This window comes from Sphaerotilus sp. (assembly GCF_031429695.1).
In the GTDB taxonomy this organism is placed as follows: Bacteria; Pseudomonadota; Gammaproteobacteria; order Burkholderiales; family Burkholderiaceae_C; genus Sphaerotilus.
Genome location: NZ_JANPAB010000056.1, coordinates 1 through 47,741 on the forward strand (window position 1 = coordinate 1; position 47,741 = coordinate 47,741).

The 47,741-nt window shown below is 68.0% G+C and carries 50 protein-coding genes, 1 tRNA gene and 3 pseudogenes; 26 read left to right on the top strand and 28 right to left on the bottom strand.

The features are described 5' to 3' along the window. Positions 1-208: 208 nt before the first annotated feature. Positions 209-1,405, bottom strand: a complete 1,197-nt coding sequence (locus RMP06_RS09750; RefSeq protein WP_310461584.1) for an amino acid aminotransferase — start codon at positions 1,403-1,405, stop codon at positions 209-211. A gap of 93 nt (positions 1,406-1,498) precedes the next feature. Here RMP06_RS09750 and uvrB point away from each other — a divergent pair, with 93 nt between their 5' ends. The 11 genes from uvrB to RMP06_RS09805 all read left to right on the top strand — a co-directional run bounded on the left by uvrB (position 1,499) and on the right by RMP06_RS09805 (position 10,457). Then, on the top strand, positions 1,499-3,616 hold the full coding sequence (uvrB, locus tag RMP06_RS09755) for an excinuclease ABC subunit UvrB (RefSeq protein WP_310461585.1): 2,118 nt from the start codon (positions 1,499-1,501) through the stop codon (positions 3,614-3,616). After that, positions 3,613-4,104: a low molecular weight protein-tyrosine-phosphatase gene (locus RMP06_RS09760; protein WP_310461586.1), complete on the top strand. Its 492-nt coding sequence runs from the start codon at positions 3,613-3,615 to the stop codon at positions 4,102-4,104. The genes uvrB and RMP06_RS09760 overlap by 4 nt, the downstream gene beginning before the upstream one ends. A 98-nt stretch (positions 4,105-4,202) precedes the next feature. Then, positions 4,203-4,736, top strand: a complete 534-nt coding sequence (locus RMP06_RS09765) for a Fe-S cluster assembly transcription factor (protein WP_310461587.1) — start codon at positions 4,203-4,205, stop codon at positions 4,734-4,736. A gap of 65 nt (positions 4,737-4,801) precedes the next feature. Further along, positions 4,802-6,022: an IscS subfamily cysteine desulfurase gene (locus RMP06_RS09770; protein ID WP_310461588.1), complete on the top strand. Its 1,221-nt coding sequence runs from the start codon at positions 4,802-4,804 to the stop codon at positions 6,020-6,022. A gap of 44 nt (positions 6,023-6,066) precedes the next feature. After that, positions 6,067-6,471 (top strand): Fe-S cluster assembly scaffold IscU, encoded by a 405-nt coding sequence (gene iscU / locus RMP06_RS09775; RefSeq protein WP_310461589.1) that lies wholly within the window; start codon positions 6,067-6,069, stop codon positions 6,469-6,471. An 8-nt stretch (positions 6,472-6,479) separates the two neighbouring features. Continuing rightward, positions 6,480-6,803 carry an iron-sulfur cluster assembly protein IscA gene (iscA, locus tag RMP06_RS09780; protein WP_310461590.1) on the top strand — a complete coding sequence of 108 codons (324 nt, stop codon included), beginning with the start codon at positions 6,480-6,482 and terminating at the stop codon, positions 6,801-6,803. Between the two features lie 7 nt (positions 6,804-6,810). Next, complete coding sequence (hscB, locus tag RMP06_RS09785) at positions 6,811-7,329, top strand: Fe-S protein assembly co-chaperone HscB (RefSeq protein WP_310461591.1); 519 nt, start codon at positions 6,811-6,813, stop codon at positions 7,327-7,329. A 7-nt stretch (positions 7,330-7,336) separates the two neighbouring features. Then, complete coding sequence (gene hscA, locus RMP06_RS09790; RefSeq protein WP_310461592.1) at positions 7,337-9,205, top strand: Fe-S protein assembly chaperone HscA; 1,869 nt, start codon at positions 7,337-7,339, stop codon at positions 9,203-9,205. 11 nt (positions 9,206-9,216) lie between these two features. Beyond that, positions 9,217-9,555 carry an ISC system 2Fe-2S type ferredoxin gene (fdx, locus tag RMP06_RS09795; RefSeq protein WP_310461593.1) on the top strand — a complete coding sequence of 113 codons (339 nt, stop codon included), beginning with the start codon at positions 9,217-9,219 and terminating at the stop codon, positions 9,553-9,555. Positions 9,556-9,578: 23 nt separating this feature from the next. Further along, the gene (dnaQ, locus tag RMP06_RS09800) at positions 9,579-10,292 is read left to right on the top strand and encodes a DNA polymerase III subunit epsilon (RefSeq protein WP_310461594.1); all 714 of its coding nucleotides are present in this window, start codon (positions 9,579-9,581) and stop codon (positions 10,290-10,292) included. 90 nt (positions 10,293-10,382) lie between these two features. Beyond that, a tRNA-Val gene (locus RMP06_RS09805) sits at positions 10,383-10,457 on the top strand. A gap of 49 nt (positions 10,458-10,506) precedes the next feature. Here the strand turns inward: RMP06_RS09805 and RMP06_RS09810 are convergent. Both RMP06_RS09810 and RMP06_RS09815 read right to left on the bottom strand, forming a co-directional pair. Next, positions 10,507-10,818, bottom strand: a complete 312-nt coding sequence (locus tag RMP06_RS09810) for an addiction module antidote protein (RefSeq protein ID WP_310461595.1) — start codon at positions 10,816-10,818, stop codon at positions 10,507-10,509. Positions 10,819-10,823: 5 nt separating this feature from the next. Then, positions 10,824-11,118: pseudogene (locus RMP06_RS09815) on the bottom strand (type II toxin-antitoxin system RelE/ParE family toxin). Positions 11,119-11,147: 29 nt separating this feature from the next. Here RMP06_RS09815 and RMP06_RS09820 point away from each other — a divergent pair. From RMP06_RS09820 to RMP06_RS09840, 5 genes and pseudogenes are all read left to right on the top strand, one after another. Beyond that, the gene (locus RMP06_RS09820; protein WP_310461633.1) at positions 11,148-11,279 is read left to right on the top strand and encodes a hypothetical protein; all 132 of its coding nucleotides are present in this window, start codon (positions 11,148-11,150) and stop codon (positions 11,277-11,279) included. A gap of 199 nt (positions 11,280-11,478) precedes the next feature. Further along, positions 11,479-11,733: pseudogene (locus RMP06_RS09825) on the top strand (integrase core domain-containing protein); the annotation flags it as partial. A 9-nt stretch (positions 11,734-11,742) separates the two neighbouring features. Beyond that, a pseudogene (locus RMP06_RS09830) lies at positions 11,743-12,409 on the top strand (DUF3387 domain-containing protein); the annotation flags it as partial. 101 nt (positions 12,410-12,510) lie between these two features. Next, a complete protein-coding gene (gene katG / locus RMP06_RS09835; RefSeq protein ID WP_310461596.1) occupies positions 12,511-14,706 on the top strand; it encodes a catalase/peroxidase HPI in 2,196 nt (731 codons plus the stop codon). Positions 14,707-14,713: 7 nt separating this feature from the next. Continuing rightward, positions 14,714-15,910 carry a YbfB/YjiJ family MFS transporter gene (locus RMP06_RS09840; protein WP_310461597.1) on the top strand — a complete coding sequence of 399 codons (1,197 nt, stop codon included), beginning with the start codon at positions 14,714-14,716 and terminating at the stop codon, positions 15,908-15,910. Here RMP06_RS09840 and RMP06_RS09845 read toward each other — a convergent pair. From RMP06_RS09845 to xseB, 4 genes are read right to left on the bottom strand one after another with little or no spacing between them, the layout of a single operon-like run. After that, positions 15,891-16,202 carry a hypothetical protein gene (locus RMP06_RS09845; protein ID WP_310461598.1) on the bottom strand — a complete coding sequence of 104 codons (312 nt, stop codon included), beginning with the start codon at positions 16,200-16,202 and terminating at the stop codon, positions 15,891-15,893. The two genes, RMP06_RS09840 and RMP06_RS09845, sit on opposite strands and share 20 nt — an antisense overlap. Positions 16,203-16,253: 51 nt before the next feature. Next, complete coding sequence (gene dxs, locus RMP06_RS09850) at positions 16,254-18,191, bottom strand: 1-deoxy-D-xylulose-5-phosphate synthase (protein WP_310461599.1); 1,938 nt, start codon at positions 18,189-18,191, stop codon at positions 16,254-16,256. 31 nt (positions 18,192-18,222) lie between these two features. Then, positions 18,223-19,125, bottom strand: a complete 903-nt coding sequence (locus RMP06_RS09855) for a polyprenyl synthetase family protein (RefSeq protein ID WP_310461600.1) — start codon at positions 19,123-19,125, stop codon at positions 18,223-18,225. Next, the gene (gene xseB, locus RMP06_RS09860) at positions 19,122-19,364 is read right to left on the bottom strand and encodes an exodeoxyribonuclease VII small subunit (RefSeq protein ID WP_310461601.1); all 243 of its coding nucleotides are present in this window, start codon (positions 19,362-19,364) and stop codon (positions 19,122-19,124) included. Before xseB ends, RMP06_RS09855 begins: the two co-directional genes overlap by 4 nt. Positions 19,365-19,703: 339 nt before the next feature. Here xseB and RMP06_RS09865 point away from each other — a divergent pair, with 339 nt between their 5' ends. From RMP06_RS09865 to RMP06_RS09880, 4 genes are all read left to right on the top strand, one after another. Then, a complete protein-coding gene (locus RMP06_RS09865) occupies positions 19,704-20,834 on the top strand; it encodes an aromatic ring-hydroxylating oxygenase subunit alpha (RefSeq protein WP_310461602.1) in 1,131 nt (376 codons plus the stop codon). Between the two features lie 53 nt (positions 20,835-20,887). Beyond that, a complete protein-coding gene (locus RMP06_RS09870) occupies positions 20,888-21,796 on the top strand; it encodes a DMT family transporter (RefSeq protein WP_310461603.1) in 909 nt (302 codons plus the stop codon). 8 nt (positions 21,797-21,804) lie between these two features. Next, a complete protein-coding gene (locus RMP06_RS09875; RefSeq protein ID WP_310461604.1) occupies positions 21,805-22,656 on the top strand; it encodes a sulfurtransferase in 852 nt (283 codons plus the stop codon). 83 nt (positions 22,657-22,739) lie between these two features. Then, entirely contained in the window at positions 22,740-23,174 is a 435-nt protein-coding gene (locus tag RMP06_RS09880) for a universal stress protein (RefSeq protein ID WP_310461605.1), read from the top strand. On the opposite strand, the gene RMP06_RS09885 is transcribed toward RMP06_RS09880, so the two are convergent. From RMP06_RS09885 to RMP06_RS09900, 4 genes are read right to left on the bottom strand one after another with little or no spacing between them, the layout of a single operon-like run. Next, the gene (locus RMP06_RS09885; protein ID WP_473964759.1) at positions 23,171-24,046 is read right to left on the bottom strand and encodes a TIGR00266 family protein; all 876 of its coding nucleotides are present in this window, start codon (positions 24,044-24,046) and stop codon (positions 23,171-23,173) included. The two genes, RMP06_RS09880 and RMP06_RS09885, sit on opposite strands and share 4 nt — an antisense overlap. 59 nt (positions 24,047-24,105) lie before the next feature. Next, positions 24,106-24,825, bottom strand: coding sequence for a hypothetical protein (locus tag RMP06_RS09890; RefSeq protein ID WP_310461606.1), 720 nt, complete (start codon positions 24,823-24,825; stop codon positions 24,106-24,108). Further along, complete coding sequence (locus tag RMP06_RS09895) at positions 24,812-25,615, bottom strand: BPSS1780 family membrane protein (protein WP_310461607.1); 804 nt, start codon at positions 25,613-25,615, stop codon at positions 24,812-24,814. Before RMP06_RS09895 ends, RMP06_RS09890 begins: the two co-directional genes overlap by 14 nt. A 21-nt stretch (positions 25,616-25,636) precedes the next feature. After that, complete coding sequence (locus tag RMP06_RS09900; protein ID WP_310461608.1) at positions 25,637-26,608, bottom strand: homoserine kinase; 972 nt, start codon at positions 26,606-26,608, stop codon at positions 25,637-25,639. 92 nt (positions 26,609-26,700) lie between these two features. On the opposite strand from RMP06_RS09900, the gene polA reads away from it, so the two are divergent. Beyond that, positions 26,701-29,544 (top strand): DNA polymerase I, encoded by a 2,844-nt coding sequence (gene polA / locus RMP06_RS09905; RefSeq protein WP_310461609.1) that lies wholly within the window; start codon positions 26,701-26,703, stop codon positions 29,542-29,544. A 37-nt stretch (positions 29,545-29,581) separates the two neighbouring features. Here the strand turns inward: polA and RMP06_RS09910 are convergent, their stop codons facing one another. After that, entirely contained in the window at positions 29,582-30,649 is a 1,068-nt protein-coding gene (locus RMP06_RS09910; RefSeq protein ID WP_310461610.1) for a hypothetical protein, read from the bottom strand. A gap of 203 nt (positions 30,650-30,852) precedes the next feature. Continuing rightward, complete coding sequence (locus RMP06_RS09915; RefSeq protein ID WP_310461611.1) at positions 30,853-31,623, bottom strand: ParA family protein; 771 nt, start codon at positions 31,621-31,623, stop codon at positions 30,853-30,855. 240 nt (positions 31,624-31,863) lie between these two features. Here RMP06_RS09915 and RMP06_RS09920 point away from each other — a divergent pair, with 240 nt between their 5' ends. The 3 genes from RMP06_RS09920 to RMP06_RS09930 all read left to right on the top strand — a co-directional run bounded on the left by RMP06_RS09920 (position 31,864) and on the right by RMP06_RS09930 (position 33,638). Continuing rightward, a complete protein-coding gene (locus RMP06_RS09920) occupies positions 31,864-32,364 on the top strand; it encodes a hypothetical protein (RefSeq protein WP_310461612.1) in 501 nt (166 codons plus the stop codon). Between the two features lie 310 nt (positions 32,365-32,674). Beyond that, positions 32,675-32,974 carry a hypothetical protein gene (locus tag RMP06_RS09925; RefSeq protein WP_310461613.1) on the top strand — a complete coding sequence of 100 codons (300 nt, stop codon included), beginning with the start codon at positions 32,675-32,677 and terminating at the stop codon, positions 32,972-32,974. Positions 32,975-33,005: 31 nt separating this feature from the next. Next, a complete protein-coding gene (locus tag RMP06_RS09930) occupies positions 33,006-33,638 on the top strand; it encodes a hypothetical protein (protein ID WP_310461614.1) in 633 nt (210 codons plus the stop codon). Between the two features lie 4 nt (positions 33,639-33,642). Here the strand turns inward: RMP06_RS09930 and RMP06_RS09935 are convergent, their stop codons facing one another. From RMP06_RS09935 to RMP06_RS09985, 11 genes are read right to left on the bottom strand one after another with little or no spacing between them, the layout of a single operon-like run. Further along, positions 33,643-34,866 (bottom strand): MFS transporter, encoded by a 1,224-nt coding sequence (locus tag RMP06_RS09935; RefSeq protein ID WP_310461615.1) that lies wholly within the window; start codon positions 34,864-34,866, stop codon positions 33,643-33,645. Continuing rightward, positions 34,863-35,585: an urease accessory protein UreF gene (locus tag RMP06_RS09940; protein WP_310461616.1), complete on the bottom strand. Its 723-nt coding sequence runs from the start codon at positions 35,583-35,585 to the stop codon at positions 34,863-34,865. The genes RMP06_RS09935 and RMP06_RS09940 overlap by 4 nt, the downstream gene beginning before the upstream one ends. Further along, on the bottom strand, positions 35,585-36,205 hold the full coding sequence (gene ureE / locus RMP06_RS09945) for an urease accessory protein UreE (RefSeq protein WP_310461617.1): 621 nt from the start codon (positions 36,203-36,205) through the stop codon (positions 35,585-35,587). Before ureE ends, RMP06_RS09940 begins: the two co-directional genes overlap by 1 nt. A gap of 5 nt (positions 36,206-36,210) precedes the next feature. After that, on the bottom strand, positions 36,211-37,146 hold the full coding sequence (locus RMP06_RS09950) for an ACP S-malonyltransferase (protein WP_310461618.1): 936 nt from the start codon (positions 37,144-37,146) through the stop codon (positions 36,211-36,213). Continuing rightward, on the bottom strand, positions 37,143-38,027 hold the full coding sequence (mdcB, locus tag RMP06_RS09955) for a triphosphoribosyl-dephospho-CoA synthase MdcB (RefSeq protein WP_310461619.1): 885 nt from the start codon (positions 38,025-38,027) through the stop codon (positions 37,143-37,145). The genes RMP06_RS09950 and mdcB overlap by 4 nt, the downstream gene beginning before the upstream one ends. After that, complete coding sequence (mdcG, locus tag RMP06_RS09960; RefSeq protein ID WP_310461620.1) at positions 38,009-38,677, bottom strand: malonate decarboxylase holo-[acyl-carrier-protein] synthase; 669 nt, start codon at positions 38,675-38,677, stop codon at positions 38,009-38,011. The genes mdcB and mdcG overlap by 19 nt, the downstream gene beginning before the upstream one ends. Continuing rightward, positions 38,677-39,378 carry a biotin-independent malonate decarboxylase subunit gamma gene (locus RMP06_RS09965; RefSeq protein WP_310461621.1) on the bottom strand — a complete coding sequence of 234 codons (702 nt, stop codon included), beginning with the start codon at positions 39,376-39,378 and terminating at the stop codon, positions 38,677-38,679. The genes mdcG and RMP06_RS09965 overlap by 1 nt, the downstream gene beginning before the upstream one ends. Positions 39,379-39,395: 17 nt before the next feature. Further along, positions 39,396-40,172 carry a biotin-independent malonate decarboxylase subunit beta gene (locus tag RMP06_RS09970; RefSeq protein WP_310461622.1) on the bottom strand — a complete coding sequence of 259 codons (777 nt, stop codon included), beginning with the start codon at positions 40,170-40,172 and terminating at the stop codon, positions 39,396-39,398. Positions 40,173-40,176: 4 nt separating this feature from the next. Beyond that, on the bottom strand, positions 40,177-40,503 hold the full coding sequence (mdcC, locus tag RMP06_RS09975) for a malonate decarboxylase acyl carrier protein (RefSeq protein ID WP_310461623.1): 327 nt from the start codon (positions 40,501-40,503) through the stop codon (positions 40,177-40,179). Positions 40,504-40,531: 28 nt separating this feature from the next. Beyond that, positions 40,532-42,199, bottom strand: a complete 1,668-nt coding sequence (mdcA, locus tag RMP06_RS09980) for a malonate decarboxylase subunit alpha (protein ID WP_310461624.1) — start codon at positions 42,197-42,199, stop codon at positions 40,532-40,534. Between the two features lie 8 nt (positions 42,200-42,207). Further along, on the bottom strand, positions 42,208-43,212 hold the full coding sequence (locus RMP06_RS09985) for a Bug family tripartite tricarboxylate transporter substrate binding protein (RefSeq protein ID WP_310461625.1): 1,005 nt from the start codon (positions 43,210-43,212) through the stop codon (positions 42,208-42,210). A gap of 123 nt (positions 43,213-43,335) precedes the next feature. On the opposite strand from RMP06_RS09985, the gene RMP06_RS09990 reads away from it, so the two are divergent. Together RMP06_RS09990 and RMP06_RS09995 are read left to right on the top strand one after the other, a co-directional pair. Then, positions 43,336-43,989, top strand: a complete 654-nt coding sequence (locus tag RMP06_RS09990) for a GntR family transcriptional regulator (RefSeq protein ID WP_310461626.1) — start codon at positions 43,336-43,338, stop codon at positions 43,987-43,989. Between the two features lie 50 nt (positions 43,990-44,039). Beyond that, on the top strand, positions 44,040-44,705 hold the full coding sequence (locus tag RMP06_RS09995; protein WP_310461627.1) for an alpha/beta hydrolase: 666 nt from the start codon (positions 44,040-44,042) through the stop codon (positions 44,703-44,705). A gap of 21 nt (positions 44,706-44,726) precedes the next feature. Here the strand turns inward: RMP06_RS09995 and RMP06_RS10000 are convergent, their stop codons facing one another. The 4 genes from RMP06_RS10000 to RMP06_RS10015 form a co-directional block, all read right to left on the bottom strand. After that, positions 44,727-45,224: an RES family NAD+ phosphorylase gene (locus RMP06_RS10000; protein WP_310461628.1), complete on the bottom strand. Its 498-nt coding sequence runs from the start codon at positions 45,222-45,224 to the stop codon at positions 44,727-44,729. Continuing rightward, on the bottom strand, positions 45,221-45,685 hold the full coding sequence (locus tag RMP06_RS10005) for an antitoxin Xre-like helix-turn-helix domain-containing protein (protein ID WP_310461629.1): 465 nt from the start codon (positions 45,683-45,685) through the stop codon (positions 45,221-45,223). Before RMP06_RS10005 ends, RMP06_RS10000 begins: the two co-directional genes overlap by 4 nt. Before the next feature lie 78 nt (positions 45,686-45,763). After that, a complete protein-coding gene (gene ureC, locus RMP06_RS10010) occupies positions 45,764-47,491 on the bottom strand; it encodes an urease subunit alpha (protein WP_310461630.1) in 1,728 nt (575 codons plus the stop codon). After that, the coding region (locus RMP06_RS10015; RefSeq protein ID WP_310461631.1) for an urease subunit beta at positions 47,491-47,741 on the bottom strand (251 nt) is incomplete at its 5' end. The genes RMP06_RS10015 and ureC, both read right to left, overlap by 1 nt.

Consider the following 47,741-nt stretch of genomic DNA (forward strand, 5'->3'; position numbering starts at 1 on the left):
CGAACAGGACCGTGAAACGACTCAGCGCCGATGATAGTGCGCACCGCGCGTGTGAAAGTAGGTCATCGTCAGGCTTCTATTAGAAAACCCCTCTGATCCTCATCGGTCAGAGGGGTTTTTGCTTTGGGGAATCGGTTTTGATTTGATTCGGACATGAAAAAAGCGCCCCGAAAGGCGCCCCGTGGTAAACGCGAACAGCGTGCCGACGTTACATCACCTTGACGATCGCGTCGGTGACGTAGCCAATGTTCTTCGTGTTCAGTGCGGCCACGCAGATGCGGCCCGAATCGACACCGTAGACCCCAAAATCGCCGCGCAGACGCACCATTTGCTCCTTGCTCAGACCCGAGTAGCTGAACATGCCCTTCTGGCGCACGATGTAGCTCAGGTCACCCTGCACGCCGGCAGCGGTGAGTTTCTCGACCAGCAGCGTGCGCATTTCCTTGATCCGGACACGCATCGCCGCAAGTTCGTTTTCCCACATCGTGCGCAGAGCCGGCGTGAACAGCACGGTCGCGACGATCTGTGCGCCGTGGATCGGCGGGTTCGAGTAGTTGGTGCGGATGGCGATCTTCAGTTGCGACAGCACGCGGCCCGTTTCTTCCTTGCTCGCGCAGACCACCGACAGCGCGCCGACCCGCTCGCCATACAGCGAGAAGCTCTTGGAGAACGACGTGGACACGAAGAAGTCGAGTCCGGCCGCGACGAACTTGCCGATCACGGCACCGTCTTCCGCGATGCCATCCCCGAAGCCTTGGTAGGCCATGTCGAGGAACGCCACGAGGTTGCGGGCCTTGATCGAGGCGATGACCTGGTCCCATTGCTCGGCGGTGATGTCGTAGCCGGTCGGGTTGTGGCAGCAGGCGTGCAGCAGAATGACCGTGCCGGCCGGGGCTGCGTCGATCGCGGCGAGCATGCCGGCGAAATTGATGCCACGGTTCTCGGCGTCGTAGTACGGATAGGTGCCGACCGGGAATCCCGCGTTGGTGAACAGCGCACGGTGGTTTTCCCAGCTCGGGTCCGAGATCAGCACGGTGGCGTCCGGGTTGACCTTCTTCAGGAAGTCGGCGCCGATCTTCAGGCCACCCGTGCCCCCGATGGCCTGCACGGTGGCAACGCGGCCACTGGTGACGACGGCGCTGTCTGCACCAAAGACCAGACCTTGCACCGCCTTGTCATAGGCGGCGATACCGTCGATGGGCAGGTAGCCGCGGGCCTTCGGTGCTTCGAGCATCTCGCGTTCAGCGGCAATGACGCATTGCAACAGCGGCAGCTTGCCGTTGTCGTCGTAGTAGACGCCGACACCCAGGTTGACCTTTGCGGGGTTGATGTCGGCACCAAACTGTTCGTTCAGACCCAGGATCGGGTCGCGCGGGGCCATTTCGACGGCGGAAAAGAGGGACATGTTCGGGGGTCCGGCAGACGTGTTGTGGAAAGAACAGCCGCCTTCAGGTAGGCTGGGCGGTTGCGCCGATTTTAACGGCGGGTCGGGAAATCCATGAGCCACATTGACCCCATCGAGAGTATTCAACCGACACCCGAGGGGCAGTTCGTGTCGTTTCCGGGCTCGCCTTTCCAGCTTTTCCAGCCGTATCCCCCTGCCGGAGACCAGCCGGCGGCGATCGACCAGCTCGTGGAAGGCATTCAGGATGGTCTGACGTTCCAGACCCTGCTCGGTGTGACCGGCTCGGGCAAGACCTTCACGATGGCCAACGTCATCGCCCGCCTCGGCCGCCCGGCGATCGTCTTCGCGCCGAACAAGACGCTCGCCGCGCAGCTCTACGCCGAGTTCCGCGAGTTCTTTCCGAGGAATGCGGTCGAGTACTTCGTCAGCTACTACGACTACTACCAGCCCGAAGCCTACGTGCCGCAGCGCGACCTGTTCATCGAGAAGGACAGCGCGATCAACGAGCACATCGAGCAGATGCGCCTGTCCGCGACCAAGAGCGTGCTGGAGCGGCGCGACACCATCATCGTCGCCTCGGTCAGCGCCATCTACGGCATCGGCAAGCCCGAGGACTACACGCAGATGCGCTTCATCGTGCGGGTCGGCGACAAGATCGGCCAGCGTGACGTGATCGCGCAACTGATCCGCATGCAGTACACGCGCAACGAAACCGATTTCACCCGCGGCACCTTCCGCGTGCGTGGTGACACGATCGACGTGTTCCCGGCCGAGCACTCGGAGCTGGCGGTGCGGCTGGAGCTGTTCGACGACGAGGTGGAGACGCTGCAACTGTTCGACCCGCTCACCGGCCGGATTCGCCAGAAGGTGCCGCGCTTCACCATCTACCCGGCGAGCCACTACGTCACGCCCCGCGAACGTGTGCTGGAGGCGATGGACGGCATCAAGACCGAGCTGCGCGACCGGCTGGCCGAGTACGTCTCGCAGGGCAAGCTGGTCGAGGCGCAGCGGCTGGAGCAGCGCACCCGGTTCGACCTGGAGATGCTGCAGGAGGTCGGCCACTGCAAGGGCATCGAGAACTACACCCGCCACCTCTCGGGCGCGAAGCCGGGCGACCCACCACCGACGATGGTGGACTACATGCCGCCGGACGCGCTGATGTTCCTGGACGAAAGCCACGTGCTGATCGGCCAGTTCGGCGGCATGTACAACGGCGACCGGGCGCGCAAGTCCACGCTGGTCGAGTACGGCTTTCGCCTGCCGAGCGCGCTGGACAACCGGCCGCTGAAGTTCGAGGAATTCGAGACCAAGATGCGCCAGGCGGTGTTCGTCTCGGCCACGCCCGCCGCCTACGAGAACACCCACGCCGGCCAGGTGGTCGAGCAACTGGTGCGGCCGACCGGGCTGGTCGATCCGCTGGTCGAGGTGCGTCCGGCCACCACGCAGGTCGATGACGTGCTGCAGGAAATCCGCCTGCGCGTCGAGGTGGGCGAGCGGGTGCTGATCACGACGCTGACCAAGCGCATGGCCGAGCAGCTCACCGACTACCTGGGCGAGAACGGCGTGAAGGTGCGCTACCTGCATTCGGACATCGATACGGTGGAGCGGGTCGAGATCCTGCGCGATCTGCGGCTGGGGACGTTCGACGTGCTGGTGGGGATCAACCTGCTGCGCGAAGGGCTCGACATTCCCGAGGTGTCGCTGGTGGCGATTCTGGACGCGGACAAGGAGGGTTTTCTGCGGTCCGAGCGCAGCCTGATCCAGACCATCGGCCGGGCAGCGCGCAACCTCAATGGCCACGCCATCCTCTACGCTGACCGCATCACCGACTCGATGCGCCGCGCCATCGACGAGACCGAGCGCCGCCGCGCCAAGCAGATCGCGCACAACGAGGCGCACGGCATCGTGCCGCGGAGCATCCGCAAGCACGTCAAGGAACTGATCGACGGTGTCTACGGCGAGAAGTCCGGCAAGGACAATCTGCAGGAGCTGGCGCAGTTGCACGCCGCCGCAGAAGTGGAAGTCCTGTCGGAGAAGGACCTTGGACGGCGCATCAAGTTGCTGGAGAAGCAGATGCTCGACCACGCCAAGAACCTCGAATTCGAGAAGGCGGCTCGGCTGCGTGACCAGTTGGCGCTGCTGCGCGAGCAGGCGTTCGGGGCCTCGGGTGGCGATCATATTGCCGTGCTGGTGCCGAAGGCGGCGCGATGAGCGCGGTACAGCGGGTGCTGATGGTCTGTACGGCGAACATCTGTCGTTCACCGACAGCCGAGGCGGTGTTGCGCCACCGGGTCCAGCGGGCTGGGTTGCACGGCCGCATCGTTGTCGACTCTGCGGGGACGCGGGCCTCGCACGAGCAGTCGCACCCGGCTGATCCACGCAGCATCGCGCACGCCGCCCGGCGTGGCTATGACCTGACAGCCTTGCGCTCACGGCCGGTCGTCGAGGCGGATTTCCACCGCTTTGAGCTGATCGTGCCGATGGACCGGACCCACTTCGACCACCTGGTTGCGCAGGCGCCGGCCGATACGATGGCCAAGGTGCAGCTGCTGATGTCCTTCGCGCCCGCTGGATCGGGCGAGGTGGTGCCCGATCCGTATTACGGCAGTGCCCCGGGCTTTGAACATGTTCTCGATCTGGTGGAACTTGCGTGCGATGGCTTGCTCGAATACCTGTACTCCCCTCAGGGTGCCCGCTGACGCCACAGCCGTGACAAGCGACGCACTTCGCTATAATCGAGTAAAACACTCGGGAAAGAGGGCGAGGGTTCGAACGCAAGTTCTAGGAGCTTAAAGCCATGCGATTGACTACCAAAGGACGGTTCGCCGTCACCGCGATGATTGACTTGGCCTTGCGGGAACACAGCGGTCCCGTGGCCTTGGCCGCAATCAGCGCACGTCAGCAGATTTCCCTGTCCTATCTGGAGCAGCTGTTTGGCAAGCTGCGCCGGCACGAGCTGGTCGAGAGCACCCGTGGCCCGGGTGGTGGCTATTCGCTGGGCCGCAAGGCCGAGGACATCACCGTGGCGGACATCATCGTCGCGGTGGACGAGGCCATCGACGCCACCGGCTGCGGTGGCGGCGAGAACTGCATGGGCGAGGACACGGGGCGCTGCATGACGCACGACCTGTGGGCGAGCCTGAACGCCAAGATGCTGGAGCATCTGAACTCGATCTCGCTGAAGAGCCTCGTCGACGACCAGCTCAACCGCGGCGTGTCGGTGGAGGAAGCGCCCATCAAGCGCGCCATCTCCAGCCAGCCCGTGGTCAAGCCGATCAAGATCACGGCCCCCAATTCGGTGTTTGCGCTGGGATCGGCGCTCGCCAAGTAATCACCACAGGTTCCGCAGGCGCGCCGCTCCGGCGGGCGCGCGCTGCGGAACGACCAGGTTTCAACATGGACATGACTCCGCACTTCCCGATCTACATGGACTACGGCGCGACCACCCCGGTCGATCCGCGCGTGGTGGACGCAATGATTCCCTGGCTGCGCGAGCACTTCGGCAACCCGGCTTCGCGTTCGCACGCCTGGGGCTGGGAGGCGGAAGAGGCCGTCGAGAAGGCACGGGTGCAGGTCGCGGGGCTGATCAAGGCCGACCCGCGTGAAATCGTCTGGACCTCGGGCGCCACCGAGTCGAACAACCTCGCCTTGAAGGGCGCTGCGCAGTTCTACAAGACCCGCGGCAAGCACATCATCACGGTGAAGACCGAGCACAAGGCCGTGCTCGACACCGTGCGCGAACTGGAGCGCCAGGGCTTCGAGGCGACCTACCTGGATGTGGAGTCGGACGGCCTGCTGGACCTGGACAAGTTCAAGGCCGCGATCCGCCCGGACACCATCCTCGCGTCGGTGATGTTCGTGAACAACGAGATCGGCGTGATCCAGGACATCCCGGCGATCGGCGCGATCTGCCGCGAACACGGCGTGATCTTCCACGTCGATGCGGCGCAGGCGACGGGCAAGGTCGAGATCGACATGGGCGCGCTGCCGGTGGACCTGATGAGCCTGGCCTCGCACAAGAGCTACGGGCCGAAGGGCATGGGCGCGCTGTATGTGCGCCGCAAGCCGCGCATCCGCATCGAGGCGCAGATGCACGGCGGTGGTCATGAGCGTGGCATGCGTTCGGGCACGCTGCCGGTGCATCAGATCGTTGGCATGGGGCTGGCGTTCGAGATCGCCGGGCAGGAGATGGCGGAGGAAAACACCCGCATCGCCGCGCTGCACAAGCGCCTGCTGGATGGCCTGTCCGACATCGAGCAGGTGTTCGTCAACGGCGACCTGACGCGCCGCGTGCCGCATAACCTCAACATCTCGTTCAACTATGTCGAGGGAGAGTCGCTGATCATGGGCGTCAAGGGGCTGGCGGTGTCGTCCGGCTCGGCCTGCACGTCAGCGAGCCTGGAGCCGAGCTACGTGCTGCGCGCGCTCGGCCGCAGCGATGAACTGGCGCATTCGTCCCTGCGCATGACGATTGGCCGCTTCACCACGGTGGAGGAGATCGATTACGCCGTCGCCACGCTGCGCGACCGTGTGGCCCGGCTGCGCGAGTTGTCGCCGCTGTGGGACATGTACAAGGACGGCATCGACATCAGCGCCATCCAGTGGGCGGCGCATTGAGCGCGCACTGAACGGACACGACACGGGTTCCCAGGAGTACCACCATGGCATACAGCGACAAGGTCATTGACCACTACGAAAATCCCCGCAATGTGGGCGGCTTCGACAAGGGCGACGAGGACGTGGGCACCGGCATGGTCGGCGCGCCGGCCTGCGGCGACGTGATGAAGCTCCAGATCAAGGTCAACCCGGTCACCGGGCTGATCGAGGACGCCAAGTTCAAGACCTACGGCTGCGGCTCGGCCATCGCGTCGTCGTCGCTGGTCACCGAATGGGTGAAGGGCCGCACGCTCGACGAGGCCCTGACGATCAAGAACACCCAGATCGCCCACGAACTGGCGCTGCCCCCGGTCAAGATCCATTGCTCGATCCTGGCCGAGGACGCGATCAAGGCCGCCGTCGACGACTACAAGGCCCGACACGCCCCCGCTGGCGCCACGGTCCAATGAGTGCAGCCATGGCCGTCACGCTGTCCGAATCGGCGGCACGCCATGTGTCGCGCTACATCGCCCGCCGGGGCAAGGGCGTCGGTGTGCGCCTGGGCGTCAAGACGACGGGGTGTTCGGGCCTGGCCTACAAGCTCGAATACGCCGACGAGATCGCCCCCGAGGATGTGGTGTTCGAGGACCGTGGCATCAAGGTGCTGATCGACCCGAAGAGCCTGCCCTACCTCGAAGGCACCGAACTCGACTTCGTGCGCGAAGGGCTGAACGAGGGCTTCAAGTTCCACAACCCGCGCGAGAAAGACCGCTGCGGCTGCGGCGAGTCGTTCCGCGTGTGACGGTGACGTGAAGCTCACCGACTCCGATTTCGACCTGTTCGGCGTGCCGGCGCGGTTTGTGCAGGACCGCGCCTTGCTGGATGTGCGCTGGAAGGCGCTGCAGGCCGAGGTCCATCCCGATCGCTTCGCCGGCGAGGGCGGCACCGCCCAGCGTGTGGCCATGCAGTGGGCGATCCGGGTCAACGAGGCCTACCAGCGCCTGAAGGATCCGCTTAAGCGGGCGGCCTACCTCTGCGAGCTGCACGGTGCGCCGATCGAGGCCGAGAACAACACCGCCATGCCCGGCGCCTTCCTGGTGCAGCAGATGGAGTGGCGCGAAGCCCTGGACGAGGCCCACACGCTCGACGCCGTCGAAGCGCTGGCCGACGATGTCGTCGCCCACGAACGCCGGGCGCAGCAGCAGCTCGCCACCCTGATCGACGAGCGCCAGGACTGGCCGGCCGCGGCCGCGCAGGTCCGTGCGCTCATGTTTGTCGTGCGCTTCGCCGCCGACGTCGACCGGCGCCTCGACGCGCTGGGACAATAGCGCCCCCATGGCCCTCCTCCAGATCTCCGAACCCGGGCAGACGCCCGATCCGCACACCCGCCGCATCGCGGTGGGCATCGACCTGGGCACGACCCATTCGCTGATCGCCGCCGTGCGCCACGGGCTGCCCGAGTGTCTGCCGGACGCACAGGGCCGGGTGATCTTGCCCTCGGCCGTGCGCTACCTGGGCGAGGGTCGGCGCCAGATCGGTGCCGACGCGCTGGCCGCGCAGGCCGACGATCCGCACAACACGCTGGTGTCGGTGAAACGCTTCATGGGCCGGGCGCTGGCCGACATCGCGGACCGCGGGCGGCTGCCGTACCACTTCGTCGACCAGCCGGGCATGGTCGCCATCGAGACCCGTGAAGGTGTGAAATCGCCGGTCGAGGTCTCGGGCGAGATCCTGGCGACGCTGCGCTACCGCGCCGAGGACACGTTCAGCGACGACCTGTTCGGCGCCGTGATCACCGTGCCGGCCTACTTCGACGATGCGCAGCGCCAGGCCACCAAGGACGCCGCGCAGCTCGCCGGCCTGAACGTGCTGCGCTTGCTCAACGAGCCGACCGCCGCGGCCATCGCCTATGGGCTGGACAACGCGATCGAGGGCCTCTACGCCGTGTACGACCTGGGCGGCGGCACCTTCGACATCTCGCTGCTGCGCCTGTCGCGTGGCGTGTTCGAGGTGGTCGCGGTCGGCGGGGATTCCGCGCTCGGCGGCGATGACTACGACATGCGGCTCGCGCAAGTGCTGCTGGAACGCGCTGGCCTGCCGACGCTGGACACGCTGGATGCCCACGACAAGCGCGTCGTGCTGACAGCGGCCCGCGCTGCCAAGGAGGCGTTGTCCAGTGCCGATGAAACCACTGTGCAGGCCACGCTGAACGGCGCTGTCACCCTGACGCAAACCGTGACCCGCGCCGAGTTCGAGGCCGTCACCGACGAGCTGACCCGCCGCACCGTCACGCTGATGAAGCGTGTGTTGCGCGACGCCAAGGTCACGCCGGACGAGGTGCAGGGCACGGTGATGGTGGGCGGTTCGACGCGGATGCCGGTCGTGCGCGCCGCGGTCGCTGCGTTCTGTGGCCGCGAGCCGCTGGTCAACGTGAACCCGGATGAAGTGGTCGCGCTTGGTGCCGCGCTGCAGGCCAACGCGCTGGCGGGCAACGCGGCGGATGGCGAGATGCTGCTGCTTGACGTGACGCCGCTGTCGCTCGGGCTGGAGACGATGGGTGGGCTGGTCGAGCGCGTGATCGAGCGCAATTCGACGCTGCCCACCGCGAAGGCGCAGGAGTTCACCACCTTCAAGGACGGCCAGACCGCGATGGCCATCCATGTCGTGCAGGGCGAGCGCGAACTGGTCAGCGACTGCCGCTCGCTGGCGCGCTTCGAGCTGCGCGGCATTCCCCCGATGGTCGCTGGCGCTGCACGCATCCGAGTCACCTTCCAGGTCGATGCCGATGGGCTGCTGTCGGTGAGCGCCCGCGAGCAGGGCTGCGGCGTGGAGGCCTCCATCGTCGTCAAGCCGAGCTATGGCCTGAGCGACGACCAAGTGGCGAACATGCTGCGTGAGAGCTTCACCGAGGCTGAGGGCGACATGCACCGCCGCAAGCTGACCGAAGCCCGGGTCGAGGCCGAGCGCATGATCCTGGCGACGAGCGCGGCGCTGCAGGCCGATGGCGATCTGCTCGACGAGGACGAGCGCACGCGGATCGACCTTCTGCTGACCGCGCTGGCTGACACCGCCCGCGGCGACTACGCCGACGCCACCGAAGCCGCCACCAAGGCGCTGGCCGATGGCACCGAGAACTTCGCCGCGCTGCGCATGAACCGCGGCATCCAGCAGGCCCTGACCGGCCGCCGCCTCGACGACGTTTGACGACCCCGACCATGCCCATCATCAAGATCCTGCCCCACCAAGAACTCTGTCCACAGGGCGTGTCGATCACCGTCGCGCCTGGCACCTCGGTCTGCGAGGCGCTGCTGGAAAACGGCATCGCCATCGAGCACGCCTGCGACATGAGCGCGGCCTGCACCACCTGCCACGTCGTCGTGCGCCAAGGTTTCGCGTCGCTCAACGAGATGGACGAGACCGAGGAAGACCTGCTCGACCGCGCCTGGGGGCTGGAGCCGGACTCGCGCCTGAGCTGTCAGGCGATCGTGGCGCAGAAGGATCTGGTCATCGAGATCCCGAAGTACACGATCAACCACGCCCGCGAGAACCACTGAGCCTTCACCGGCCACCGCCTGCCATGCGCCAGATCTTCCTCGACACCGAAACCACCGGCCTGAACCCCGAGACGGGCGACCGCATCGTCGAGATCGGCTGCATCGAGATGGTGAGCCGGCGCCTCACTGGGCGCCATCTGCACCTGTATCTCAACCCCGAGCGCCCTGGCAGTGCAGAGGCGACCCGCATCCACGGCCTGACCGACGAATTCCTGGCCGACAAGCCGAAGTTCCGCGAAGTGGCGGCGGAGTTCGTCGAGTTCGTGCGCGGGGCCGAGGTCATCATCCACAACGCGGCCTTCGACGTGGGTTTCCTGAACGCCGAGTTGCGCCGGGTGAAGCAGCCCAAGGTGGCCGATCTGGTTGGGGGCATCGTCGACTCGCTGGTGATGGCGCGCGAGCAGTACCCCGGCAAGGCGAACTCGCTGAACGCGCTGTGCCGCCGCCTGGAGGTGGACAACACCAACCGGACCTTCCACGGCGCGCTGCTGGATGCGGGCCTGCTGGCCGAGGTCTACATCCGCATGACCCGCGGACAGAACGCGCTGGTCATCGACGCCGACGACGGGCAGGAAGAGGGCGGTTCGGACGAAGCCGACCTGAACATCGACCTGTCGGCTTTCAGCGTGACCGTGCTCCGCGCCAGCGATCAGGAAGTCGCTGCCCATGCGGGTGTGCTGGCCGATCTGGACAAGGCGAGCGGCGGCAAGACGGTCTGGCGCACGATTTCTGCCTGAAACCCTTGCGCACCTCTTTTTCTCCGTGGCATAATTTCGTTCTTGCTGCAGCGCACTGAACAAGTCAATGCAGCGACCCGAACCAGTTTCGGGCGGTTAGCTCAGCGGTAGAGCACTGCCTTCACACGGCAGGGGTCGCAAGTTCGAAACTTGCACCGCCCACCAGAACCAGCCTCGCAAGTCATTGATTTGCGAGGCTTTTTCTCGCCTGATTTCAGCCTGTCACTGGCACCGGGTCCGCCTGCTGCAGCGTCCACTTGAATCCCATTGCCCGGCTGACCTTGAGCACGGTGGCGAAGCTCGGGTTGCCTTCACCGGACAAGGCCTTGTACAGCCCCTCGCGGGTCAGACCAGTGTCCCGGGCAAGCTGGGACATGTTGCGGGCACGGGCCACGATGCCCAGCGCATGCACAATGAACGCGGGATCGTCGCCACCTTCCTCCATCACGGCGGTCATGTAGGCGGCGATGTCCTCTTCGGTCTTGAGGTACTCGGACGAATCCCAGGAAGTGGTTTGAACGGTCATGTGGGTCACTCCAATTGCCCGGCCATCGCCAGGGCGGCTTCAATGTCCTGCTGCTGCTTACTCTTGTCTCCGCCACACAGCAGAATGACCAGCAGGGATCCGCGCTGTGCAAAGTAGACCCGGTATCCCGGCCCCACATCGATCTTCATCTCCGACACGCCGCCAGTGAGTACCCGGTGCTGTCCGGGGTTGCCGCAGGCCAGGCGGTCGATGCGGGCCTGCACCCGCCATGCGGACCATGCGATCGCGTAGCCCGGTGAACCAGGATTCGAATGCATTTGTCTTGCGAATTTCGACCATGTGTTAACTATAGTCAACAGTTTTGACGCATGTCAACCGTGGGTTCGTTCCGTTTGCCATGCAAAATCCCGCGCACCATGCTCGATGACCTCAAGAAAACCCTCTGGGCGACCGCCGACAAGCTGCGCGCCAACATGGACGCGGCGGAGTACAAGCACTGACCTTGCCCCCAGAAACCGTCGCCCATGCTGAGTGATGAAATGTCAGCAAGGAGAACGGAGATGACGAAGCCGAAGGCTGCGCCGAGGGCGCGCTACACGCTGGAGTTCAAGCAGGAGGCGGTGCGCCTGGTCGAGTGCGGCCAGAGCATTGCGGCAGCGGCCCCGTCACCTCAGCGACGAGGCGCTGCTGTGCACCGAGTACGGCATCACCGCCTCGATGAGCCGGCGCGGCAGCTGCTGGGACAACGCCTGCAGCGAGACCTTGTTCGGTTCACTGAAGGTGGAGCGGCTGCATGGGCAACGCTTCAAGAGCAGGCGCCAGGCCAAGGATGAAGTCGTGGCCTGGATGCTCTGGTACAAGCGAACGCGACTGCACTCGACGCTGGCCTATGTCAGCCCGATGCGGTTTGAAGAAGACTGGCTCGCCGCACAACCCCGGCAGGCCAGCGCGTAGTCAGGCTATGGGATACGCAATCCAGGGGCAAGGTCACTGGCGGGCGCGGCGAACCATGTGCTCGGCCTGAAGGACGGCAAGAAGCGTTTCGCCGACACCGCGCTGGCGATGGGCCATGCGTTCACGCTGTGCTGCACGCTGGACGAGGCCAAGGCGGTGCGCGAGGAGGTGGCGTTTTTCCAGGGCGTGAAGGTGCTGCTGACCAAGCGCGAGACCAGCGCCCGGAAGCAGACCGACGAGGCCCGCGAACTGGCGATCCACCAGATCATCAGCTCGGCGGTGGTGTCCGACCAGGTGGTCGATATCTTCGACGCCGTGGGGCTGGACAACCCGGACATCGGCATCCTCGACGACGCCTTCCTGGCCGATGTGGTCAAGTGTTACCAGAACCGCTCGATCGAGGCCGCGCAGGTGATGGGCGAGCTGGTCGAGATGGCGAAGCAGTTCCGCATCGCCGCCGGGCGCGGGGAGCAGCTCGGGCTGAGCGAGGACGAGGTGCGCTTCTACGACGCGCTGGCGAACAACGAATCCGAGCGTGCGGGCCAAGCTGCGGCTGATGGTCAAGCGCATCCTGCGCAAGTACAAGTACCCGCCGGACCAGCAGGACACCGCCGTGGAGCTGGTGCTGCAGCAGGCACAGGCGCTGGCCGAGGACATGGCAGAGGCCTTGAACTAGCGATTTCCCTATTGCCAGTATTGCAATCATCAACTGGATCAATGGAACCCCCCGGCCTACAGTAATCCTACCAACCTGACTGCAACCCGAAGGAGAGTTCCATGGCCGCTGACTCTGCATCCAAGTGCCCGTTCCACGCGCAGCAGCAAGTGACCGCCGCCGCACCGTCCAACGCCGGCTGGTGGCCCCAGCAGCTCAAGCTCCAGCTTCTGCACCAGCACACCCCGCAGGCCGACCCCCTCGGCGCGGACTTCGACTACGCTGACGCCTTCCAGCAACTGGACCTGGACGCCGTCGTGCAGGATCTGCACGCCCTGATGACCGATTCGCAGGACTGGTGGCCCGCCGACTTTGGCCACTACGGCCCGCTGTTCGTGCGCATGGCCTGGCACAGCGCCGGCACCTACCGCACGCAGGATGGCCGCGGTGGCGCCGGCACGGGCAACCAGCGGTTTGCGCCGCTGAACAGCTGGCCGGACAACGTCAACCTCGACAAGGCACGCCGGCTGCTCTGGCCGATCAAGCAGAAGTACGGCCGCCAGATTTCGTGGGCTGATCTGATGGTCCTGGCCGGCAACGTGGCGCTGGAGTCGATGGGCTTCAAGACCTTCGGTTTTGCCGGTGGGCGCGAGGACATCTGGGCGCCGGAAGAGGATGTCTACTGGGGCGCCGAGAAAACGTGGCTCGATGACCAGCGCCACACCGGCGACCGTGATCTGGAGAACCCGCTCGCCGCCGTGCAGATGGGCCTGATCTACGTGAACCCTGAAGGCCCGAACGGCCACCCCGACCCGCTGGCCGCCGCGCGCGACATCCGCGAAACCTTCGCCCGCATGGCGATGGACGACGAGGAAACGGTGGCGCTCATCGCCGGCGGCCACACCTTCGGCAAGACCCACGGCGCGGGTGGCACGCAGCACGTCGGCCCCGAGCCGGAAGCGGCCGGCATCGCAGCGCAGGGTTTCGGCTGGGCCAGCAGCTTCGGCAGCGGCAAGGGCGGCCACACGATCAGCAGCGGCCTGGAAGTCACCTGGACCACGACGCCCACCCGCTGGAGCAGCAACTTCTTCGAGAACCTGTTCGGCTTCGAGTGGGAGCTGACGAAGAGCCCCGCCGGCGCGCACCAGTGGACGCCGAAGCAGGGCGCGGGCGCCGGCACCGTGCCGGATGCACACGATCCGTCCAAGCGCCACGCCCCCGCCATGCTGACCACCGACCTGTCGCTGCGCTTCGACCCGGCCTACGAGGTGATCTCGCGGCGCTTCCTCGCGCACCCGGACCAGTTCGCGGACGCCTTCGCCCGGGCGTGGTTCAAGCTGACGCACCGCGACATGGGGCCGGTGTCGCGCTACCTCGGCCCGCTGGTGCCCAAGGAAGCACTGCTGTGGCAAGACCCGGTGCCCGCCGTGGACCACGCGCTGATCGACGCGCAGGACATCGCCGCATTGAAGGCGCAGGTGCTGGCCAGCGGGCTGACCACGGCGCAACTGGTCACGACGGCCTGGGCGTCGGAGGCCACCTTCCGTGGCAGCGACAAGCGCGGCGGCGCCAACGGAGCGCGCATCCGCCTGGTGCCGCAGAAGGACTGGGCCGTCAACCAGCCGGCCGAGCTGGCGCAGGTGTTGCAGGCACTGGAGGCGGTGCAGGCCGCTTTCAACGGTGCGCAGACCGGGGGCAAGCGCGTCTCGCTGGCCGACCTGATCGTGCTGGGCGGCTGTGCGGCGGTCGAGGCAGCGGCGAAGCAGGCGGGCCACGAGGTGACCGTGCCCTTCGCACCGGGCCGCACCGACGCCACGCAGGCGCAGACCGATGTGGACGCCTTCGCCGTGCTGGAGCCGCTCGCCGACGGTTTCCGCAACTACGCCCGACCGGGGCTGGAGGATTCGGCGGCTGAGCTGCTGATCGACAAGGCGCAACTGCTGACCCTGAGCGCCCCGGAGATGACGGTGCTGATCGGTGGCCTGCGTGTCCTGGGCGCCAACGCTGACCACAGCGCGCATGGCGTGTTCACCCAGCGCCCCGGCACGCTGACGAACGACTTCTTCGTCCACCTGCTCGACATGGGCACGCAGTGGCAACCGTCGGCCACGGACGCGGGTGTGCTGGAAGGACGCGACCGGGCCACGGGAGCGCCACGGTGGACGGGCACGGTGGTCGATCTGGTCTTCGGCTCGAACGCCCAGCTCCGCGCCATCGCCGAGGTCTACGCCAGCCGCGATGCACAAGCGTCGTTTGTGCGGGACTTCGTGGCCGCCTGGCGCAAGGTGATGGAGCTGGACCGCTTCGATCTGAAATGATGGGGGCATGACCTCCCGCGCCAACAACGCCCACCCCCACGACGCCGCCCGCCTGCGGGTACTGATGGCGGGCCTGTCCAGCCTGATCCTGGTGCTGGGCATCGCCCGCTTCGCCTACACGCCGCTGCTGCCGCTGATGCAGCAGCAGGCCGGGCTGGGGGTGGCCGAAGCGGGCTGGCTCGCCGCGGTGAACTACGCCGGGTACCTGAGCGGGGCGGTCCTGGCCGCGTCGATCAGCGATCTGGTGCTGAAGGACCGGCTCTACCGGGCGGGCATGGTGCTGGCGGTGCTGTCCACCGCGGTGATGGCGCTGAGCAGCGACTGGCGTGTCTGGGCGCTGTCACGTTTTCTGGCGGGGCTGAGCAGTGCGGCCGGCATGCTGCTGGGCACCGGGCTGATCCTGAACTGGCTGATCCGCCACCAGTACCGCAGCGAACTCGGGCTGCATTTTTCGGGCATCGGGATCGGCATGGCGGGCTGTGCGGCGGCGGTGCTGGCGATGACCGCCGTGCCGTTCGACTGGCAGCAGCAGTGGTGGGCGTTCAGCGCCATCGCGGTGCTGCTGGTGGTGCCGGCACTGCGCTGGTTGCCTCCGCCGGACACCAGCGGGTTGACGGTCGGCGGTCAGGCGATGACCGACCAGCCGCCGAGTCCGCTGTTCCTGCGCGTGTTCATGGCGGCGTATTTCTGTGCCGGCATTGGCTTCGTTGTCAGCGTGACCTTCATCGTCGCCATCGTCGATCGGCTGCCCGGATTGCAGGGCAGCGGCGCCTGGGTGTTTCTGGTGATGGGACTGACGGCCGCGCCTGCGGTGATCGTCTGGGACCGCATCGCGCGCCGGCTGGGCGACATCGACGCGCTGATCCTGTGCAGCGCGTTGCACATCGTCGGCATCGTGCTGCCGATTGGCGGGACGCTGGCGGCGGCCATGGCGGGGGCTGTGCTGTTCGGTGCCACCGTCATCGGACTGGTGAGTCTGGTGCTGACGATGGCGGGGCGCTATTACCCGACCCGCCCGGCCAAGATGATGGGCCGGATGACACTGACCTATGGCTGCGCCCAGATCCTCGGCCCGGCTGCGACCGGTTGGCTGGCGGCGCGCAGTGGCGGCAGTTACGTCGCCGGGCTGTCGATGGCCGCGGTGGTGATGGTGGTCGGGTTGCTGCTGCTGTGCGCGCTGCGGGTCATCGCACGGCGCGCGTGATCTCGCGGGCCTGCACCTCGACCACGTCGTCGCCGGACGTCGGGCGCTGGGCGCTGCCCTGACCGGGGCGGGCGCCAAAGCCCGCGGACCAGCCGGCGCGGTTGCGCTGGAAGCGCAGGATGTCCTGCAGGGTCGGGCGCCGGCCACGCAGCAGGCACCACAGCGTATAGGCACCCGCCACCACGATACCCGCGAACAGCAGGCTCAGGAAAAAGACCGCGCCCGCCGCGAGGATCGTCAGGCGCACCATCAGGCGGAGCAGGCCGCCAAGACCGTCAGTGAGGACATGCATGGGCGTTTCGATCCGGTTGGGGCTGAACAGTTCCGCGTGAAAAGACGGTCTTCAGGCGTTGGCCACCGGGCGCAGCAGCCCGATCTGGCCGTAGCGCTGTTGCACCGAGGCTTCGATGCCCGCGGCGTCCAGGCCGCACTGCGCCAGCAGGAAGGCCGGATCGCCGTGTTCGATGAAGCGGTCGGGCAGGCCCAGGTGCAGCATCGGCACGGTGATGCCGGCGGCGTTGAGGTGTTCGGCCACGGCCGAGCCGGCGCCGCCCATGGTGCAACCTTCCTCGATCGTCACCAGGGCGTCATGGGTGCGTGCCAGCTCTTCGACCAGCGCACCGTCCAGCGGCTTGACGAAGCGCATGTTGGCGACAGTGGCGTCGAGCTTCTCCGCCGCGGCCAGCGCCGGGTAGAGCATGGTGCCGAAGGCGAGGATGGCGACGCGCTTGCTGCCCGGCCGGCCGGCGACGAGGCTGGATTCGCGGCGAATCTCGCCACGGCCCCAGGGCAGCGTGTCGAAGCTGTTGCCCGTGGCGGCGACCGTGCCGACGCCGCTGCCGCGCGGGTAGCGCACGGCAACCGGGCCGTCATGGCCGAAGGCCGTCGTCAGCGCCATGCGCGTTTCGGCCTCGTCGGCGGGGGTCAGCATCGCCATGTTCGGGATGCAGCGCACGAAGGCGATGTCATACGCACCGGCGTGGGTTGCGCCATCGGCCCCCACCAGCCCGGCGCGGTCCAGCGCGAAGACCATCGGCAGGTTCTGCAGCGCCACGTCGTGGATCAACTGGTCGTAGGCGCGTTGCAGGAAGGTCGAGTAGATGGCGACCACCGGCCGCGTGCCTTCGCAGGCCATGCCGGCGGCGAAGGTGACGGCGTGCTGCTCGGCGATGCCGACGTCGAAATAGCGGTCCGGGAAACGCTTGTGGAACTCGACCATGCCCGAGCCTTCGCGCATGGCCGGCGTGATGGCGACGAGCTTCGAGTCGGCCGCAGCCATGTCGCACAGCCACTGGCCGAAGACCTGCGTGAAGGTCGGCTTGGGCGGCGTGGTGGGCTTCACCAGGCCGATGGCGGGGTCGAACTTGCCGGGGCCGTGGTAGGCGATGGGGTCGGCTTCGGCGAGCTTGTAGCCGTAGCCTTTCTTCGTGACGACGTGCAGGAACTGCGCGCCCTTGCGGTCGCGCAGGTTCTCCAGCGTCGGGATCAGGGCGTCGAGGTCGTGGCCATCGATCGGGCCGACGTAGTTGAAGCCGAATTCCTCGAAGATCGTGCCGGGCACGACCATGCCCTTGGCGTGTTCCTCGAAGCGGCGGGCCAGCTCCAGCAGCTGCGGCGTGTTCTTCAGCACCTGCTTGGCGCCTTCACGGGCCGAGGCGTAGAACTTGCCGCTCATCAACCGGGCGAGGTACTTGTTCAAGGCGCCGACCGGCGGGCTGATCGACATGTCGTTGTCGTTGAGCACCACCAGCAGGTTCGGCTCCTGCCCGGCGTGGGGCATGCCGCCGTTGTTCAGCGCCTCGAAGGCCATGCCGGCGGTCATCGCACCGTCGCCGATGATGGCGACGCAGTGGCGGTGTTTGCCTTGGATCTGCGAGCCCATGGCCATGCCGAGCGCGGCGGAGATCGAGGTGGACGAGTGCGCCGTGCCGAAAGTGTCGTACTCGCTCTCGTCGCGGCGCGGGAAGCCCGACAGGCCACCGTACTGGCGCAGGGTCGGCATGCGGTCGCGCCGGCCAGTGAGGATCTTGTGCGGGTAGGTCTGGTGGCCCACGTCCCACACCAGGCGGTCGTCGGGCGTGTTGAACACATGGTGCAGCGCGATCGTCAGCTCGACCGTGCCGAGGTTGGACGACAGGTGGCCACCGGTGCGCGAGACGCTCTTGAGCAGGTGGTCGCGCAGTTCGGTGGCTAGCTGCTTCAGCTCCGGACGCGAGAGCCGGCGCACGTCGGCCGGGGTCTGGATGCGGTTCAGCAGCGGATGGGCGTTCTGGGCGTTCATCGCGGGGGGTCCGTCTGTGTGCGTTCGCGGCTCAGGAGTCGCGATCGAGGATGCGGTCGGCCAGGGTGGCCAAGGCATGGACGTCACCCAGGCCGGAAGCGGACAGGGCGGACAGGGCGCGGGCGTGCAAGGTGGCGGCGCGTTCGCGCGCACCGTCGAGCCCGAGCAGCGAAACGTAGGTGGGCTTGTTCTGGTCGGCGTCCTTGCCGGCGGTCTTGCCGAGCACGTTGGAGTCCTGGGTCACGTCCAGGATGTCGTCCACCACCTGGAAGGCCACGCCGAGCGCGGCGCCGAAGTCGGACAGCGCCTCCCAGGCAGCGGCCGATGGCGAGCCACAGGCGGCACCCATCAGCACGCTGTTCTGCAGCAGGGCGCCAGTCTTGCGGCCGTGCATGTCGAGCAGTTCGGTTTCGGTCAGCGGTTTGCCGACACTGGCCAGGTCGATCGCCTGACCGCCGGCCATGCCCTCGACGCCGGAGGCACGTGCCAGCAGGCGGCACAGGCGAGCCTGCAGCGCGTCGGGCACCACATCGCCATCGGTGGTAGGTGGCGGGGTGAGTACCTCGAAGGCCAGCGCCTGCATGGCGTCGCCGGCCAGCATCGCGCGGGCTTCGCCGAACTGCACGTGCACGGTCGGCTTGCCACGGCGCAGCACGTCGTTGTCCATGCAGGGCATGTCGTCGTGGATCAGCGAGTAGGCGTGGATCAGCTCGACCGCACAGGCCGCGCGCATCGCCGCCTCGGCGTGGCCATCGACGGCCTGCGTCGCGGCCAGCACCAGCAGCGGGCGCAGGCGCTTGCCGCCATCGAGCACGCCGTAGCGCATCGCGAGGCCGAGTTCGGCGGGGGCATCGGCGCGGACATGGCTGCAAAGCGCGGCCTCGACCGCGTCGAGCTGCGATCGCATCCAGGCATCGAAGGCAGTGCGCTTCATGAGGGATCGTTCCAGGGTTGGAGCTGCCCGCCGTCCAGCACCTTGACCTGCTGCTCCACCGCGTCGAGGCGGCTGCGGCAGTAGGCCAGCAGCTCGGCACCTCGGCGGTACCCGTCCAGTAACGCATCAAGCGGAAGCTGTGCAGATTCGAGCGCCTGCACGAGGCGGTCAAGTTCGGCCAGCGCACTCTCGTAGCTGGCCGGCTCGCGGGAAGGGGTGTCGGAGGCGCTCTGGGGCATGGCGTCGGGAAAAGTCTTTGATTGTAGGGGGCTTGGCGGTGCTCGAATGTTCCGTCCTGTACATGCCGCGGCGCCCCAGGTCGGCTGAAGCCGTGGTTCGGGTGCGTCCCGCTGTTGTACCGGATGTACAAGCTGTTCGGAAATACTTCACATCCCGGCCGGTGCCAAGTGGTTCCGCCGGTCTGGGCTAAAATCCGCGATTCGCCTTGGGCGTCCGCCCACCCCGGCCCGCTGCAGCAGCTGCTGCAAACACCTTGCCTTCGAAATGGCAAACGCCCTTGGTTGGGGCCAGAACATGGGGTGGTGGTTCGACATGGATTTTTGGAGATCCTGGGGATCATGTCCGACCTGAGCATCACACGCGACGCTCTTCACCGCAGCCACACTCAATTGCCGGTCACGAGTTACTTCGACCAGGCCCTCTTCGACCGGGAGATGCGCCGCATCTTCCCCTCCGGTGCGCGCTACGTCGGGCACGCGTTGATGGTGCCCGAGGTCGGCGACTACCACGCGCTCGCGCACGAAGGCGAGGGGCGTGCGCTCATCCGCACGCAAAACGGCATCGAGCTGGTCTCGAACGTCTGCCGCCACCGGCAGGCCGTGATGCTCAAGGGCCGTGGCCACACCGGCAGCAACGTCGTGTGCCCGCTGCACCGCTGGACCTACGATCTGCAGGGCCAGCTGATCGGCGCGCCGCACTTCAAGGAAGACCCGTGCCTGAACCTGCGCAACTACCCGGTGCAGGTCTGGAACGGCATGGTCTTCGAGGTGACGGACGGTGGCCGTGACGTGGGCGCTGATCTGGCCGGCATGGGGCCGCGCCACGACCTGAGCTTCGAGGGCTATGTCTTCGACCATGTCGTGCAGCACGAGTGCGACTACAACTGGAAGACCTTCATCGAGGTCTACCTGGAGGACTACCACGTCGGTCCCTTCCATCCCGGCCTGGGCAACTTCGTCACCTGCGAAGACCTGCGCTGGGAGATGGGGCGCGACTACTCGGTGCAGACCGTCGGCGTGGCGCAGGGGGCGGGCAAGGCGCTGGGCAAGTCGGGCTCGGCTACCTATGAACGCTGGCATGCGCAGGTGCTGCAGTACCAGAACGGTGTGCCCCCGAAGCACGGTGCGATCTGGTTGACTTACTACCCGGGCGTCATGGTCGAGTGGTATCCGAACGTGCTCACCGTGTCCACCCTGCACCCGATCAGCCCGACGAAGACGCTCAACACCGTGGAGTTCTACTACCCGGAGGAGATTGCCGCCTTCGAGCGCGCCTATGTCGAGGCCCAGAAGGCCGCCTACATGGAGACGTGCATCGAGGACGACGAGATCGCCGAGCGGATGGACGCGGGTCGGCGTGCGCTGATGATGCGTGGCGACAACGAGGTCGGGCCCTACCAGAGCCCGATGGAAGACGGCATGCAGCACTTCCACGAGTGGTACCGGCGGGTGATGGACTTCCGCGAGTGAGTGGGTTGCCGCGTTCGCGGCAATGACGAGGCGAGGGCCAGTAGCATCGGGGCATGACTGCTCCCGTGCTGATGGTTCTCGCCTCGTTTCTTTTTGCGCTGATGGGCGTGTGCGTCAAGCTCGCCAGCGTGCACTTCGGCACCGGCGAGATCGTGATGTACCGCGGCCTGATCGGGGCGGTGACGATGGTGGTGCTGATGCGCGGGCGAGGCCAGTCGCTGCGCACCACGGTGCCGTGGATGCACGTCTGGCGTGGCATCGTCGGCGTGTCCTCGCTGTGCCTGTGGTTCTACGCGATCAGCGGCCTGCCGCTGGCCACCGCGATGACGCTGAACTACATGTCGCCGATCTGGATGGCGATGTTCCTGATCGGCGGCTCCGTCCTGATGGGCGGCGCGAAGATCAACCCCAAGCTGATCGCCACCGTGCTGGCCGGCTTTGTCGGCGTGGCCGCCATCCTGCGTCCGAGCATCGACCGGGACCAGCTCTGGTATGGCGTCGTCGGCTTTGGCTCTGGGATGCTGTCGGCGATGGCCTATCTGCAGATCACCGCGCTGGGCCGGGTCGGCGAGCCGGAAACGCGGGTGGTGTTCTATTTCTCCTGCGGCGGTGCGCTGGCCGGGCTGGCGCTGATGCTGCTGAACGGCGGCCCGAGCCCTTGGCATGGCTGGACCGACACGCTGCTGCTGCTGGGCGTCGGACTCTTCGCGACCGGTGCACAACTGGCGATGACCCGCGCCTTTGCCATCGGCCGGCCGCTGGTGAACGCCAGCCTGCAGTACCTGGGTATCGTGTTCGCGTTTGCCTTCGGCGTGCTGCTGTTCGACGATCCGGTGCATCCGCTGGCGCTGGTCGGCATGGTGCTGGTGGTCGGTGCCGGCATCACCGCGACCCAGCTGCGCCACGGCACCGGGCCGCGCCAGAATGCACAGGACACGCTGCCCCCGGACCTTGAAAGCTGAAATTTCCCATGACGAACGCCCTCCCGACGCCCTTGATCCGTGCCGATGAACTGCTCGCCCGCCTCGGGTCGGTGCGCGTGCTCGACGCCCGCTTCGACCTTACCCGGCCCGGCGCCGGCGCCGAAGCCTTTCTTGCCGGCCACATTCCCGGTGCGTGGTACGTCCACCTCGACCACGATCTGAGCGCCAAGGGCGACGTGCCAGCGCTGTGCGGCGGGCGCCATCCCTTGCCGACGCGCGAACATTTTGCTGAGACTGTCGCACGGCTTGGCATCACGCCCGCCACGCCGGTGGTGGTGGTCGATGCACAGGGGGGCATGTTCGCGGCCCGTGTGTGGTGGATGCTGCGCTGGATCGGCCACGACGCGGTGGCCGTGCTCGACGGCGGTCTGGCCGCCTGGGTCGCCGCAGGTGGGGCGCTGGAAGCGGGCGCTGCCGCAGCACCGATTTCGGCTGTGGCGTATCCCTTGTCGCCCGAAGCAGGCCGGCGGGTCATGACGGCAGACGAGTTGCACGCCCAACTCGGCCGCGTCACGCTGATCGACGCCCGTGCCCCGGAGCGTTACCGCGGCGATGTCGAGCCGCTCGACCCCGTGGCGGGCCACATCCCCGGCGCCCTGAACCGTCCGTTCAACACCAACCTCGGTGCCGACGGTCGTTTCCGGTCACCCGAGGCACTGCGTGCCGCCTTCACGCCACTGCTGGGCGCAGGCGAGGTGGTCCACCAGTGCGGCTCGGGCGTCACGGCCTGCCACAACCTGCTGGCGATGGAAATTGCCGGACTGCCAGCGGGTGCGCTTTACGCCGGCTCGTGGAGCGAGTGGTGCCGCGACGGACGCCGGCCTGTGGCGAGGGGCTGACCGCGCGGGGGCTCCTTCTTGACGCGCATCAAGTCGGCGCGGCAGCAGGGGCGCATCATGGGCTGCTCTTCAGGAGGTACGCCATGTACACATGCATTCTGGTTCCGACCGATGGTTCCGACATCACCGCCAAGGCGGTCGATACCGCCATCGCGCTGGCCAAGTCCTTCGGCGCCCGGCTGGTGACGCTGGCGGTGAAGGAGCCGTTCCCCTACAGCGCGATCTCCGAGATGCAGCCCATCCCCCCGCAGGAGTTCTTCGACGCACAGGACCGCATCGCCAACAAGCACATCGAGCAGGTGAAGGCCTTGTGCGCGGCCAGCGGTGTGGCCTGCACGGCGGCGGCGGTCGAGGCCGTGCATCCGTGGGAAGCCGTGATCGACTACGGCAAGGCGCAGGGCGCCGACCTGATCGTGATGGCCTCGCACGGCCGGCGCGGCATGGCGGCCTTGCTGCTGGGCAGCGAGACGCAGAAGGTGCTCACGCACAGCACCGTGCCGGTGCTGGTGGTGCGTTAGTCGTCGTCCCCGCCGCCGAGCAACCCGCCCAGCAGGCCGCCGCCGGCCAGTCCGCCCAGCATCGAGCCTTCTTCGCGTGAACCGCCGTTCTGCGGCGCTGCCGCAAAGATGCGGCTGGCCAGACGCGAGAACGGCAGGCTCTGCATCCACACCGTGCCCGGGCCGGTGACCTTGGCGAAGAACAGGCCCTCGCCGCCGAACAGGGCGGTCTTGATCTTGCCGACGTACTGGATCTCGAAGTTGACGTTCGGCGTCAGTGCGACGATGCAGCCGGTGTCGATCAGCAGCGTCTCGCCATGCCGCAGTTCGCGCCGGAGGATGCTGCCGCCGGCATGCACGAAGGCCAGCCCGTCGCCTTCGAGCTTCTGCATGATGAAGCCCTCGCCGCCGAAGAAGCCCACCGACAGCTTCTGCTGGAAGTGGATGCCCAGCGAGACACCACGCGCAGCGCACAGGAAGGCGTCCTTCTGGCAGATGAGTGTGCCGCCGAGCTGGCGCAGGTCCATCGGCAGGATCTTGCCGGGGTAGGGCGCGGCAAACGCCACACGCTGCTTGGCGCTGGCGTGGTTGGTGTAGACGGTGGTGAACAGCGATTCGCCGGTGATCAGCCGCTTGCCTGCGCCGAGCAGCTTGCCCATGAAGCCGCCGCCGCCGCCCTGTTTGGCGCCATCGCCGAAGACGGTGTCCATGCCGATGCCGGCTTCCATGAACATCATGCTGCCGGCCTCGCCGATGGCCGCTTCGCCGGGATCGAGTTCGATCTCGACGAACTGCATTTCGGCGCCCTTGATCTCGTAGTCGATCGCGTCCATCGCCGTCGTGGCACTCGGGGGGGTCGAGGACGCGCCTGAGAATGAATCGAAGAGGGACATGGGCGTGTGTCGTGGGTGGTGAAGAGGAGCCGATTCTCCTCCGACTCCCCCGGCGCCGGTCAACGCTTCAGGGGGGCGCGCAGCCGGTCGAATGCCGACGGTGCCACATATTGGAGGACCGGCTTGGCGCGCCCCTGCGGGTCGAGCGCGATCACCACGCCCTGCTCGGGGTAGAGCAGGTGGACCGTGCCATCCGCCGTGACCAGCCGCTCGTGCGCGGGGCCGAAACGCTCGACCGCAGTGGCCTCGTCGAAGCGGGCCGACGGCAGGAACACCAGCCCGGCCAGCGGAGCGGCGAGTGCGGCGGCATGGTCCGGCGACGCCAGCGTCAGGCGCCAGGTGCCGCTGGGCTGCGGCTCGCGGCGGGTGGCACGTTCGGCCCAACTCTGGAGCGTGGCGGCGTCAGCGGCACCGGTCAGCACCATCTTGCCCTGCACGAAGCCGGCGCGGATGTTCTCCAGATAGCCTTCCAGCGTGAAGCCGCCCTGCGCATCGCGCACGAGGGCCAGCTGCAGCGTCTCGTCGGGCCAGCGGCGGGCGGCGTGTTGCAGCGTGCCGTGGCCGAGGTCGAGGCCGAAGACCAGGCTGCTGCCATCGGGCCGGCGCTCGATCTGCCAGGGCAGCCCGGCCAGCGGTGCCGTGGCCGTCGCGGCCGGCACGCCGGCGCTGCGGAAGGTCTGCCAGATCCAGGGCGCAACCAGCGCGATCACGAGGAAGGTCAGCGTGCCGAGGAGGAGGAGGGCGACGATGCGCCCGGTGCCTAACTTACTGGATGGCATGGTCCACGGCCTTCATGGCTCCGTCCTCGAAGTCGATGCACCCGTCCACGCTGGCCTTCAGCGACGCATAGAACGCGCCGGAGAAGATCATTGCCCCGGGTAGCACCAGCAGCATCGCCGCCTGCCCCAGCCCGAGCGCGGCCAGCAGCCCGGCCAGGAGCAGTGACAGCACCAGATCCGCCAGTACCCAGCAGACGCCATACACGACGAAGGCGCCGAGGTTGCGCCAGCTCGCCGTGGCGCTGACAAAGAGCGCCTTGCCCAGACCGGCGCCGGTGCGCACGATGATGACCGGCGCGTGCCAGATCGTCAGCACCAGCGGCAGCAGCAGCACGGCGCGCAGCACCATGCCCTGCTGCAGCGCGCCGATGGCGTCGAGGGTCGCTTCAGCCGTGGTTTCGCTGTCGCGCATCACGGTCCAGGCGTCGGCCATGCCGGGATCGAGGGCATCGGCCAGCAGCAGCAGGACGAAGGACGCGAGCGCGTTCAGCCCACCCAGCTGCAGCAGCGCCGGCCGGGCTGCCGAGCGCAGCGGCCCGATCAGGTGCGAGGGCAGGGGGCGCCCGCCCGCCTGCACCGCGGTGGTGGCCTCTACCCAGCCGGCGGTCAGCGCCGGCAGCAGCATGGCCACCAGCACCGGCCCGATCCAGGGCAGACCCAGGAACAGCGCCAGCCCGAACACCATCATGCCGAACAGGCCGGCCAGCCCGAGCGTCTGCTGGCGCGCCAGCCGCACGCCGCTGAGCATCCATTGCAGGCCGTCCCGGGGCGTTGCTACGCGGAGTTTCATGGTGTTTTCATCGTTGTTGGGTCAGCGCATCCAGTGCCACGGGTTGGCCACCCGCTCGCGCAGCACGCGCTCGAAGTGGGTCGGATCGTGTGGCTTGAGCATGCTGGCCTCGCGTGGCAGGTGGAAGTCCCACAGGCGCGAAGTCCAGAAACGCAGGGCGCCAGCACGCATCATGGCGGGCAGCAGGCGCAGCTCGTCGGCGCTCATCGGGCATTCGGTGTCATAGGCGGCGACCATCGCGCTGGCGCGCTCCTCGATGAGGCGGCCCGTGTCGAGGTCGATGCACCAGTCGTTCAGGCACACCGCCAGGTCGAACAGCCAGGTGTCCACGCCGGCGAAGTAGAAGTCGAAGAAGCCGGTCAGCTTCTCGTGGCCGGCCAGGCCGTCGAACATCACGTTGTCGCGGAACAGGTCGGCGTGGACCGGCCCGCGCGGCAGCGCCTGGTAGGCGGCGGTCTCGGCCACATGGCACTGGAAGGCCAGCTCGTCCTCGATCAGTCGGCGGGCGTCGGCGTCCATGCAGGGCGTGACCACCGGCACGGTGTCGACCCACCAGCCCAGCCCGCGCAGGTTGGGCTGGTGGCGCGGATAGTCGCGGCCGGCGAGGTGCATGCGGGCGAGCATCTGGCCGACCTGCTGGCAGTGCCAGATCGACGGCGCGAGCTGGTGGCCGCCGGAGAGCTTGTTGACCAGCGCTGCAGGCTTGCCGCAGACGGTGTGCAGGATCTCGCCGGTGGCGTCCGCCTGCGGATCGGGCACCGGGATGCCAGCGGCCGCCAGGTGTTTCATCAGGTGCAGGTAGAACGGCAATTGCGCGAACGTCAGCCGCTCGAACAGCGTCAGCACCCACTGCTGGTCGCGGTCGGTGGTGACGAAGTAATTGGTGTTCTCGATGCCGGAGGCAATGCCGCGCAGCGCGGTGACCGATCCCAGACCCAGACGATCGACGAGCGCGTTGGCCGCGTCGAGGGACACTTCAGTGAAAACAGCCATCGGCAAACGGGAAAAAGAAAGGGCAGGGAGGGCGGCGGGATGAGGGTTGCATTGTAGGTGGCGCGCCGGAGGGGATCGCCGACAATCCCGCCATGAACACGCCTGCCCCCGACACCCCCGCGCCCGCCGACCGCCCCACGATGCTGCTGGTGGACGGGTCGAGCTACCTTTACCGCGCCTTCCACGCGATGCCCGACCTGCGCAATGCCGAGGGTGCGCCGACCGGGGCGATCTACGGGCTGATCAACATGCTGCGCCGGCTGCGCGAGCAGATCCCGTCCGAGCACGCAGTCTGTGTCTTCGATGCCAAGGGCCCGACCTTCCGCAACGCGTGGTATGACCAGTACAAGGCCCACCGCCCGCCGATGCCCGACGACCTGCGGCTGCAGATCGAACCGATCCACGAGGTCGTGCGGCTGATGGGCTGGCCGGTGCTGGAGGTGCCGGGCATCGAGGCGGACGACGCGATCGGCACGCTGTGCCAGGTGGCGGTCGAGCGGGGGCACCGCGTGGTCGTCTCCACTGGCGACAAGGACCTGGCGCAGCTCGTCAACGAACACGTCACGCTCATCAACACGATGACCAACGAGACGCTGGACATTCCCGGCGTGGTGACCAAGTTCGGCGTGCCGCCCGAGCGGATCATCGACTACCTGACGCTGGTCGGCGACGCGGTGGACAACGTGCCCGGCGTCGAGAAGGTCGGCCCGAAGACGGCGGTGAAGTGGCTGGCCGAACACGATTCGCTCGATGGCGTGATGGCAGCCTCGGCATCGATCAAGGGCGTGGCGGGCGAGAACCTGCGCAAGGCGCTCGACTGGCTGCCGATGGGCCGCAAGCTCATCACGGTGAAGCTCGACTGCGACCTTGCGCCGCACATCGCCGACTGGCCGGTGATGGACACGCTGGCGCTGCGCCCGCTCGACAAGCCGGGGCTGCTGGACTTCTACGTGCGCTACGGCTTCAAGAGCTGGCGCTTCGAGCTGGAGAAGGAGCTGCTGGCGGTTGCCAACGCAGCGGCGCAGGCGGCCGTCCAGGCCGCCGCGCCGAAGCCGATCGGTCACATGGACGACCTGTTTGCCGACCCGCCGCCCGAGGTCGACGCCACCGCCGTGCTGCCCGAGACCGGCCGCTATGACACCGTGCTGACCCGCGAGGCGCTGGACGGCTGGCTGGCGACGCTCCGCAGCGCCGAGCTGGTTGCGCTCGACACCGAGACCGACTCGCTCGATCCGATGCGCGCACGGATCGTCGGTCTGAGCTTCGCCATGCGGGCGGAAGAAGCGTGCTACATCCCGCTGGCGCACGACTACGCCGGAGCGCCGGAGCAGTTGCCGCTGGACGAGGTGCTGGCGCTGCTGAAGCCATGGCTCGAAGATGCCAGCGCGGCCAAGGTCGGCCAGAACATCAAGTACGACACCCATGTCTTTGCCAACCACGGCATCACGGTGCGCGGTTATGCCCACGACACGATGCTCGAAAGCTATGTGCTCGAAGCCCACAAGCCGCACGGGCTGGAGAGCCTCGCCCAGCGCCACCTTGGCCGCAGCGGGCTGAGCTACGAGGATCTCTGCGGCAAGGGCGCGCACCAGATCCCGTTCAGCCAGGTCGATGTGGAACGTGCGTCCCGCTATTCCGGCGAGGACAGCGAGATGACGATGCAGGTCCACCAGACGCTGTGGCCCGAGCTGACTGCGCCGGACGGGGCCGGCATGCGCCATGTCTACGCACATATCGAGATGCCGACCTCGGCGGTGCTGGTGCGCATGGAGCGCCACGGCGTGCTGCTCGACGCCGACGTGCTGGTGCGGCAAAGCCAGGAACTGGCCGAGCGCCTCGTCGTGCTCGAAGCCAAGGCGCACGAGCTGGCCGGGCAGCCCTTCAACCTCGGCAGCCCGAAGCAGCTCGGCGAGATCCTGTTCGTCAAGCAGGGACTGCCGGTGAAGAAGAAGACCGCGTCCGGCGCACCGAGCACGGATGAAGAAGTGCTGCAGGAACTCGCCGCCGACTACCCGCTGCCGGCCTGCCTGCTGGAATACCGGGGACTCGCCAAGCTCAAGAGCACCTACACCGACAAGCTGCCGCTGATGGTCAACGCAGCCACCGGGCGCATCCACACGAACTACGCGCAGGCGGTGGCCGTGACCGGGCGGCTGGCGAGCAACGACCCGAACCTGCAGAACATCCCCATCCGCACCGCCGAGGGCCGCCGCGTGCGCGAAGCCTTCGTCGCGCCGCCCGGCCACCGGCTGATGAGCGCCGACTACTCGCAGATCGAGCTGCGCATCATGGCGCACCTGTCGGACGACCCGGCCCTGCTGCGCGCCTTCGCCGAAGGGAATGACGTGCACCGCGCGACCGCGAGCGAGGTGTTCGGCGTGCCGCTGGCGGAGGTGAGTTCCGAGCAGCGCCGCTACGCCAAGACCATCAACTTCGGGCTGATCTACGGCATGGGCGCGTTCGGGCTGGCGCAGAGCCTGGGGATCGAGGTGAAGGCGGCGCGGGACTACATCGACCGTTACTTCGCCCGCTACCCCGGAGTCAAACGCTACATGGACGAGACGCGGGTGCTGGCCGGCGCGCAGGGCTATGTCGAGACGCTGTTCGGCCGCCGCATCACGCTGATCGACATCCAGGGCGGCAGCGGCCCGCGCAAGGCTGCAGCGGAACGCCAGGCGATCAATGCGCCGATGCAGGGCACGGCGTCCGACCTGATCAAGCTGGCGATGATCGCCGTGCAGGGGGCGCTCGACGCCGAAGGCCGTGCCACCCGCATGGTGATGCAGGTCCACGACGAACTGGTGCTGGAGGTGCCCGAGGCCGAGCTGGACTGGGCGCGCGAGGCGATTCCGCGCCTGATGGCGGGTGTGGCCGACCTGAAGGTGCCGCTGCTGGCTGAAGTCGGGGTCGGGCTGAACTGGGACGAGGCGCACTGAGCGCGTCCGCACGCGCGCCGGTCCTCCCGTCGAGTGGTCAGGCGATCAGCGCGTGCAGGCACCGCCGGGCGCGTTGCCACACTGTGTTCTTTGCGGCGAGAAAGGTGCGCACGCGGGCCAGTGCGTGTGCGTCCACGTGTCCGGCGTCGGGCAGACGGGTCAGCGGCTGGTGGGGCAGCGCCCCCTGGGGATCGTAGGGGGAGCCGCCCGCGCCGCAGTGCACGCCGGTGCCATCGAAGCCTTCATTGCGCACGAGGCTGTGGCGCGGATACAGCGTCATGCCGCCGCTCATGAACACGCTGAGATACCAGCGGATGAACCACGAGTCGGCCTTGCCGGCGCGCTGACGCTTCAGGATCGAGAAGTACGGAAAGGCACCGGCAACGTCGAACTGCCGGCGCAGCCCCGGTTGTGCGACCAGCGTCTCGAAATCGCGCATGTCCGGGTCGAAGCGGCGCCAGGCCCGCTCCCACGTTGCCCAACCCCAGGAGCCGACCATCGGCAGGAATACGGCGTCGTCGGCACTGCCCGGGTCGACCGGGTACATGTGGCCGGACACCTGCATCACGCAGGCGTCGTCCGCGTAGTGGTGCAGCGAGCGGTTCATGAAGGCCAGGAAGGTCGGCGCCAGCACCAGATCATCCTCGACCACGACCACGCGGCCATGTTCCTGCACCACCCGCGTCACGCCGGCGATCACCGAGTCGGCGAGTCCGCGGTTGGTCGGGGCTTCGAACAGCACCTTGCGGGGATGCGGCAGCGCCCGCGCGATGCGTCGGACTTCGTCGACCGCGCGGGCGTCGGCGGTCCCCTTCGGGCCGTCACAGAACAGGTAGAGCGGGCTGTCGAGGAACTCCGGGTTCGCCGCCAGCGACTGCAGGCAGCGCAGCGTGTGCTTCGGCCGGCGGTAGAGAAACAGCGCGATCGGTGCGGAGGCGCCGACGTTGCTGCCTGGGGGTAGCGTGCGCACGCGAGACGTGTGCATGGGCGCGTCGGCCGGCAGGACTGCGAATTCGGACTGGGGTGGCACCCAGGTGCCGGGAGAAACCGTGGCCTGGAAATGGGCCTTCGGGCGTGAATATGGCGCAAACAGCAGGGTCGTCATGGATACAGCGATGAAATCAAACTGATTTCTCGGCCATCGGGAAATGAATATCCCTGTCCGATGGGGTGTTTGCTGCACTCTATCGATGCCGATTGCCAAGCAACTGCCGAACCAGTCTGTTTTGCTCCCTCGATCAGGGGGCGGCAACCCCCGGATCGTCGGGTGCCGTGAAATCTCGCCTGTATCGGCTTGCTCGCTCCGGATCAGTGCGTTCGCAGTGCGTCGTGCAGCGCGATGAACTCCAGCGTCAGGCGGTGTTTCGGGTCGAGGTGCACCATCGGCAAAGCCTGCTCATGGGATTCCTTGACCTTGACCGTTGAGGACAGATAGGGCTGCAGCACCGGCAAGCCTTCCGCGATCAGCTCCGCCACGACCTTGCGCGGCAGGCTGGCGCGGGCCTGGAACTGGTTGACGATGATCCCTTCGACCTGCAGCCTGCGGTTGTGGTCGGCCTGGATCTCCTGCACGTTTTCCAGCAGCGCATACAGCGCGCGGCGCGAGAAGTCGTCGCAGTCGAAGGGCACGAGACAACGCTCGGCCGCGATCAGCGCCGAGCGGGTGTAGAAGTTCAGCGCCGGTGGCGTGTCGATGTAGATGCGGTCGTAACGGTCGGCGATCTCGTCGAGCGCGTCGCGCAGCTTGTAGATCTTGTAGCGCGACTCCAGCTTGCCGTGCAGCTCCTCCAGCGCCGGGCTGGACGGCATCAGATGCAGGTTGTCGAATGGCGTGGGGACAATGAACTCGGCCGTGCTGCGCGGGTGCAGGTTGAACTTGAGCGTCTGGTCGAAGAAGCCGGCCAGGTTCACGCTGAGCGCGTCGGCCTGGTCGCCGAGCAGGTAGCGGGTGCTGTTGCCCTGGGCGTCCAGGTCGAGCACCAGCGTGCGCAGCCCCTGTTGCGCGCTGACGGCGGCCAGGTTGCAGGTGATGGTGGATTTCCCGACCCCACCCTTTTGATTGAAGACAACACGGCGCATGGGCTTGATCCTGGAGGTTGGCAAAACGGATCACCCGATTGTGCCCAGTCCGGTGGCCGCATGACGCGTTGCACCATTGCGACGATGCATCAGGATCTCTGCAGCAATACATTCGGAGAATGCGCTACTGTCCCCCCGATACCGGGGTCCACAGGATGTGGATCAGCCGGTTTCACATAAGAATTTCGCATTTCTGGTGCCTTTGCTTGCACCCAGCTCCATCTCCCGTCGGCAGTCACCATGGCAGTCCAATTCCTTTCGATCAAGTTTTCCGGCTACTGGAACGAATACAACCGCGGGCTGATGCCGAGGCGTTCAGGCGTCTTCTGCATCTACCGTGCCTTCTTTGACGACCAGTCGAAGACGACCACCATGCGCGAGCTGCTCTATGTCGGCGCTGCGCCCAACGTCAACGAGTGCCTCGTCGATCATCCACAGACCGACCGGTGGCGCGCCTGCCTGGGACCGACCGACAGCCTGTCCTTCAGCTTCGGCTCGGTGGCGCTGCCCGACCTGGTTGCCTGCGAGCAGGCGCTGGTGATGCAGCACCGTCCGCGCTGCAACGCGGAGGTGCCGTCGGTCTATCCCTTCGGCCATGTGGCGCTGAAGCTGACCCACCGCACGCCGCTGCTCCACACCCGCTTCACGGTCGGCTCGCCGGTGTCGGGCGTGATCGGGCGGCTGGGTGGGCCGCTGCTGCGCCGCGGGCTGGATTTCCTGCGCAGCCTCCAGCCGAGCTGAACCGTGTCGCATTGATTTCTGGATGGATTTGCATACAAATATTTTCAATTTGTTTCCGGAGCAGCTGGATCCGAAATTGGAAAAAGTAATCTAATCTCTCTTGTGAATTAATTCACATTGACCAAGGGAAAACTGCCCATGTACTGAATCCCTGTGCCGTCACAGGGATTGGGTGATGCGCTTCTAAACCATGTTTGCCGACGATTCCCCGGTTCCAGAAACCCCAGAAACCCCCGAGCACTGTGCGCTGCAATTGCGCAGCTGCTGGATGGACCAGCCATTCGGCGTGGTTCGATTCTGGGGATTTTCCGTGGTCCGACCCAACGACCAGAGTTATGTCGTGGTGTCGGTGCTGGTCGAGGCCGACCGCCTGGACCTGACACTGGTGCACGAGAGCCGGCAAGGCGTGGCGCAGGTGCTGTCGATCTGGTCGCCGCAGGGCGTGCGGATTGACAGCGCGCAGGGGCTGGTCGTCGCGCAGGCGGCGCGCGTGTCGCTGGGTGACTGTGCCGCCTGGCGGGAAGCGGACGCGCACTACCGGGTCCGCACGCCTCGGGGCGAAGGCAGTTTTCCCATGGAGTCCGCACCGGCCTTGCGGCTGGGGCACTGATCGCATCTCGTTTCTGCCTGGAGTTCCCGCCATGACCGCACCCCACGCCGCATCCCGGGCCTTGCTGCCTCTGCTGATCCTGCTGGGCGGCTGTGTCAGCCTCGACACCGGCTCCGACGACGAGCGCTTGCCGACCCAGCTCGCCGGCAAGGCCGAGGTGCTCTCCACCACCGATGCCGACTACGCCCGGGCGGTCATCACCTTTGCCGTGAAGCCGGCCGGTGAGGGCGGTGTGGTCGAAGGCACGGTCATCCGGCTGAAGCAGGACGTGAGCGTCTGGCGCATGTGGAGCGGCCCGACCAGGAAGAACGCCAGCGGCCTCACCAACCGCATCGGTGGCTGGTGGGCCTACGACGCACCGAAGGGCACGCAGGCGCAGTACCGCACGGCCTACGAGATCTGCAACGGCTGGAACGACCTGACCTGGGTCGCGAAGTGCATGCTCAAGGCTGGCGCGGTGGTGGTGATCGGGCCGGGGCAGTCGGTGTCGGCGCAAACCTGCGGTGACGTGACGGGCGCCGAAACCTATCCGGCCAACCACAAGGACTGGCAGACCTACGTCGACAAGCCGTGGGCCCGGCCGACCGAGCTGGTCTGCCCGGCCGACACCGAGGACTACCAGGCCGATCCGGCCGACATCTCGAAGGCCAAAGCGGCGTCCTGATGGGTCAAGGCGGCGGGCCGGTGTGCAGCCGGTCGCGTCGCCACAGGTCCGGGAACCACCGGATCCACAGCCCCGCCACCACCAGCACGCCCACGCCGCCCAGCAGCACCGAGCCCACCGGCCCAAGCAGCGCGGCGGTGGCGCCTGACTCGAACTCGCCGAGCTGGTTGCTGGCCCCGATGAAGATCGAGTTCACGGCGCTGACCCGGCCGCGCATGGCGTCAGGTGTGCCGAGCTGCACCAGCGTCTGGCGGATCACCACGCTGACCATGTCCGCACCCCCCGAAGCCAGCAGCGCCAGCAGCGACAGCCAGAACGAGGTGGACAGCGCGAACACCAGCAGGCACAGGCCGAACGCCGCTACCGCACCGATCAGCGTGCGCCCGACGCGGCGCTCCAGTGGCCGCCGTGCCAGCCAGATCGACACGAGCAGCGCCCCGGCTGCGGGCGCTGCCCGCAACAGGCCCAAGCCCCATGGTCCGGTGTGCAGGATGTCCTTCGCGTACATCGGCAGCAGCGCGTTGGCGCCACCGAGCAGCACGGCGAACAGGTCCAGCGACATCGCACCCAGCATCACCGGCTGGCCACGCAGGAAGTGCACCCCGGCCAGCACGCTGCCCCAGCTTGCTGGCTCGTGCGGTGCTGCCGGTGCGTCATAGCGGATGCCGTTGGTCAGCCCGCAGGCGAGCAACAGGAAACCTGTGCCGACCGCGTAGACCACGTCCGCGCCGGCGACATACAGAAAACCGCCCAACGCCGGCCCGCCGATGATGGCCACCTGCATGCCGCTGGAGCCAAGCGCCACCGCCTGCGCCAGCAGCGTCGGCGGCACCAGCAGCGCCGGCAGCGCCTGGCTGGCGGGCATCTGGAACGCCTTGGCCACGCCGAACACGATCGACACACCCAGGATCAACGAGCGCGTCATTCCGCCCTCGTGGCTCGCCACCGTCAGCACCACGGCCATGGCCGCCTGCAGCAGCGTCGCGGCCAGCATGATCCGGCCACGGTGGTGGCGGTCGGCGACATGGCCGGCGGGCAGCGTCAGCAGCAGCGCGGGCAGGAACTGCGCCAGCCCTACCAGCCCGAGATCCCAGGCGCTGCCGGTCAGGTCGTACATCTGCCAGCCCAGCGCCACCATCAGCATCTGCGCCGCGAGTTGTGCGCTCAACCGGGTGAGCCAGAAGAAGACGTAGGCACGGTGGCCGAGCAGGGCCGAGAAACCGTTCATGAACGGAAGAGCCGCGAGTATTGGGCCTCGTGCCGGGCGGAGAGGATGGCGAGCATCGGCGTGTGCGCCTGCCGGGCGCTGTCGGGCAGGGCCAGCGCGTGTTCCACCTCCGCGGGGATGGCGTCGACCAGCGCGGCGAGGATGCGCTGGCCGGCGCTCTGGCCGAGTGGCACCGACTTGATCGCGGCCTGCACCATGTTTTCTGCCCAGCCGAAGGCGTGGGCGAGCAGGGCTTCGCGCAGCGGCGCTCCGGTGCGCTCGACGGCCAGCGCAAACGCCACCGGCCATGTCGGTGCAGGCTTCAACGCGGCGAGTTCGGCAATGCGGGTGTCGGGGAAGGCGAGTTCCGCATCCTGCGTCGTCAGCCATGCACCGAGCGAGCGCCCCATCTGCTCGGTCTGCTGGCGGAACTCGCTGCTCTCGCGGGTCAGGCGCACCCAGTCGTTGAGTTCGGTGATGCGCTCGCTGTCCCGCTGGCGCCAGGCGGCGTGACAGCGGGCGACGACGGCCAGGTCGGCGCGGGCCAGCGCGAGGTGGAGCTGATCGACCAACCAGCGCGACACCTCGGCCTCATCGCGGACGAGGCCGGCGTCGATCGCCGCTTCCAGCCCCTCGGAATAGCTGAACCCGCCCACGGGCAGCGCGGGCGAGGCCAGCCACATCAATTGCAGCAGCGCCGACGGGGCGAGCGTCGGCGGCTTCGCACGGACCTTCGGCATCAGTGGTCGTGGCCGCAGCCAGGGCCGTGGACGTGCGGCGTCTCGGCGGCACGCACGGTGATGTTCAGCGGCTTGCCGCGCACGGGGGCAGCGACCGGAGCGGCGGCGTGGCCGTGGTCATGTGCGTGGCCATGGTCGTGCTCGCCATGCCCGTGGCTGTGTCCGCCCGCCGCATAGGCGCCACCTTCAGGTTCGAAGGCAGACTGTTCCTCGGTGACGGTCAGGTGCATCTGGCGCAGCATGTCGGCCAGCACGTGGTCGGGTTCGAACTTCAGGTGGTCGGGCTGCAGTTCGAGCTGCACATGCCGGTTGCCCAGGTGGTAGGCGGCGCGCACGAGGTCGAACGGCGCGCCGTGTTCGCTGCACGGACGCACGACGAGCACTGGCTGCGGCGCTGCGAGGACGCGCACCATCGAGCCGTCTTCGGCCACCAGCACGTCGCCGCCACGCACCAGCGTGCCGCGCGGCAGGAAGACGCCGAGGTGGCGCCCGCTGCTGTCGGTGGCGTCGAAGCGGCTTTTCTGGCGCACGTCCCAGTCGAGTTCGACGGATGGGGCGCGCTTGAGGAGGACCTGGGCCAGACCCTGGCCGCCTGGGAGGAGTTTGTTGACGGTGAGCATGGCGCCTATTGTGCGGCGGCGCGGGCGATCTGCTTCCGCACCCAGGCGATCACGGCCTCCGGGCTGGTGAACTCGTCGGCCGAGCGTGCGGCGATGGCGGGGAAACGTTCGCGCCACAGCTTCGACAGCGTGGTCCCCGGCCCCAGCTCCAGCACGCATTGCACGCCCCGCTCGGCCAGCGCCTCGGTGCAGCGGTCCCACGGCACTGTCTGCGCCACCTGCCGGGCGAAGGCGTCACGCAGCGCATCCGGCCGGCGCACGACTTCGCCCGTGGCGTTGCAGACCAGCGCGGTGCGGGGCACGGCGAAGGGCCGGACGGCGGTCAAGGCAGCGAGGACCGGCACGGCCTCGGCCAGCATGGGCGTGTGCGAGGCGATCCGCACGGCCAGCCGTGTGCAGGACACGCCCCCCGCGGCCCATTCGCGCTCGGCGGCGTCGAGTGCTGTCGCTGCGCCACCGACGATGCAGTGCTGCGGCCCGAGCCGGATCGCGACGGCGAGGCCGTGGCGCTGCAGCACCGGCGCCAGCGCGTTGGCCACCAGTCCGCGCACGGCGAGCAGACCACCGGCCGGGTGGCGCGCTGCGGCGTCGTTCATGGCCTGGGCACGTGCCACGGCGAGGTCCATCGCCGTGTCGGTGTCGAACACACCCGCGATGCTGAACGCTGCGACTTCGCCGACGCTGTAGCCCGCCACGGCGACGGGCGCGGGCAGGTGTGCGCCCAGCCTGGCCCACAGCGCCAGCGCGAGGCCGGTGATCAGCGGCTGCGCCACCTCGTTGCGCGTGGCCCAGGCGGGATCGTCCAGTCGCGTGCGCCAGTCCGCGCCCAGCGTGGTGGTGAGCCGGCCGAGCGTCGGGTCAGGTGCCGCGTCCTGCAGCAGCCACGGCAACATCGCCGGATGCTGCGTGCCCTGGCCGGGGATGAGCAGGCCCAGGCTCATGGCGCCTCGCGCACACCCACACCCACGCTGACTCGCAGCACCCAGCCCGCCGCCGCCAGCAGATCCGCCGAACCGCCGGGTGACAGGCGCCGAGCGACGAAATGGCGGTGGATGGCCGCGGCCCGTTCGATCGCGCCGGGTTGGCACACGCCGCCGTCGGCGAGGTAATCCCGCGCCATGCGCTGGGCGTCGCGCAGGCCGGCGAGGCCGCCACGGTGGGCGAGGTTGGTGTCGTCGAGCACGGCCATGGTGTGGAAAAAGGTCTGCAGCCGGGCGTCACGGGGTGCCAGTCCTGCCGCCCGCGCAGCGTGCAGCGCCGGCACCGCGACCTCGAACAGCACGGGCATCCCGCGTGCCGCTTCGTCGCCCGCGCTGCGCAGGCCGAGTTGCCGTGCGGCGCGCTGCCCGTTCGAGGTGCCGCTGTGGTCGCAGCGGCGGCGCAGCGCCTCGCCCCAGCCGTCGCGCAGTGCGGCGCGCAGGCGGGCGGGGGTCGGCGTGGTGCCCTCGGCGTGCAGCCGGCCCGCTGCGGCGCACAGCATCCCGAGGTTGAAGATGGCCCCGCGGTGCGTGTTGACGCCGCCCGTGGCCTGCAGCATCCGGGCTTCGGCGGCGAGCCCGAGCTGTTCCAGCGCCGCAAAGGGCCGGCGCAGCGCCCCCGCCTCGGTCACGCGCACGAAGTAGTGGCGCAGCGCGAACAGGCTGCGCAGGAAGGTGCCGGCGTCCATGTCGGCGTGGCTGCCGGTGTCGATGAACGAGACCAGCCCCGGCTTGGGGTAGAGCGCGAGTTCGTCGTAGAGCGCGACGGTGGCGGCGCGGCCGATGGCTTGCAGCCGTGCTGCGTCGTGTGCGGCAACGGCCTGATTCAGTTGCGGGTCAGCCATTGCGAGTCCCGTTCCAGACGGACGCCGGTTCTATGCTTGACCAGGACCGCGTCGGCCCGGCCCGCGCGCCACTGCAGCCATTCACGCCACGCCACGGCCGTGCCGTCCGGCAGGCCGATCTCGCCGTCCAGCCGTGGGCCGCGCCAATCGGTGTCATCGAGCAGCGCCGCGGCGGCATCCGCCTGCGCTGCGTCCCGCACTGGCAGCCACAGGTCGAGGTCCGAGCCGTCGCGCAGGTAGGTGAGTCCAGTGAGCGCCTGCCAGCCGTGGCCGCCGTAGACCTGCGGACGCACGCCCAGAGCGGCCAGCCGGGCGGTCAGCGTCGTCCAGTCGTTGCGCGCTGGTGGCGTCAGCAGCGGCGTGATCGCCGCCGGTTCGGGGAACGCCTGCGGATCGCGCAGCCCCTCGCTCGGGACCGACAGCGCCAGCCGCAGCCGGCCCCAGCGCGTCGGCGCCGGGAGACCGAGCGCGATTCCGTTGGCGTCGTCCGCCCGCTGTCGGGTCACGACCAGCGGCAGATCGTGTGCAGCCCAGTGCGCGAGGGCCGCCCGTGCCAGCGGCTCCCGGTCGCCGATCTGCACACCGGTCCAGCCCGCGGGTGTCAGGCGCACGAGCTGATGGCGCTGAAGGCGTGGCAGATCCGACGCCATTACGCCGCGTTCAGCACACGCTCGATCACCGACGCCGCGAGTCGCCGCCCGCCGCGCGCTGCACCATCCGCCGCCCGCGTGTCCGTGACCGGCGTGTCCGCCAGCGCCGTACGCAGGCACGCCGCCAGATCGTCCCGCCACAGCGCCCGCACGCCGCCCATCGCCACGTAGTTCTCCACCCCCGGCGCGAACACCGGGTTGCTCGCCGACAGCGCGGCCAGCATCGCCTCCGGCAGCTTCGTCACCCGCGCCATCGCCGGCAGGCGCATCACGCGGATCTCCGCCTCCGGCAGCGCGAAGCAGCCGTCCGCGATCAGCCCCGAGGTCAGGAAACCGCCCGACAGCGCCTGGTCGTAGACGAGGCCGAGCACGCGGTGGCCTTGTCTGCGCGCCAGGTCGATGCAGCAGCCCAGGTGCGCCATCGCCCGGTTGATGCCCATCCACTCGTCGCGACGCCGCAGTTGCTGGCCCTGCGTGTCGACCAGCAGCAGGATCGGCCGCCCCGGGTGGTCGCGCAGCGTGTCGAGCACCCCGCGGGCCTGCGCCAGCGCGAGCGCCACGCCGATCGGCGCGTGGTTCGTCGTGCCGAGCACGGTGATGGTCTGGCCGTCGAACTCGGCGGTGCCGTGCAGGAAATCGCCGTCGGCGACGAGGTGGTGGGCGTCGCCGAACAGGCGGTGGGCGAGGGTGGGCCAGTCCATCGGGAGGCTTTCGGTGTTCAGGGGTGGAGCGGCGTCGTCGCCAGCCGGGCGGCGAGCAGCGCGTGCTCGGCTTCGAGCGAGGCCAGCGTCAGCGGCTGCGAGGCGGTCAGCGCATTGATCGCCGCCGCACGGAAGGCCGCGACATCGTCGTCCACCAGCCGGTCGCAGTCGCCGCTCTCGACGCGGTGGCGCCCGCCGGTCGTGCGCCAGACCAGGGCGCGGTCACGGGAATCGAACTCATCGACCCCATGCGACGCCTCGATCACCTCCGGCCCGGACATCGCCAGCCGCCCCGTCTCGCTGATGACGAGGTGATCCGCGCAGCGCGCCACCAGCCCCATGCCACCGAAGCAGCCATTGGCCCCGCCGATCAGCACGATCACCGGGATGCTCGCCGCCCGCACGTCCAACACCGCCCGCATCACCTCCGACACCGCGATCAGCCCCGCATTCGCCTCGTGCAGCCGCACGCCGCCCGACTCCGCCAGCAGCACGACCCCCGCCGGCCGCTCGCGCAGCGCCCGCCGCAGCCAGCCGACCAGCTTGGCACCATGCACCTCGCCGACGCCGCCGCCCATGAAGCCGCCTTCCTGCGCGGCGATGAACACGGGATGCCCGTCCAGCCGCGCCCGGCCGATCACCACGCCGTCATCGAAGGACGACGGCACGCCGAGCTGCGCGAGGTGCGGGCTGGTGAGCCGCTCGGACGGCGGCAGCCATTCGTGGAAACTGTCCGCATCGACCAGCCGCGCCAGGCGCTCGCGGGCGGTGCATTCGGCGTAGCTGATGTTCATGCCGTCACCCTGTCACCTTCAGCCCGGCGACCGCTTGGTCCAGCCGCAGGCTCACCACGGCAGGCGTCGCGCCCATGTCGTTGACGGACACCGCGACACCGGCCAGGTGGTGGCGTTCGTGGAAATCGCGCACCACGGCGGCCCAGATTGGCTCGAAGCCGCGGGCCGAGGTTTCGATGGCGAGGGTGCAGCGGTCGTGCGCCGCGGACTCGACCATCACCTCCAGGTTGCCCGAGCCGACCACGCCGACCAATACGGGCGTGAACGCGGTGGGGCGGCGGTGGCCGTCGAACTCGAAATGCATCGCTTCGATGCTGGTGGAAATTGTCATGTCGTCACCGTCAGGGCACTGTCCCAGTTCACCAGTTCCGGAAGCGTGCTGGTGGCTGGTACAGCCCGCCCGACGCCCGCACCAGGTCGCGCATCGAACGCGCCGCCAGCAGGTTGCGCGTCGCGTCGCGCTGGTCGATGCCCAGGTCGGCCGGGCGCTGGACCACGCCGCGGTCGCGCAGGTTCTCGACCATGCGCCGATCCCGCGCCAGCCCGACCGGCGTGTAACCCGCCACACCGCGGATCGCCTGCTCGCGCTCCTCGTCGGTGCGGCACAGCAGCAGGTTGGCGATGCCTTCCTCGGTCAGCACATGCGTCACGTCGTCGCCGTAGACCATGATCGGCGGCAGCGCCATGCCCGCCTGCTCGGCCAGCGTCCAGGCGTCCAGCCGCTCGACGAAGGCGGGCTGCATGTGCTCGCGGAAGGTCTCGACCATCTGCACGACCAGCTTCTGGCCACGCGGCGTGCCGCGAGCGCCCGTCAATCCTTCGCGGGCCTGGGCGCCGGCTTTCAGCCACGCGGGGCTGGCATGGCGCCGACCGCGGGCGTCCGCACCCATGTTCGGGGCGCCACCGAAGCCGGTGATGCGACCGAGCGTGGCGGTGGAGCTGTTGCCGGCGAGGTCCATCTGCAGCGTCGAGCCGATGAACAGGTCGCAGGCGTAGTGGCCCGCTGCCTGCGAAAACGCCCGGTTGCTGCGCAGCGAGCCGTCCGGGCCGGTGAAGAACACGTCGGAGCGGGCGCGGATGTAGTCCTCCATGCCCAGCTCCGAGCCGAAGGAGTGGATCGACTGCACCCAGCCCGCCTCGATCGCCGGGATCAGCGCCGGGTGCGGGTTCAGCGCCCAGTGCTGGCAGATTTTCCCTTTCAGCCCGAGCGATTCGCCATAGGTCGGCAGCAGCAGCTCGATCGCCGCCGTGTCGAAGCCGATGCCGTGGTTCAGCCGCTGCACGCCGTACTCGGCGTAGATTCCCTTGATGGCCATCATCGCCATCAGCACCTGGATCTCGCTGATCTGCGCCGGATCGCGGGTGAACAGCGGCTCGATGACGTTGGGGGTGGGCGCTTGGACGACGAAGTCCACCCAGCCGGCGGGCACGTCCACGCGGGGCACGCGATCGACGATCTCGTTGATCTGGGCGATGACGAGGCCGCCGTGGAAGGCGGTCGCCTCGACGATGGCGGGGGTGTCCTCGGTGTTCGGGCCGGTGTAGAGGTTGCCGTCGGCGTCGCTGCTGTGGGCGGCGATCAGCGACACCCGTGGCGTCAGATCGACGAAGTAGCGCGCGAACAGCTCCAGGTAGGTGTGGATCGCGCCGATGCGGATCTGTCCGGCCGACACCATCTGCGCGAGGCGCCCGCCCTGCGGCCCGGAGAACGAGAAGTCGAGCTGCGACGCGATGCCGAGGTCGAACACGTCCAGGTGCTCCGGCAGCGCGAGCACCGACTGCACCATGTGCAGGTCATGCACCCGAGCAGGATCGACCTGCACCAGTGCCTTGGCGAGGAAGTCGGCCTGCTTCTGGTTGTTGCCTTCGAGGCAGACGCGGTCGCCGGGTTCGAGCACCGCGTGCAGCAGATCGACCACCGCGCCGGTCGCCACCCGCTTGCCGTGCAGGCGCGTGCCCAGGGCGTCGACGGCACGGGTGAGCCGGGCCTGCCGATTCAGCGCGCGGTGGTTCCAGGTGCGGTCCATCGCCGGGGTCACTCCAGCTTGATGTTGCCGGCCTTGACGACATCGGCCCAGCGTTTGGTCTCGGCCGCCACGAAGTCACCGAACTCCTTGCCGGTCATCGTCGGGGTTTCAGAGCCGATGCTGTTCCAGGCGGTCTTCAGCTCGGGGCTGCCCAGCGCGGTTTTCAGCTCGGCGGCCATCTTGTCGACGACCTCTTTCGGCGTGCCCTTGGGTGCCCAGAGTCCGTACCACGTCGCCACCTTGTAGGTCGGCACACCGGATTCCGCGGCGGTCGGGATGTCCGGGAAACCCGGTGCCCGCTTGTCACCCGCCACCGCGATGGCACGCAGCCGCCCGCTCTTGATGTGGGTGGCCGATGACCCCAGGCCGTCGAACATCATGTCGATCTGCCCGCCCATCAGATCCTGCAGCGCGGGACCAGCGCCACGGTAGGGAATGTGGGTGATGAAGGTCTTGGTCTGCATCTTGAACAGCTCGCCCGCCAGGTGGTGCGAGGAGCCATTGCCGGCCGAACCATAGGTGAGCTGACCGGGCTTGGAGCGGATGTAGGCCAGCAGCTCCTTCAAGTCCTTGGCGGCCACCTTCTGCGGGTTGACGACGATCACCTGCGGCACGTTCGAGATCAGCGCGATCGGGATGAAGTCGTTGGTCAGGCTGTAGTCGAGCTTCGGGTAGATCGACGGCGCGATGGCGTGGTGGACGGCGCCCATGAACCAGGTGTAGCCGTCCGGTGCGGCCTTGGACGCGACGGTGGCGCCCAGGTTGCCGCCCGCACCGCCCTTGTTGTCGATGATGAGCTGCTGGCCGAGCTGCTTCGAGAGGACCGCCGAGAGTGGGCGGGCGAAAGCGTCCGTGCCGCCTCCTGCGGGGAAGGGCACGACCAGCGTCATCGGCTTGGTCGGCCAGGCGGTCTGCGCTGCGGCGGGCAGGCCGATGGCTAGCGTGCCCAGCAGGCCGAGGCTGGTCAGGCCCAAGGCGTGGCGACGGGACAGGTTCAATGGCTTCTGGGTCATGGGCGTCTCCGGAACAGGCTTGTTCACGATCAATGTATACATTGGACATTGAAATAAATCCAAAATCAATCCTGAGGGATACCCTTGGCATGGCGTACGCCAAAAGCCTGAGACAATTCCGGCATGAAGATCTCCGAGCGCCTGTGTGAAACCATCGAAGAACTGATCGCCACGGGTGAACTGGCGCCGGGCAGCGCGCTGGACGAGGCGATGCTGGTCGAACGCTACGCTGTTTCGCGCACACCGGTGCGGGAGGCGCTGATCCAGCTCGCGGCGGAGGGGCTGGTGGAGTTGCGGCCGCGGCGTGGCGCGGTGGTGGCGCAGGCCACGCCGCAGCGGCTGGTCGAGATGTTCGAGGTGATGGCCGAGCTGGAAGCGATGTGCGCGCGGCTGGCGGCGCGGCGTCTGAATGACGCGGATCTGGCGGCACTGGACGCGGCGCTGGCGTGCTGCGAGGCCGCCGCCGCGCAGCACGACCCGGACGCGTACTTTTACGCCAACGAGGAGTTCCACCGCGCGCTCTACACCGCGTCCCACAACGATTTCCTGTTCGGGCAGACGCTGGCGCTGCAGCGCAAGCTGCGCCCGTATCGCCGGCTGCAACTGCGGGTGCGCCACCGGATGCAGCACTCGCTGACCGAGCACGCCGAGATCCTCGCTGCCCTGCGGCAAGGCGACGCGGCGCTGGCCATGGAGGCGACGCGGCGCCATGTCGTCGTGCAGGGCGAGCGTTTCGCCGACTTGCTGGCGAGCCTGCAACTGCTGACGGCCGCGTAGCCCTCCGCCAGTTGGCCGGTCGGTGCCGTGGCGGCGCTATGCTGCTGGCCATGGCACTCGACACCCTTGAACTCCAGTCCGGCGACCACCCCGTCGCCAGCGTCATCGTCCTGCACGGCCTCGGCGCCGACGGCAATGACTTCGTCCCGATCGCCCAGGAACTCGACCTGTCGGCGATCGGCCCGGTGCGCTTCGTGTTCCCGCACGCGCCGATCCGGCCGGTCACGGTCAACGGTGGCATGCAGATGCGGGCGTGGTACGACATCTTCGGCGCGGACCTCGTGCGCCGCGAGGATGAAACCGGCCTGCGCGCCTCGGTCACCGAGGTGCAGGTGCTGCTCGACCGCGAGGCCGACCGTGGCATCCTACCCGAGCGCACTGTGCTGATGGGCTTCTCGCAAGGCTGCGCGATGACGCTGCTGGCCGGTCTGCGGGCGCCGCAGCGGCTGGCGGGGCTGGTCTGCCTGTCGGGCTACCTGCCGCTGGCGGCGACCACGGCCAGCGAGCGCAGCGCCACCAGCCAGAGCGTGCCTGTGTTCATGGCGCATGGCCGCTTCGATCCGGTCGTGCCGCTGGCACGTGGCACGGCGTCGCGGGACGCGCTGCTGGCGCTGGGCCACAGCGTCGAGTGGCACGACTACCCGATGCAGCACTCGGTGTGTCAGGAGGAAATCGAGGATCTGAATGCGTGGCTGCTGAAGGTGCTGGCGGCATGAACGCCCTGCGCTTCCCGGAAATCAAGCGTGCCCTCGCGGATCGAAGAACCATGGCCGCAGCTTGACGGCGCGCAAGCGGGTGGCGTCTGGATGGCGCGGATTGATGAGCAGGTTGTATTCCTCCGGCACGATCACCGATGGCACGGCCAGCAGCACCGACGCTCCGCTTGCCAGCCACGCATCGCCGATGCCGAGCGACACCTTGCCTTCAGGCCGTGCCGTCCACCCGACCGGCAATTCCGCCGCCTTCCGCACGACCCGCGCCGCCCACAGGTCCGGCGGCACCTCGATGCAGACGACGAAGCGGTTCAGCGGCAGGTCATCGGTGTTCAGGTGGACGGTGGTTTCCAGCGCGGCCAGCGCGATCGTGCTGGCGCAGTAGACGACGGGCCGGCCCTGGCGGTTCCAGCGACCGCCACTGATCTCGGCGCCCTTGCCGCTGAGGTCGTCTGCCGCCCAATCCGGCGTGTCGGCTGCGATGCGCCACAGCCGTCCCGGCGCGGCATCGCCCGTGCTCATGCATAGGCGCCGGTCTGGGCGCGGCTGAGCAGGTTGGCGACGAGTTGCTGGCCCTCGCTGGTGTCCATGAGCGTGGCCGGTGCCAGCCCGTCGAGCGCCGGCAGGGGCCGCTCCAGCCAACGCGCCACCCAACTAGCCGCGTCGAACTCCCCGGCCCGCCCCGACGCCTCGACCATGCGCTGCACCTGCCCGATCAGCCGGCTGATGCCGAGCACGCGGGCGCTTTCATCCGGTGACAGCACCTGTGCATGGCTGGCCTTGCGCTCGACCGTGGCGCGGGGCAGGCCGAGCGTGGCGTACAGCCGTTCCTTGCTCACCCCCATGCGCCGGGCCATCACGCCGGGGACGGTGGCCGGGGCGCCCTGCTTGATGAGCCGCACACGCTCGATCGGGTCGAGGTCGAAGGTGCTGGTGAAGTTCCAGGCGGTGGGCAGGGTGTCAAGGCGGGTGTCGGCGGGCATGGGTGAAAATCATCATATGAGCAATCATGATAGCTCATATGAGCTTATGGCGACGAACCGGAGGCAGCCGAGCCAAGGTCAGAACAGGAAGTACCGCTGCCCCATCGGCAGACTCGTCGCCGGCTCGCACGTCAGCAACTGCCCGTCCGCCCGCACCTGGTAGGTCTGCGCGTCGATCTCCATCACTGGCAGATAGGCGTTGTGCACCATGTCGGTCTTGCGCACCGTGCGGCAGCCCTTCACCGCCGCCAGCGTCTTGCGCAGCCCATACGCCGTGCCCACTCCGCCCGCGAGCGCCGACTGGCTGACGAAGCTCAGTGACGTGCGTGTCAGCGCCCCGCCGTAGGAGCCAAACATCGGCCGGTAATGCACCGGCTGCGGCGTCGGGATCGACGCGCTCGGGTCGCCCATCGCCGCCATCGCGATGAAGCCGCCCTTGAGCACGAGGCTCGGCTTCACCCCGAAGAACGCCGGCCGCCAGAACACCAGATCCGCCCACTTGCCGACCTCGACCGAGCCGACTTCGTGGCTGATGCCGTGGGTGATCGCGGGGTTGATGGTGAGCTTGGCGAGGTAACGCTTGATGCGGGCGTTGTCGTGGCGGTCGGTGTCGCCGGGCAGCTTGCCGCGCTGCGTCTTCATCTTGTGCGCCGTCTGCCAGCAGCGGATCAGCACCTCGCCGACACGGCCCATCGCCTGCGAGTCCGACGAGAACATGCTGATCGCACCGAGGTCGTGCAGGATGTCCTCGGCGGCGATCGTCTCGCGGCGGATGCGCGATTCGGCAAACGCCAGATCCTCGGCCAGCGACGCATCCAGGTGGTGACACACCATCAGCATGTCGAGGTGCTCGTCCAGCGTGTTGATCGTGTAGGGCCGCGTCGGGTTGGTGGACGAGGGCAGCACGTTCGCCTCGCCGACCACCTTCATGATGTCGGGCGCATGGCCGCCGCCCGCGCCTTCGGTGTGGAAGCTGTGGATGGTGCGGCCCTTGAACGCGGCGACCGTGTCCTCGACGAAGCCGGACTCGTTGAGCGTGTCGGTGTGGATCGCCACCTGCACGTCGGTTTCCTCGGCCACGCTCAGGCAACAGTCGATCGCGGCTGGCGTCGTGCCCCAGTCCTCGTGCAGCTTCAGGCCGATCGCGCCGGCCTCGACCTGCTGGCGCAGCGCCTCGGGTCGGCTCGCATTGCCCTTGCCGAGGAAGCCCAGGTTCATCGCGAAGGCCTCGGCCGCCAGCAGCATCAGCTTCAGGTTGTCGGGCCCCGGGGTGGACGTGGTGGCCAGCGTGCCGGTCGCCGGCCCGGTGCCACCGCCCAGCATGGTGGTCACGCCCGAGTACAGCGCTTCGTCAATCTGCTGCGGGCAGATGAAATGGATGTGGCTGTCAATGCCACCGGCGGTCACGATCAGCCCCTCGGCCGACAGGATTTCAGTGCCCGGGCCGATGACGATGTCCACACCCGGCTGCACATCGGGGTTGCCGGCCTTGCCGATGGCCACGATGCGCTGGCGCTTGATGCCGATGTCGGCCTTGACGATGCCCCAGTGGTCGATGATCAGCGCGTTGGTGACCACCAGGTCGGCGGCTTCATGCACACCCGGGCCGTTGGGCGCCTGGCTCTGGCCCATGCCGTCGCGGATGGTCTTGCCGCCGCCGAACTTCACTTCTTCGCCGTAGCCGCCGGCGCGCAAGGTGAAGTCGTCTTCCACTTGCACCACCAGTGCGGTGTCGGCCAGGCGCAGCCTGTCGCCCACGGTGGGCCCATACATTTCGGCGTAAGCGCGCTTGCCAATCGTGGCCATCACAGCGCTCCTTGCACCAGGCCGCGAAAGCCCCAGACCGCACGCGCACCGGCGTAGTCCACCAGGTCCACCGTGCGCTGCTGGCCGGGCTCAAAACGCACAGCCGTGCCGCTGGCGATGTTCAGGCGCATGCCGTGGGCGGCTTGGCGGTCGAAGGCGAGGGCGCCGTTAGTTTCGGCGAAGTGGTAGTGCGACCCGACCTGGATCGGCCGGTCGGCGCGGTTCGCAACCACCAGCGTCAGCGTGCGGC

Bases quoted from the DNA above. Each gene is read 5' to 3' on its own strand.
- RMP06_RS09840 (WP_310461597.1), top strand. From the start codon at position 14,714: ATGACCTCCCGCGCCAACAACGCCCACCCCCACGACGCCGCCCGCCTG.
- fdx (WP_310461593.1), top strand. From the start codon at position 9,217: ATGCCCATCATCAAGATCCTGCCCCACCAAGAACTCTGTCCACAGGGC.
- RMP06_RS09885 (WP_473964759.1), bottom strand. From the start codon at position 24,046: ATGTCCCTCTTCGATTCATTCTCAGGCGCGTCCTCGACCCCCCCGAGT.
- dnaQ (WP_310461594.1), top strand. From the start codon at position 9,579: ATGCGCCAGATCTTCCTCGACACCGAAACCACCGGCCTGAACCCCGAG.
- RMP06_RS10005 (WP_310461629.1), bottom strand. From the start codon at position 45,685: ATGCCCGCCGACACCCGCCTTGACACCCTGCCCACCGCCTGGAACTTC.
- RMP06_RS09895 (WP_310461607.1), bottom strand. From the start codon at position 25,615: ATGAAACTCCGCGTAGCAACGCCCCGGGACGGCCTGCAATGGATGCTC.
- ureE (WP_310461617.1), bottom strand. From the start codon at position 36,205: ATGCTCACCGTCAACAAACTCCTCCCAGGCGGCCAGGGTCTGGCCCAG.
- RMP06_RS09965 (WP_310461621.1), bottom strand. From the start codon at position 39,378: ATGGACTGGCCCACCCTCGCCCACCGCCTGTTCGGCGACGCCCACCAC.
- RMP06_RS09910 (WP_310461610.1), bottom strand. From the start codon at position 30,649: ATGACGACCCTGCTGTTTGCGCCATATTCACGCCCGAAGGCCCATTTC.
- uvrB (WP_310461585.1), top strand. From the start codon at position 1,499: ATGAGCCACATTGACCCCATCGAGAGTATTCAACCGACACCCGAGGGG.
- RMP06_RS09870 (WP_310461603.1), top strand. From the start codon at position 20,888: ATGACTGCTCCCGTGCTGATGGTTCTCGCCTCGTTTCTTTTTGCGCTG.
- xseB (WP_310461601.1), bottom strand. From the start codon at position 19,364: ATGCCCCAGAGCGCCTCCGACACCCCTTCCCGCGAGCCGGCCAGCTAC.
- mdcB (WP_310461619.1), bottom strand. From the start codon at position 38,027: ATGGCTGACCCGCAACTGAATCAGGCCGTTGCCGCACACGACGCAGCA.
- RMP06_RS09890 (WP_310461606.1), bottom strand. From the start codon at position 24,825: ATGCCATCCAGTAAGTTAGGCACCGGGCGCATCGTCGCCCTCCTCCTC.
- RMP06_RS09750 (WP_310461584.1), bottom strand. From the start codon at position 1,405: ATGTCCCTCTTTTCCGCCGTCGAAATGGCCCCGCGCGACCCGATCCTG.
- RMP06_RS09950 (WP_310461618.1), bottom strand. From the start codon at position 37,146: ATGAGCCTGGGCCTGCTCATCCCCGGCCAGGGCACGCAGCATCCGGCG.
- RMP06_RS09930 (WP_310461614.1), top strand. From the start codon at position 33,006: ATGACCGCACCCCACGCCGCATCCCGGGCCTTGCTGCCTCTGCTGATC.
- RMP06_RS09810 (WP_310461595.1), bottom strand. From the start codon at position 10,818: ATGACCGTTCAAACCACTTCCTGGGATTCGTCCGAGTACCTCAAGACC.
- dxs (WP_310461599.1), bottom strand. From the start codon at position 18,191: ATGAACGCCCAGAACGCCCATCCGCTGCTGAACCGCATCCAGACCCCG.
- mdcC (WP_310461623.1), bottom strand. From the start codon at position 40,503: ATGACAATTTCCACCAGCATCGAAGCGATGCATTTCGAGTTCGACGGC.
- iscU (WP_310461589.1), top strand. From the start codon at position 6,067: ATGGCATACAGCGACAAGGTCATTGACCACTACGAAAATCCCCGCAAT.
- mdcG (WP_310461620.1), bottom strand. From the start codon at position 38,677: ATGGCGTCGGATCTGCCACGCCTTCAGCGCCATCAGCTCGTGCGCCTG.
- RMP06_RS09985 (WP_310461625.1), bottom strand. From the start codon at position 43,212: ATGACCCAGAAGCCATTGAACCTGTCCCGTCGCCACGCCTTGGGCCTG.
- iscA (WP_310461590.1), top strand. From the start codon at position 6,480: ATGGCCGTCACGCTGTCCGAATCGGCGGCACGCCATGTGTCGCGCTAC.
- RMP06_RS09880 (WP_310461605.1), top strand. From the start codon at position 22,740: ATGTACACATGCATTCTGGTTCCGACCGATGGTTCCGACATCACCGCC.
- RMP06_RS09940 (WP_310461616.1), bottom strand. From the start codon at position 35,585: ATGCCGAAGGTCCGTGCGAAGCCGCCGACGCTCGCCCCGTCGGCGCTG.
- RMP06_RS09770 (WP_310461588.1), top strand. From the start codon at position 4,802: ATGGACATGACTCCGCACTTCCCGATCTACATGGACTACGGCGCGACC.
- RMP06_RS09935 (WP_310461615.1), bottom strand. From the start codon at position 34,866: ATGAACGGTTTCTCGGCCCTGCTCGGCCACCGTGCCTACGTCTTCTTC.
- RMP06_RS09760 (WP_310461586.1), top strand. From the start codon at position 3,613: ATGAGCGCGGTACAGCGGGTGCTGATGGTCTGTACGGCGAACATCTGT.
- RMP06_RS09820 (WP_310461633.1), top strand. From the start codon at position 11,148: ATGTCAACCGTGGGTTCGTTCCGTTTGCCATGCAAAATCCCGCGCACC.
- hscA (WP_310461592.1), top strand. From the start codon at position 7,337: ATGGCCCTCCTCCAGATCTCCGAACCCGGGCAGACGCCCGATCCGCAC.
- RMP06_RS09865 (WP_310461602.1), top strand. From the start codon at position 19,704: ATGTCCGACCTGAGCATCACACGCGACGCTCTTCACCGCAGCCACACT.
- RMP06_RS09995 (WP_310461627.1), top strand. From the start codon at position 44,040: ATGGCACTCGACACCCTTGAACTCCAGTCCGGCGACCACCCCGTCGCC.
- RMP06_RS09765 (WP_310461587.1), top strand. From the start codon at position 4,203: ATGCGATTGACTACCAAAGGACGGTTCGCCGTCACCGCGATGATTGAC.
- polA (WP_310461609.1), top strand. From the start codon at position 26,701: ATGAACACGCCTGCCCCCGACACCCCCGCGCCCGCCGACCGCCCCACG.
- RMP06_RS09920 (WP_310461612.1), top strand. From the start codon at position 31,864: ATGGCAGTCCAATTCCTTTCGATCAAGTTTTCCGGCTACTGGAACGAA.
- RMP06_RS09845 (WP_310461598.1), bottom strand. From the start codon at position 16,202: ATGCATGTCCTCACTGACGGTCTTGGCGGCCTGCTCCGCCTGATGGTG.
- mdcA (WP_310461624.1), bottom strand. From the start codon at position 42,199: ATGGACCGCACCTGGAACCACCGCGCGCTGAATCGGCAGGCCCGGCTC.
- RMP06_RS09915 (WP_310461611.1), bottom strand. From the start codon at position 31,623: ATGCGCCGTGTTGTCTTCAATCAAAAGGGTGGGGTCGGGAAATCCACC.
- RMP06_RS09855 (WP_310461600.1), bottom strand. From the start codon at position 19,125: ATGAAGCGCACTGCCTTCGATGCCTGGATGCGATCGCAGCTCGACGCG.
- RMP06_RS09900 (WP_310461608.1), bottom strand. From the start codon at position 26,608: ATGGCTGTTTTCACTGAAGTGTCCCTCGACGCGGCCAACGCGCTCGTC.
- ureC (WP_310461630.1), bottom strand. From the start codon at position 47,491: ATGGCCACGATTGGCAAGCGCGCTTACGCCGAAATGTATGGGCCCACC.
- RMP06_RS09990 (WP_310461626.1), top strand. From the start codon at position 43,336: ATGAAGATCTCCGAGCGCCTGTGTGAAACCATCGAAGAACTGATCGCC.
- RMP06_RS09970 (WP_310461622.1), bottom strand. From the start codon at position 40,172: ATGAACATCAGCTACGCCGAATGCACCGCCCGCGAGCGCCTGGCGCGG.
- RMP06_RS09875 (WP_310461604.1), top strand. From the start codon at position 21,805: ATGACGAACGCCCTCCCGACGCCCTTGATCCGTGCCGATGAACTGCTC.
- RMP06_RS10000 (WP_310461628.1), bottom strand. From the start codon at position 45,224: ATGAGCACGGGCGATGCCGCGCCGGGACGGCTGTGGCGCATCGCAGCC.
- katG (WP_310461596.1), top strand. From the start codon at position 12,511: ATGGCCGCTGACTCTGCATCCAAGTGCCCGTTCCACGCGCAGCAGCAA.